The organism is Paenarthrobacter sp. RAF54_2, assembly GCF_052113945.1.
In the GTDB taxonomy this organism is placed as follows: Bacteria; Actinomycetota; Actinomycetes; order Actinomycetales; family Micrococcaceae; genus Arthrobacter.
In genome coordinates this window covers 113,571-168,938 of record NZ_JBFRDV010000004.1, presented here as the reverse complement: position 1 = coordinate 168,938, position 55,368 = coordinate 113,571, and the positions used below count along the sequence as shown (strand labels likewise).

Here is a 55,368-nt window from a genome sequence, read left to right as displayed (position 1 = left end):
GAGGCCTACCTCGACGGCGAGCTGGACGAGTCCGAGACGCCTCTCGCCGCTGTTGTCGTCCTGGATGAGCTCGACGGCGAATTCGAGGCATTGCTGGAAGACGAGGACATCATCGACCTCAACGCCGCCTACCTTCGCGGCTCGTCCGAACTGCTGGTCCTCTCCGATGAGGAGCTCGAAGCGCACATCGCCGAGCGCGTTGCCCTCATTCCGGACCTTGACGAGCGCCAGGCCGAAGCTGACGAAGAAGCACTCGCTAACGCTCCTGAGTTCGAGGTCATCATCCGGGAACTCTGCGACGTGGCAGGTTACGCGCTGCAGAAGATCACCATGGGTGACCCCAACTACGAGCACGACGGCGTGAAGACCCTCGCCTGGCACTTCTCCACCGACCACGGTGACTACATCATGGTGGAAGACGATGACGAAGCCTTCATGATCCACCCGGAGACCAAGGAAATCATCGCCGCCGTGGAGTTCGAAGAGTCCGACGAGCTCGCCGACGCGTAATTCGCTCGATCGTTCGGCTGGACGGCCGACATCCTCCGCGTGTACCCCACCGTCCCCCTGGCCGTGTGGGCCCACTTTGCGCTTTGACGCACGCTTCCGGATGCCTGCCGTCCAGCCGTTATCTTCGTGTGTGCTCCGGCGTTCTCAGGTTGTCGTGGTGGCCCTGGGTTAGAGTCCCCGGGCGCCAAGTATCGGAAGGATGTACTTGTTAGCTATACGCCTAAGACTGATCGATCCATCTGCCAGTCGACTGAAATCGCCCACGGTACATCAACCTCATTGGCTTCAGCCTGTCCTTGAACACTCGCAATGTATTGCTCWACTGTCCATCCGACCGATTCGGCGATTCTGGCAACAGCTGCTCGACGCTGGCGAAATCCGATAAGTACTTCCGAATAGGCACACTGCCGAGAGTCAGCGAGGTAAATGGTTGATCCGAGGCTGTCGTACCGACCGCGAGAATCACCGATGCTCCTGTCAATCCCTACTGGCACAGGCCCAACAAGAGCATTTGACCTCGCGGAGAGGGCACCATGGCGATCCTTCGCCACTCTGTATGAAATTTGACCGGTAGCTGGCACAAGGCGCAGCCCCGATTTGGCGCAGACGGGGCCTAGGGCCGTTGCGATCATGCGGCGTAGTTATCATTTACGAACGCTTCMGCAGCACCTATGACTTCTCGCGTGCGCTGTTGCTGTATGTAGAGAATGGGCGCTTCCTCGTCCAGCCGCGGGTTGGCGCCCATCAGCCAGGAAAGGGCTACGTGCTTGCCCTCCGCCATCACCAGGGTTTTCCATACGCGGTGCCCGAGCCGGAGCCGGGCTTCTACCTCGGGGCGGGGCTCGGGACCGTCCGGCTTGGCCCACTTAAAGGGTGATGTCCGGTCTTTTACCCCTGCCATGGATTGCACGACGGTGGTGCCGAGGTTTTCGTTCAATTCCCGGACCAAGTCATGGATATTCATCCGGGTTGTATCGCGGTAGATCTCATTTCGGGTGCTCGCTTCCATGAACTGATTCTGCCGGTAAATCAACAAAAAAGCAACAAAATAGAGTGTCCGATGCAATGAAAAAGTAGGGCTCCACGTCGAGGACGCCGGAGCGCTGCCCAATCCCCGGATAGCTCCGGCGTCTTTGGCGTCCTCACATGTGCTCCAGCGAACTCGCCGAGAGCAAGGGGGAGAAACCAAGGGCTTAGTAGCCCGCTGCGGCCCCCTTGATCATTTCTCCACTGGGGCTCACCAAGTACCAGACACTTTGGACGCCTTGGCCGGTGACATCGCCCGGAGCCTTGTCCTTGGCGTAGTAGTACAGCGGCATGCCATTGAGGGTGACCTGCTTCTTCCCATCAGGGGTCGCTATGGTTCCCACAGTGCCGGTGACGCCTTCAACGGCTGGCTTGTCCGACGTCGTCGTGAACACTGGCCACGCCGTCAGGCAGGCGCCAGTGCACGCGCTGGTTCCTGAATCCTTGACGTCCTTGGTGAAGAAGTACAGGCTCATGCCCTTGCTGTCCACCACGATCTGCCCGGCACTGGATGAGGCAACCTTCATCTCTGCACCGGCCGTGGCCGGACTGGACATGGCTGTACTTGGGGACGTGGAGGTAGGTGCCGTCGAGGAAGTGGCGGTCGTGGGCGCGGCAGAGGACGTGGTGCTTGTCCCGGGGCTTCCGCCGCAACCGGCAAGAGCCACGGCGAAAACCATTGCGCCGATCCCAACGCTGAGTCTATTTCTCATGTTTAGCTCCTTTGACGGGCCGGCCGGGATGGGTCGGCGCTAACCCCTACGACGCCAGCGGGGGAAGAATGGTTCAAGGAGCTGAACCTTTTTCCCACGCGCGGCGTCGTATGGGGGTAGGGCAGCAGGAAACAGTGCGAAGGAGGTGGCCATGCCGCTGGACGAGGACGTGGTGGCGGCAATCTACCGCGATCACGGCACAGCTTTGAAGCGCTTTGTGCTCAGCTGCACTTCGGACACGCACTTGGCCGACGACGTCGTGCAGGAAACCATCCTCAAGGTCTGGCAGCACGCCCCGCAGATTACGGGCAGTCTGCGCAGTTACCTTTTCCGGACCGCCCGCAACGTCATCATCGACAACTACCGGAAGGCTCAGAGGCGTCCCGTCGAGGCAGGCGAGCACGACCTTCCAGACCATGTCGCGACGGAACGTGTTGATGAACTCTTGAACCGCGTCCTCATGGAAGAGGCGCTCCTACGGCTCAGCCACGAACACCGAGAGGTCCTTGTGGCCCTGCACTACCAGCGGTTCACCGTCAGCGAGGCAGCCCTGCAGCTGAACATCCCTGCCGGCACTGTGAAATCCCGGGCTTTCTATGCTGTGAAAGCCCTCCGAACGATCCTTGATGAAATGGGGGTGGAACGATGAACGGCAACCCCGTCCACCAATTGCTGGGCGCCTACTTGCTGGGCGGGCTCGACCCGGAGGAAGCTCGCACTTTTGAAGCGCACCTCGCCGGATGTGCTGCCTGCCGCAAGGAACTCGAGGAGTTGGAAAGCCTCCCCGCGCTGCTCGACGCCGTTCCGTCCGCCGACGCCGTCGCGCTCACCGTGACGGGTACCGCCGGTGCACTCTCACCTTTGGAACCGAGCCGGGAAGCATTGCCGCAGAAGATCCTGGTTGACCTTTCGGCACGCAGGAAGAAATCACGACGGCGGTGGGCGGCTTTCGTGGGGGCAGTCGCCGCTGCGTGCCTGGCACTTGGTTTCCTTGCGGGCCCGCTGCTGAATCAACCACCAAAACCCGATGCCAGCTACTCGGTGCAGTCCGAAACAGGCCTGCAACTGACAGTAGGCATGGTCAAGAAGACCTGGGGCACGGAGCTTGAGGTCGAGGGCAAGAGCATGCCGCTCGAAGGAACGCTCTACCTTTGGGTGAAGGGCCGGGACGGGGCGGAAGAGCGCACCTGCGGCTGGACGGCGACCCCGAGTGGTCGCATCAAGATCACTGGCGCTACGCCCGTGCAGCTTGGCGGCATCGCCGGAGTGGAACTCCGGGATGAAGGGGACAAGACAGTGGCCTCAATTTCAGTGCCGTAGATGTCAGCGCCCTTGATTTCAGCCTAGGAGGTTTGCCCGCAGCTCTGCGACGAGGGCGGGGTCCTCGCAGGCCCGGGCAAATGCTTCGATCCGCCGTTCGATTTCGCGGCCCAACAACCAGCTTCCGATTCTCTCGGCTACGGGCTTGAGCCAAGCCGGGCGGCAGGAAAAGGTGTACTTCCACACTGCCCGGGTGCCGCCGTCGTCGGGGGTGAACCGCCAGCCACCGCCGAAGTTCTCAAAGAACCACGGCCCGGACACCATTGTCATTCCGACATTGCGGGGCGGGGTGTACGAGACGTACTCACTCACCATCTTCAGGCCCATCCTGGAGACGGTTCGTGTACGAACTCCCTTGCCCGCTCCTTTGGCTCCGTCAACGAAGCTTTGCGCCGAAATGAACGGATCCCATCTGAGCCTGAACTCGCCAGTGGACTGCGAGAGCGCGAAGGCTGTCTCGGCATCCAGGCGGATAAATCGTTCAGCACGAACCTGGGGCATTCAGGACCCCTGCCCTGAACCGAGCACCAGGAGAACCATGAAGGTGACGCCAAAGACGTTGACCGCCATGATCGCCAGTCCGATGATCCCCGTAATACGTCCGGCATTCATGCGCCCAGCCCGAAATACAGCAATCAGCCCACTGACCACAGCCACAATGGCAAGTACCACCGCAACCAACGCCAGGATAAGCGCACTGAACCACCAGACGTCGTTGCCCGGGTTGTAGCGGCTCATCGCTGAAGCGACGGCTGCGACGCCCAGGGGAATGCTGACCACGGCGGCGACGGGCGAGAGGACTGCCGAGACGATGCTTGTGATGCCGGCACCCAACCCAGGCGTCCTGGACCGTTGCTGCTGCGGGTAGTACTCAGCCGGTGGCTGATAGCTCATGATTCCCCCAAGTGCTTCGGCTAGRTCTTGCGATACGTGAGGTCGAAGATCATACGCCCGGCCTCGTGGGCTTTGTTTTCAAAGCTCGTGCGGATACGGCCCTCGAACCGGGGAGCCCAGCCGCCTTCCTCGTCCACACCCTCGTTCGGACCCGTGTGCTCCGTGCTGACAGGTGCGCGGCCTTCCCGCACCGGCGCCCCTCCCACAACAGACTCGACGCCGGATTGCCACACTTGCGTCAGAGGGCTCTCCTCGCCACTGCGCTCGCCTTCGTGCATGTTCTCAAATTCCGTTGAGCCTGCCAGGACCTCACGGACGTGCACAGCGTAGTTGGACCAGTCGGTGGCAATGCGCCAATAACCACCCTTTTCCAGCGCCTTGGCGGCCACGGAAGCGAAAGCCGGCTGGATGAGGCGGCGCTTGTGGTGGCGTGCCTTGTGCCAGGGATCGGGGAAGAATACCCAGAGCTCACTGACCGAACCGGCGGGAAGCATCGATTCCAAAACCTCGGGCGCATTGGCTTCCACCACTCGAACGTTGGTCAGGCCACGGCTGTTGATCTTGATGATGGTGTTTGCCAACCCGGGCGTGTAAACCTCAACGGCCAAAAAGTCCTTGTCCGGATTCTGTTCGGCGGCATGCACTACGGCGTCACCCAAACCCGAGCCGATCTCGACGATCAGCGGAGCTTTGCGCCCAAAGACGGCCTCGGCATCAAACGTGTAATCGGGGTGCACCGAAGTGTTGGCGACGTGACGCGGAACCTGGACCGCCCACCGCTCGGCGTGCTCTTCCCACGCGGCCTGCCTACGGCCCTGCAAACGGGTGCCGCGGCGCACGAAACTGACCGGCCGGCCACCGTACGTTCCGAAGGAAGCCTGGCTGCCGGGCGTTACTGGTCGCGGGGAATCTGGGGTTTCACTCATCCTTTCCAGAATACTTTGGTTCCGGCGGGCAGATAGCTGGCTCAGACGAGGCTGAATCCGTGCTCCGGCGTCAAAACAGGATCATGATGCGACCCGTGGTGAAAATCCAGGCAGCAACAATTGCAACGTCCAGCCCGAGAACGCCCAGCCCGGCAATTCCTGTGAACCACGCCTTCGTGCGCCGCCCAGTTGGCGTGGGTCGTCGAGCCAGCGCCACCGATGCCGTGCCGAGTAACAAGGAAATGAGGCCGCACAAGGACGGGAGGCTCCACAAGACGGTCGGGGCAACCCAACCAAGTGGCCCCGCCCTAGAGGGTGACCTAGTGAGAAACGCCACCAATAATGCCGCAGGCGCTGTGACTGGAAGGTATAAGAGCGCAGCGACGGCAAAGACGAGGCTGCCAATTCCTGTGGTGAGGCCAGGGGGCTGCTTTGGCGGGACGAGAACATATCCGATCGACGCATCCGCCCTGTCCGGGTTCGACGATGTAGGTGAAGGCAAAGTTTGGTTCATGCCCTCAACGCTATGGACGCCGATGCGGCACAGACAGAGGTAATCCGGCGTATGTGCATAACCCGCAGACGCCCAGATCGCGGTCACATCACGCCCATGGGCGGCAGATCAGACACGGCTGACAGAATAGGACGTGTGACCTCCTCGAACAGGCCCGGCGTCGCAGATACAAGCGGCCAGGCAGACCCAATCCGCTATCAGGCCCTTCGGCCTGAAATCGCTGTGGATGCCGAGGTCGACGACGTCCCACCCGCCCCGCCTACGCAGCTGCGCTCCAAGAGGGGCCTGATCTACCTCGGCATCTGCCTCGTCCTGATCGGCCTGAACCTGCGAACGGTATTCTCGAGCTTCTCGGCTGTCCTTCCGGAAATAACGTCCGACGCCGGGCTGCCGGGCTGGGCTGTGGTGGTCCTGACCACCGTTCCCGTGACATTGCTGGGCATTTTCGCTCCCCTTGCCCCGATCCTGGCTCGACGTTTCGGCGCAGAACGGGTCCTGCTGGGCGCGATGGCGGTGCTCACAGCAGGGCTTTTGGTGCGTCCGAGCGAAATCCCGGGAGTAGGCCACCTGCCAACGCTTCTGGCCGGAACGGCAGCATGCGGAGCAGCGATCGCGCTCTGCAACGTCCTCCTGCCAGGCGTGGTCAAAAGGGACTTCCCGCACCGCCTCGGGCTCATGGGCGGCCTCTACACCACGGCAATCTGTGCTTCCGCAGCCCTTGGTGCAGGGTTCACGTATCCGGTTTTTGCGGCAACGGGCCAATGGACTTCGGCGCTGTGGTCCTGGGCGCTGCCTGCCGCCGTCGTGCTTTTACTCTTTCTTCCGCTGGCCATCCGCCAGCCATCGGTAAAGCACCAGGTGGTCCGCGGCGGCGTGAACGTGTGGCGATCCGCGGTGGCCTGGCAGGTCACGCTCTTCATGGTGCTGCAGGCCATGATGTCGTTCAGTGTGTTTGCGTGGCTGGCGCCGATCCTGAGGGACAGGGGCATCGAGGGTGGGACGGCCGGTCTGATCGTGTCGGTGTCGATTGTGCTTCAGATGCTCGGTTCACTCTTCGCCCCTGCCCTGGCCACGCGGTTCAAAGACCAGCGCATCATCAACCCGGTGGTAGCCCTGATGACTGGAGGCGGCTTCGCCCTCAGCATCTTCGGGCCCACTGAGCTGATTTGGGTCTGGACCGGCCTGCTGGGACTGGGACAGGGCTCCCTCACGGCGGTTGCCCTCACGATGATCATGGTCCGCACCCGTGATGCCCACACCGCCGCGCACCTGTCGGGAATGATGCAGGGTGTCGGTTACGGAGTGGGCTCGGTGGGCACTTTGCTCGTGGGCCAACTGCACCAAGCCACGGGTGGATTCGCCGCGGCAGGCATCCTGTTCCTGGTGGTTGGAGCGCTGGCTGGGTTCTTCGGCTACCGCGCAGGCCGCAACAAGTTCGTTTAAACCGCGTTGTGAGGCCCGCAGAGCGAGCCTCACAACGGGAACCTAGACCGTCAGGTCCTTGCCCTTGGTCTCCGGGATCGAGAAGGCGAACGCGATGCCGATCACCAGCAGGATCACTGCGTACACATTGAACAGGTACCCCTGGCCAATGGTGCCCAGCCAGGTCTGGAGGTACGGAGCCGTGCCACCGAAGGCCGCTACGCAGATGGAGTACGGGACGCCAACGCCAACGGTGCGGATGTGCGTCGGGAACAGTTCGGCATAGACGGCCGGGACAATCGACGCGCTACCAGCGATGAAGAACAGCATCACGGACATGGACACGGTCAGCTGCCACGGTGAATCCTTCAGCAGCCACGTCATGGGGAAGTGCATGATCATGGCACCGATGGACGAGCCGATCAGCACAGGCTTGCGGCCAATGCGGTCGGACAGCTTGCCCCAGAACGGGAGTGCGGCGATGAACACAACATTGGCGATCACGCCGGCCCACAGTGCTGCTCCGCGGTCCATCTTCAGCGTTGTGGCTGCGTAGCTCGGCGCCACGACGCCCCAGATGTAGTAGACCACCGTGAGGCCAACGGTCAGGCCGATAACCTGCAGGGCCTGCTTGCGGTACTTGACGATCTGCGGCCACATCGGCAGGCGCTTTTCCTTGGGCGTCTCAGCCTCGAATGCGTGGGTTTCCTTCATCTTGGCCCGCATGAACAGCGCGTAGATGCCCAGCGCGCCGCCGATGAGGAACGGAATACGCCAACCCCAGGCGCTCATGTCGTTCTTTGACAGGACAGCAGTGAGGATCGCACCAAGCAGTGTTCCAGCCAGAATGCCGGCGGTGCCGGACGTGTAGATGAGTGTGGCCCAGAAGCCGCGCTTTTCCTTGGGTGCCATCTCGGACAGGTACGTTTGCGACGACGGCAGCTCACCACCGTGGGCAAGGCCTTGAATCAGTCGGGCGAGCAGGAGCATGACAGATGCGAACGCCCCAACGGCCTGGAACGTCGGCGCGATGCCGATGAGGAGGCTGCCGAGAGCTCCAAGCGCAACTGCTACCGTCATGGAGGTCTTGCGGCCGATGCGGTCGCCGATCCAGCCGAACACGAAACCGCCGAACGGCCGTGCAACAAACCCGACGGCGAAGATCGCCAAGGTGGACAGCACAGCAGACGTGGGGTCGGCCTGGCTGAACAAAGCACTCGCGATGAACGGCGAGAACGTGGCGTAGATGGCCCAGTCGTACCATTCAACGGCGTTGCCGATGCCGGTTCCGACGAGCGTGCGCAGATGGGACTTGTGGACCTTGACTTCGGTGGACGTTCCAACGGTGGCGGTCATGTGATTCTCCAAGGTGGGATAGGGCTGGGAGTTAGTTGGCGGCGAGCGCCGCGATGCGGGACACCGCGAGCTCTGCGTACAGGGCAGCGCCGTCGGTGAGGACGCCGTCGTCGAAAGTTGCGTACGGCGAGTGGTTAAAGGGCGACGTCGCGTGGTCGGTGCCGGGGGCAACGGCGCTGAGCCCCACGAATGTTCCCGGGACCTCGGCCAGGACACGGGAGAAGTCCTCGGAACCACTCAGGGGAGTGGCCATGCGGGTCAGCCGGGATTCACCGAACATGCCAGCGATGACCTTCTCCGCCGTGTTGGTTTCGTCCTCGTCATTAATGGTGAGCGGGTATTCCTGTTGGTAGTCCACATCAACCTCCAGTCCGTGGGCTGCGGCAATGCCTTGGAGCAGCTTGGGTACTACTTCCATCATCTTCTGCCGTGACTCTTCGGAGAAGGTCCTGATGGTTGCTTCGATACGCGCGGTCTCGGGGATCACGTTTCGTTTGGTTCCTGCGTGCAGCACACCAACGGTGAGGACAACGGGATCGAACATGTTGAACTGGCGGGTCACCATGATCTGAAGGGCGGTGACCATTTCGGCTGCTGCGGTGACGGGGTCCTTGGCTGAGTGCGGTGCGGAGCCGTGTCCGCCGGCGCCAAGCACGGTCACAACGAGCCCATCCGAAGAACTGAGCATCACGCCACTCTTGGTGACGAACTGGCCGTGCGGTTCCAGCGAGGAGAAGACGTGCATTCCGTACGCCGTATCTGCCCGCCTGCCAGCAGCATCCAGGACGCCTTCGTTGATCATGTAGCTGGCGCCGTCGAAGCCTTCCTCGCCGGGCTGGAACATGAGGACGACGTCGCCGGCCAGCTTGTCGCGACGCTCTGCCAGCAGGGTGGCGGCTCCGGCCAGCATGGAGGTATGGAGGTCGTGGCCGCAGGCGTGCATTGCTCCATCTACGCGGGAGGTGTAGTCCACTCCGGTGGTCTCCTGGACCGGAAGGCCGTCCATGTCTGCACGCAGCAACACCACGGGCTTCTCAGCCGAGGCGTAAGCCGCGCCCCCACGCAGAACTGCAGTGACCGACGTCGTGTCCTTGCCCAGGGTGATTTCGTAAGGGAGTCCGTCGAGTGCCTTCAGCACCTTTTCCTGGGTGCGGGGCAGTTGCAGGCCGATTTCCGGCTCACGGTGGAGGTCGTGGCGGAGGCGGACGATGTCGTCCTGCAGTTCCTTGGCGTCGGCGGCGATGGTCATGTGTACTCCTGGTCTCGCTTGGCTACGGGGTTCTTCCAGCAATTCTGTGGTGACTTAACTCACAATCCTGAAAACATCTACAAAAATGCAACGAAGCCGCAGAAACGCACGATTCATGCACACTTGAGAGAATGTACGCATGGAACTCAGTGAAGAGGATCTACGCCTCGTCAATGCCCTGCAGATTTCTCCCCGCATCAGCTGGTCCGACGCCGGCGAGGTCCTGGGCGTCCATGCCACAACCCTGGCCGCGCGGTGGGACCGCCTGAAAGCCACGGGAGCGGCCTGGACTACGGCGCACCTGATGGGCGATCCGAAGAACATGTGCCTCGCCATGGTGGACATCGACTGCGACATGGACCTACGGCCGGACGTTGTCACTGCGCTCGCAGAGCTCCCTGAGGTCATCACAGTGGAAGAAGCCGCCAGTAACCGCGATCTCACGCTCACGGTCATCACCCAGGACCTCGATCAGTTCAGCACCAGCCTGCTGCCGCGGCTCAAGGAAATCCGTGGGCTCACCAAGTACCACACGTCGCTCTGCACCCGCATCCATACCAGCGGATATGCGTGGCGGCTGAATGTGCTCACGAAAGGGGAACAGCAAGCGCTGCGGGCGATGGCAGGGCCCGAATCGGCCAATCCCTCCGCTCCGGACGCCATCGTCGTGCCGCTGCCCGAGAGCCATCTGGCGCTTATCCCGTTTCTGTCCCGCGACGGCCGCGCTTCTGCTGCTGAGATCGCGCGGGCTTTGGGGCGGCATCCCGCCACTGTGCAACGCCAGTTGGGGCGGGTGCTGAACAGCAGGATGCTCTCCTTTCGCTGCGAGATCGCCCAAAAATTCTCCGGTTATCCCATCACAGTCCAGTGGTTTGCGAACGTCCCCGCGGGACAGCACGAGGCCGCAGCCACTGAACTGCGTTCCATCCGGAATGTCAGGTTTTCAGCGTCAACCACCGGCCGGACCAACTTCACCATGATCATGTGGCTGCGTTCGCTGGCGCAGGTCATGGAAATGGAACTCGCCATCCAGCAGCGGATCCCGGGCATCGAACTCGTGGAGAGCGTCGTCATGTTGAATACGGCCAAACGGGTTGGCTGGATGCTGAACCCGGACTCAACAGCCACAGGGACAGTGGTGGCACCGTACGGGGAACTGCTGCCGGAAACAGCGTGAGTTTTTCGCCGGAGTTGACGACGACGGCGTCACCCCGCTTGGGCGCGGTTCCCGCCTCTATCAGGCGTGCTTCGTTGCCCGGAGGACCGTGTCCACAACAGTAGCCGGTTCGCCCTCCGGACCCGTGACGGTGCGTTCCCGCGAAGTCAGGACGTTGACGAACCACGGCTCGCGATCCAGGCGGAGCGCGCCAGCCAACTGTTCCGGCGAGAAGAACATGCCCGTTTCACGGTGGTGGCTCCAAGGAGCGAGTCCATGCGGGTGATGTCCGACCACCAGCAACGTACCGCCCGGGGCTACCGCCGATGCCGCGGAAGCTACCGAGTCGCGCCACGGCAGGAGCGGGCTGTGGAGGAACTGTGCTGATACGAGGTCAAAGATGGGTTCCGGCTCCCATTCCGCCAAGTCCTGCTGCTGCCACGTGATCCGGTCAGCGTAACCGGAGTCCACGGCGTGGGCTGCCGCACGTTCAAGCGCGACGGCGGACACATCCATTGCGGTGACCGTCCAGCCCTGCTCTGCGAGCCAGATCGCGTCTGCACCCTCGCCGCAGCCAAGGTCCAAGGCCGTTCCCGCGCGAAGGCCCGCCACTTCGGCGACCAACTGAGGATTCGGGTTCCCGCTCCAGACCTTTGGACGCTCCTTGTACATGCCGTCCCACATGTCAGCAGCGTTGTCAGCGTCCTCGTGGAGATTGAGCCCGCCATGCCTCGGCTCGCTGTGGTGAGTATCGCCGTCGTGCGCGTGTTCAGTCATATGCCAAGCGTGCCGTGAGGCTCGGCGCAAGGCAATCCCTGTTGCTGCTTCGGCAAGTTCCACCGCTGGGCGGACGCATCTGGTTTTTGCCCGCGATGGCGGATAACCTGTGACCTTCTGCGCCCGAATCATTCCGGTGGCGCCTCGTACTGGGGGATTCATGGTGTTCCTGCAACGCAATATTCGTGTGCCCGCTGCGCTAACGGCTGCGGCAGTGCTTTCGCTCGTGGGCGCTGGGGTTGCCCACGGGCATCCCATTCAGCCAACCGTCAAATCGTCTCTTCCCTTGGCTACGTCGTTGATCTCCGCAGGTCAAAGTCCCGCGGGGATAAAAGCGATGGGAGTTCCGTTGGCTTCAATGGATTCTCCAGACACCCTTGCAGTGGACGCAAGTATTTTGAAGTTCAGTCGTGACGGGTCCAGGGCCTTCGTATATGGCCGTCAGTATTTTGCAGATATTTACGTACCACCGGACATCGTGTCCGGCAGCGTTGAAGTTATGAACGCCTTCGACCTCGCGATGTCGCCAAGCGGATCCACCGCGTACCTCCCTACAAAATACGAGACGGCTGACATCGCTGTGGTGGACACGGTACGGCACACGGTCACTGCCAGGATTCCTTTGGCTGAAGAGGCGCAGAAGGTAGCCATCTCAGCAAACGGTGCCGTTCTCTACGCGTTGTCTGGGCGGCCCTATGAGTCGCCACTAAAAAACGGGTCGGTGAACGTAATCGACCTCGCAGCAAAAGCTGTGAAGGCCGTTGTTCCGGTCGGGGCTGGTGCTAACGACGTTCTAGTCGCCCCGTCCGGGGACAAGATCTACGTATCGAATTACGCTGACAACACCATCACTGTCATCAGTGCCGTCACCAACAAAGTGGTTAAGACGCTTCCAATCGAAGGTGGATTGGCTCAAGGCTCCATCTCGGCCGACGGAACCAAGATCTTCTACCCCAAGCCTTCGGGCGGGATAGCAGTCGTGGCGATCTCGACGGACACGGTTCTTACAAGTGTTCCGACCATCTCTCCTGTAACCGCGCCTGTATTCACTCGAGACGGTTCGCGGGCATACGTCGTGGATCAATATCCGGGGCGCGTCGTGAACGGAGAGAACGTCGCGGGCGATTACTTCGTGGCTGAAATCGACGTTGCGAAGAATACGGTGAGGCCCATTGTCACTGCAGACTCAGGCTCAAGCACTCCGGGACGTCCCGTCATCCAAACGAGCCCGGACGGCAAGAGGCTCTATGTGCTGGGCAGCAAAGCTGTCGTCCTTGCTTTGCCTTCCCTTCAAGTCCTGGCCAGCACCCCCATGCCCAGAGTGGTCAGCAGCTTCACGATGTCCCCGGATGGCAGTAAGGGCTACGGGCTAACAAATGACGGTGGGCACATCGTGGTGGTCAATGCGCCTCGCCTCGACAACGTGCGCAAGGACTACAACTCCGATTACGCCACAGATATCCTGGCCCGTGATTCGGGAGGTGCATTGTGGCTCTATCCGGGCAACACCAACAAGGGCTGGCTTACGCGGACTCGAGCTGGCTCGGGCTGGGATGCCATGAACCTAGTTGTTACTCCCGGTGACTTCAATGGAGACAAGAAGCCGGATGTCCTGGCACGGGACAGCGCCGGAGACCTGTGGCTGTATCCAGGGGATGGACAGTCGTATTGGTGGTCACCTACCAAGGTCGGCGTGGGCTGGAATGCCATGACCGCAGTGGTCGCACCCGGAGATTTTGATTATGACGGGCACTCGGACATTTTGGCCCGCGACAGCGCAGGCGACCTGTGGCTCTATCCGGGCAATGGCATGGGCGGGTGGTTACCGCGGACGAAAGTCGGTGCCGGTTGGAATGACATGACGGCGATCATGGGACCCGGGAGAAACGCAATCCCCGGAACCGATGTGCTTGCACGCGACAGTGCCGGAACCTTGTGGCTCTACGAGCGCGATCTGTCCAGCCAATGGGTACCTCGACGGCAAGTCGGCACCGGCTGGAATGCGATGACCAGCATTGTGACACCGGGCGATTTCGATGGTGACGACATTCCAGACATCCTGGCGCGTGATGTCTCTGGCGACTTCTGGCTCTACCCGGGAACAGAACATGGAGGCTATCAGCCAAGAGTAAAGGTTGGGGCTGGCTGGAACGTGATGACAGCAATCGCATAGCCGGTCCTTGCTTCAAGTTGTTCCAACGCAAGTGACAGTTCTGCCTCCTAATTTGGCTGGTTCCAGCGCTGGGCTCCCGCTCCGGTCGCCCCCAGCTCGTCGGCAGGGTTCTGAAGCGTGCACGATTTCAGGCTCAGGCAACCGCAGCCGATGCATCCATCCAGATCATTCCGCAGGTGTTGCAGCGCGGCAATTCGCTCGTCGAGTTCCCTGCGCCATCGCGACGACAACCGCGTCCAGTCCCGTTTGGTGGGCGTTCGCCCATCCGGCAGGGAGTCCAGCGCCTCACGGATGTCCTTTAGAGGAAGGCCAACTCTTTGCGATGTTTTGATGAATGCCACCCGACGCAACGTTTCGCGCCTGTACCGCCGCTGGTTGCCTGCCGTGCGCTCAGCTGTAATGAGCCCGTTGCGTTCGTAGAAGTGAAGGGCCGACGGCGATACTCCGCTGCGCTCGGAAAGCTCACCGATGCTCAGGGGCCGGTGGGCGCTGCCTGGAACTTGTGGCATGGCTGGTCCTCCGGTGCTGGGCGTGGTGGATTGACCTCAACATTAGTTGAGGTTCTAGGGTAACGTCCATGACCTCTGATACCTCAACGGCCGGGATACTCCGCCGTCCTTACCTGCTGGCCACCGTCGGTGCTTGTGCGCTCGTTTTCCTCAGCGCCTTCGAGTCCCTGGCGGTAACCACCATCATGCCGCTCGTCAGTCGGGACCTGGACGGAGCCAGCCTTTACGCGCTGGCCTTCGCCGGCCCCCTGGCGACTGGCGTGATGGGCATGGTGGGAGCAGGTAACTGGTCCGATCGTCGGGGTCCCGCCGCGCCGCTGTACGCCTCGGTGGCACTGTTCGTTGCGGGGCTGCTGATCGCAGGAACAGCCGGGAGCATGGAGGTTCTGGTGCTGGGAAGGCTCGTGCAGGGACTCGGCGGCGGTGCCATGACCGTTGCCCTGTATGTGTTGGTGGCACGGGTCTACCCGCCGACTCTGCATCCCAAAATCTTTGCCGCCTTTGCCGCATCCTGGGTGATCCCTTCCCTGGTGGGCCCGTTTGCCGCAGGAATCGTGGCACAGCTCAGCAGTTGGCACTGGGTGTTCCTTGGCGTTGTGGGGCTGGTTGTTCCGGCACTCCTGATGGTGGTTCCGGCTGTACGCGGGATGGCACCCGACTCCGACACAGATACCCAGCGTGTGCCGTGGGCCTTCGGACGCATGGGCTGGGCGGCGCTGGCCGCGCTGACCGTCCTCGCGCTGAACCTGTCAGCAGAGGTGCCGGGCATGGGCGGCGTGATTGCCGTCGTCGCGCTTGTCCTTGCAGTGGTGGCGGTCAGGCCGTTGGTCCCGCGCGGAACACTGGTTGCCCGTCGAGGCCTTCCCAGCGTCATCCTCACCCGCGGTTTAGCATCGGCCGCGTTTTTCGGCGCGGAGGTCTACCTGCCGTATCTGTTGACGGAGCAGTACGCTTTCACGCCGACTTTTGCCGGGCTCACGCTGACCGGCGCCGCGCTCGCATGGGCAGGAGCATCCGCTCTGCAGGGTCGGTTGGGTTCCAAGCTGGCCGATGCCCTCGCCGTGAAAATTGGTGCTGCGCTGGTGCTGGTGGCCATAATGCTGGCCCTGGTGACCGCGGCCTTGACGCTGCCGGCGGGTATTGCCATTGGAGGGTGGATCCTTGCGGGCGGCGGCATGGGACTCATGTACCCGCGGCTGTCCGTGATGACGTTGGCGCTGTCCAATGAGGAAAACCAGGGCTTCAACAGTGCAGCGATGTCCATCTCCGACTCGCTGGGCGGCGCCTTGGCCCTCGCCGCCACGGGACTCGTCTTCGCAGCGTTTACGACGACGAACCCGTTTGCGGGGGTCTTCGCACTGACGGCGGTGATCGCCGTCGTCGGGGTCGTCATCGCGCCGCGGGTCGCCACCCGGGCGGGTGTCTCCACCACGCGGGAAACCGAACCTGAGGCATCGCTCCACAAGTAGCCCGACGCTCACCAAGCCCAAGTAAGTACCAGTTGAGCGCGTTTTGAGCGTCCAAAACGCGCTCAGCTGCTACCCAGTTGGGGCCCCACAACGCGGGCCCGAACCAGCCCGATGCAGGGCTGGACGCCGAACACTGCTAGACTGGGAGCACTTGATGTGCGGTGACGCCCTGAAGCAGGTGGCCCAACAGGCTACGTGACGGGGCATTTTTCATGTGAGAGGCACATCCTGCGTCGATGAACGCTTCCATTTGGTCCCGGCCAACGCTCCAGCAGCGAACCGGTAGACCACCTGACTTTTCCTCGGCGAACCCCTGGCCCAACCGGCGTCGGGGGCCGATGTCCGCAACTGGACACCGCCCGAAAGACATAAGTACATGACTACTTTTGCTGCCCTTGGCACGCCCAAGGCTATTGCTGATTCCCTCGCCGCAGACGGCATCGAAGAGGCATTCCCCATCCAGGTGAAGACCCTCCCGGATACGCTCGCAGGCCGCGACGTCCTGGGCCGTGGCCGCACGGGCTCCGGCAAGACCATCGCGTTCGCCATCCCGCTTGTGGCCCGCTTGGCCGAGCGTGAAGCCAAGCACTTCCGCAAGCCGGGCCGCCCCATGGGCCTCGTCCTTGCTCCGACGCGTGAACTCGCAACCCAGATCAACGCCACCATCGAGCCGTTGGCCAAGGCCATGGGCCTGAACACCACGGTGATCTACGGCGGCATCTCCCAGGCACGCCAGGAAAAGGCGCTGCGCGCCGGCGTCGACATCGTCATCGCCTGCCCTGGCCGTCTCGAAGACCTGATCCGCCAGCGCATCCTGACCCTCGAGGCTGTTGAGGTCACCGTACTGGACGAGGCAGACCACATGGCTGACCTCGGCTTCCTCCCGGTGGTCAAGAAGCTCATGGACATGACCCCCACCCAGGGTCAGCGCCTGCTCTTCTCGGCGACGTTGGATAACGGTGTTGACAAGCTGGTCAACCGTTACCTGTCCAACCCGCTCACGCACTCCGTGGATGACCCGCAGGCTGCCGTCACCACCATGGAACACCACGTCCTGGTAGTCAACGATCAGACCGTGAAGAAGCAGCTCATCGTCGAACTGGCCTCCGGCGCCGGCCGCCGCGTCCTCTTCATGCGGACCAAGCACCACGCCCGCAAGCTTGCCAAGACCCTGACGGACGCCGGAATCCCCGCCGTCGACCTTCACGGCAACCTGTCGCAGAACGCCCGCGACCGCAACTTGGCCGAGTTCTCCAACGGTGACGTTCGCGTCCTGGTGGCCACCGACGTCGCAGCCCGCGGCGTGCACGTTGACGACGTCGAACTCGTCATCCACGTTGACCCGCCCACAGAGCACAAGGCGTACCTGCACCGCTCAGGCCGCACGGCCCGCGCCGGTTCCGATGGCACTGTTGTCACCCTGACGCTCCCGGAGCAGCAGAGCGACGTCAAGAAGCTCATGAAGGCTGCGGGCGTCGATGTGTCGTTCGAGCGCGTCACTGCCAACTCGCCGCTGGTCGCCGAGCTCGTGGGCGACATCGCAGACAAGGTTGATCCCCGCACCCGTGCGGCCCTCCTCGCGGCGAAAGCCCCGCAGGGTGGTGGCACGTCAACTGGCGCCAACGCCCAGCGAAAGCGCGCACGCCGTACCGGCGGCCAGGCTGCACCCACCACGGGTGGCCGTGGCGGTCGCGGCGGACGCGGCAAGGTGGCAGCTGAGCCGGTTCGCACCGACATCAACCGCGCTGACCGTCGCGCAGCAATGAACGACGACGTCGCCCGCAGCTCACGCGGCCGCGGCAAGGCTGGTGCCACGCACCGCAACGACGTTCCCGGCTCGCAGGGCCAGGGCGCCCGCAGTGGCCGTCCGGCTTCGGGCCAGCGTGCCGCTACCGGTGGCCAGCGCTCTGCTTCGGCTCCGCGCACAGCGTCCACCACGAGCACCCGCACTGGCGGAAACAAGGCTGTTTGGTCTTCCGCAACGGGCGCTACATCCGGCGGATCCTACGGTTCGGGCTCCGGTGCTGCCGGCAACTCCGGTCGCGGGGGCTCCGGCGCCGGTCGTCCTGCACGCAGCGGCCCGCGTCGTGCATCGGCACCCGCTTCGAACGAACGCCGCGGCCGCTAATACCCCACCGGCACCCTCGCCTCGCAAGCTCGGCCAGGGAACCCTGCCGGCGTGGGCCCGGGTTGGAAGGCCCGCTCTGCGCACTGTCCCCAAGGAATAGAGCGCAGAGCAGGGCCCCGCAACGCATGCCTCACCAGCCGCGGGCGCGCCACTCCTCAAGGTGTGGCCGCTCGGCTCCGAGGGTCGTGGGCAATCCATGGCCCGGGTGCACCACAGTCTCGTCCGGGTAGGCGTCGAACAGCCGCTCTTTCACGTCGTTCAACAGTGAAGTGAAACGTGAAGGATCGCCCTGTGTGTTGCCGATGCCTCCGGGAAACAACGAGTCCCCACTGAAAATGTGGGCAGGCCCATCCGGATCCTGGTAGACGAAAGCGATCGAGCCAGGGGTGTGTCCACGCAGGTGGACCGCCGTGATCTCGAAGTCGCCGAACCGCTCGACGTCGCCGTGACCAAGCGGGACATCCACAGGGACGGGCAGCGCATCGGCGTCGTCCGCTCCTGCAGAAGTGCTGGCGCCCGTAGCTGAGACCAGCTCACCCAAGGCACGGATGTGGTCCCAATGCTGGTGCGTGGTTGCGATTCGGACGAGCTTGGGCACCTCGGAAGTATCCGTTTCGCTGTCCTTCAGGAGTTGCTGAATGGCTGGAAAGTCGTCGGCGGCGTCGATCAACAGCTGCACGCCTGTGGACTTCGAGGTCAACAGATACACGTTGTTGTTCATCTCGCTGACCGAGATGCTCCGGATGGTGACGTCACGCGATGAGTGAATAAGCGAATCCATCGGCTCAGTCTATGCAGTGGTCGTGTTGGCTTCGCGGCCTTGCGACACCCAGTTGGGGTCGGCAGAACGTGAACCCACGACGGCGTCCGCGGCTTGGTCGAGCACCTCAAGTTGCGCTGTTCCCAGTTGCAGGGACAGCGCGCCAAGGTTCTCGTCAATCCGGTGCGTTTTGCGCGTGCCGGGGATGGGGACCACCGGCAGTCCAAGGCGCTTGCCTTGGGCGAACAGCCAAGCCAGTGCTACCTGGGCTGGAGTTGCACCCAGGTCATCGGCTACCTCCCGAACCGCGGCCACGACGGCCTGGTTTGCATCGAGGGCCTCGCCACCAAAGCGGGGAATCTTGTGGCGGAAGTCGTTTTCGCCCAAGTCGCTCGCGCTAATGGTTCCCGTGAGGAACCCGCGGCCGAGCGGCGAATAAGGCACAAAGCCAACACCGAGTTCCTTCGCTGCGGGAACAACGTTTTGCTCAACATCCCTGCTCCAGATTGACCATTCACTCTGGACCGCGGCAATGGGATGGACGGCGTTGGCCTGCCGAAGCTCCTCGGCTGTCACCTCAGACAGTCCGAGGTGCCGAACCTTGCCCTCCCGGACCAGCTCCGCCATGGCCTCCACGGTTTCCACTATCGGAACGCGGAGGTCCCGGCGGTGCAGGTAGTAGAGGTCAATCACGTCAGTGTCCAGGCGGCGGAGGCTAGCTTCTGCCGCCTGCCTGACGTAGGGCGCATCGCCGCGAACTCCCGTGTACCCGTTCGCGGCGTTGCCCTCTATCCCGAACTTTGTTGCCAACTGGACCTCGTCGCGCCGGCCCTTCAGGACCTTGCCTACCAACTCCTCGTTGCTTCCGGCGCCGTAAACATCCGCGGTGTCGATGAAGGTGATGCCCGCGTCCACCGCATGCCTAAGTGTCTGCAGGGCTTCCTCGGGGTCGATTCCCCCATACACTGGCGTCAGGGCCATGCCGCCAAAGCCGAGGGGGCTAACAGAAAGGCCATCGCCGAGTTGAACTGCAGTCATGAACTTCTCCCATGCGTGTTGGTATTCGAAGTGCCCTTTGTTGGCGTGAACTCCATGGACGCGATGGGTATTCCTGCGGGAGGCTGCGGTCCTTCCCAGTTGCTCGGGCCCTGACGAACTCCAAAGATGCACGGTCCCCGTGTTTCCGGGGTTTTGCCGGCACTGGGGCAGCTGCGAGTGGAGGTAACTGGGAAGGAGCGTGGCTACTCGGCCTTGGCCGCAGGTTTGTCAGCAGGCAACGCCTTCAAACCGGCAGCACATCCTACGATTCCGGCGATAAAGAGCAGCTTCAGCGGGCTCGCGTGTTCCACACCTGCGACCATGGCCCACCCAACAGTCAGTGCCGCTCCGATTCCAACCCATACTGCGTAGGCGGTGCCCAAGGGGATCCGCTTTACGGCGATCCCGAGTCCGAGCATGCTCAATGCTGCCGTCACCGCGAAAACCATTGTGGGTAACAGTTGGCTGAAACCGTTGGAGAGACCCAGCGCGGTGGCCCACACGGCTTCGAGGACGGCGGAGGCGAGGAGAACCAGCCAGAAGACGCCGTTCTTCGCAGACTTCTGGGTATTGGTGGTTGTTGCAGCCACGGCTACGCCACCACCTTCAGGCCGACCACGCACGCGCCGATTCCTGCGAGCAGCAGCAGCCGGGCCGTCGTCGCGCGTTCCACGTTGGTGACCATGGCGTATGCCGACGTCAGGACGACGCCGACACCAACCCAGACCGCGTACGCCGTACCGGTGGGAATGGATTGCATGGCTATCGCGAGGCCGCCGGTGCTGGCGATGACGCTCACCAGGAAAACGACTGTGGCGATTGGCTTGCGGAAGCCCTTTGATCGGTGAAGGGCAGCAGCCCAAACGGCCTCAAGCGCTCCGGAGAGAATGAGAATTAACCACGACATGACAGGTCCTTTGGCCAGTCTTGTCGCGTGCCGGGTACTGAACCGTCGTCCGGAGGTTCCAGAGCGGAACCTTCATTTCAGGCTAGCAACTCCTGCAGACCGTGGCCACTTCTGGTGGCCAAAGTCACCAGCTCAGGCGTTTGCGGGCTCCACTTTGTCGATGGAGATCACAGCAACAAAACCCCGGCCCGAGATCTCGGGACTCCGCGTATCCGAGCCCACCACGGCGTCGTAGCGGTTCAGCTCGACCGGTTCGGCCACGCTGGGAGCCGGGCTGGCGCCGTCGGACTCTTCCTCCGGATTTGCGCCCTCCACAGAGGTGCCAGGCGTGACCATTGCCTTGCCTTCCAAGAGGACGGCCAGCTGGCCCTCGAAGACGGGGTGCGCGCGTTTCTTGGAGATCTCGACGATGGACGTGTAGCCCTTGAACGCGCTGGCGCGAGCGATGACATTGAGATCGCGGATATCCCCGGTGGGCAGTGTGGCGGACGATGCTGCCTCGCCGGAAAAACGGAACGGACGATACTTCTCCAACGGGTGCTCTTCGCCGTCGACGGTCAGCAGCAGCAACTCACCGTCAATGATGGTGATGACCCGTTCCATGCCCGGAAAATTGGAGAAGTCCCCAGCCTTGGAGACGTCGGCGATGCTGACGCGCCAATCCCATGCCCCATCCTGGGCCGAGGCGGCCTTAGGGTGGCTGGCGAGTTCGCGCGTCACCCCGCCTCCGTTGCGCCACGGTTCGGGGTGGACGTCGGCAAAGCGGATAATCTCCATCCGACCAGCCTAGTGGTGGACGCAGCTTCTGCGTTGCCAGCATGGCTTGCTAACGTCATATGTGGAAAACGTTGGGAATACGGCCGGAGGCACAGGAATGTTCGTCAAAGTGTGCGGATTAAGCACACCCGAATCCGTCCGCGCAGCCGTGGACACCGGGGCGGACGCCGTCGGCTTCGTGCTGACGTCCAGCCCACGTGAGGTCAGTCCTGACCAGGTACGTGTACTACTGCCGCTGGTGCCCGCAGGTGTTCGTGCCGTGGCTGTGTTCCGGCACGAGCCCGCTTCCGACGCCGTTTCTGTTGCGCGCGCTGCAGGACTCACCTGGGTTCAACTGCACGGTACCCGGACTGCCGAGGACGTCAAAACAGTGCACGACGCCGGAATGCGGCTCATCCGGGCCGTCACCATGGGTGCCACCCCGGACGAGTTCAGCGATCTTGGCGAGGATCTGCTCTTGATCGATGCAGCCGTGCCAGGCTCGGGGGAGTCTTGGGACTACACGTCGGTGCTGGCCAAGGGACTGGGCGACCGGGAGTGGTTGCTCGCAGGCGGTCTCGAACCCGGCAACGTCGCCTTTGCCGCCGCTGCGGCCGGTGCTTGGGGAGTGGACGTTTCCTCAGGTGTGGAGTCGTCCCGTGGAGTGAAGGACCTGGCGAAGATCCGCGCGTTCGTGGAAGCTGCAAAGGCCTGACGTTCTCTCACGTCCTACCGCTTTTCGGGCGTTCTTCTCTCACGTCCTGCTGCTTTTCGGCCGTTCCTCTATCACGTCCTGCTGCTTTTGGGGTGTTCCTCTATCACGCCCTGCCGGCGGACACCCCCGAACGGTTCATGATGTGAGAGAACGTTGGGGAATTCGGGTGATGATGTGAGAGAGCATCGGACTTAGCACTGGCACACCCTAGACTCGCCCACGACGACACGATTCACTGGAACACGCCACTGGACTTACACGCGGAACCAAACACGGAACCAAACGCGGAACTGAACAATCGGACCATACGAACCCAGGAGCCCAAGCAATGAGCACGGAACAGCACACCCTGACCCTGATCCGCGAGTTCGACGCCCCGCGTGATCGGATCTTCGATGCCTGGATGGACCCCGATCAGCTCACCAAGTGGTTCGGGCCCGTGGAAGTGGATGCTCCACGCGACAAGATCATCGTGGAGCCGCGCGTGGGCGGAATCTGGCAAGTGGTCATGGCATGGACGGACGACGAGGGTGAGCAGGAAGCACCCATCGAAGCTGTCATCACGGAGCTGGATGCACCCGCGCTCCTCGTAGCTAGGGCAAAGGCTGCTCCCGATGCCGATCATGAGTACGAGGAAATGCACCTCGAATTCGAAGACCTCAACGGACGCACCCGGATGCATCTCACCCAGGGACCTTTCGCATCTGAAGAATGGGTCGAAATGACACGGGATGGCTGGGGAACCTCGTTCGACAAGCTGGACGCGTTGCTGGACTAAATCGCCCCTGATGCTTCGTCAAACTCAGGGCCGATTCAGGGCAGACCCTGAGGCTTAATGTCTGTCCGGCAAGGGAGAATTGAGACTATGAAAACGCTGCTCAACATCATTTGGCTGGTCTTCGGTGGTTTCTGGTTGGCACTGGGCTATTTCGCAGCAGGCATTATCTGCTGCGTGCTCATTGTGACCATTCCTTGGGGCATCGCTTCGTTCCGGATCGGCGCATATTGTTTGTGGCCGTTTGGCCGGATGGTGGTGGAGAAGCCCGGCGGAACTGGTGTCTTCGCACTTCTCGGCAACGTGATTTGGCTACTGGTTGCTGGTATCTGGATTGCGATCGGCCACGTGGTTACGGCTTTCGCAATGGCCATCACCATCATCGGTATCCCACTGGCTATCGCGAACCTGAAGCTGATCCCGGTATCGCTGATGCCTCTCGGCAAGCAGATTGTGCCGACCAACCAGCCGTTCGTCAGCACCTATCGCTAGCTCGCCGGTCTAATCGGTGGGGCGGACGCCCTGAAAAGCCCCATCCGTCAGCAAAGCAACCACCGTGCTGCCATCCAACTCGGCGGCAATTGCCACGTCTTCAATGAAGCCCCCATCGATTAGTTCCCGCCCGCTGGAGCAGCCGCGCAGCACCGAGGCCAGCTTGGGCTCGGCGGCGTCGAAGGCCGCGGCCGCAGATCCGGCTTCAGGTGAGAAATTACGGCGCCCCGACCCTGCTAATCCGGCGATGAATGCTCCAGCTCCGAGCTCGTCCTCCAATGCTGGCCGCAGCGAGCCATTGGTCCACTTCTCACCTGCGGCGATCACAGCAATCACCGCATCCGGAGGCAGTGTGGCATGGACCCAGTCGGCGGTCGCCGCGGCGTTGCGTAAGCACACAGCCACTACTTGTCGTGCGGAGTTGGCGAGCTCATGACTCAGCGTCGAGCCGTTGGGTGACGGCAGGACTACACGCTCAAGATGCGGCGCATGACGCAGGCTCGCCGGAGACAAACTCAACCCCTCCCCGCCACGCGGTCCGGCCAGCGCAGCCTGATGATGAGCGGCGAACTCACTCGCCGCAGCATCGCGCATCGGGTAGGGAAAAACGGCCGCCCCACGATCCACGGCGACGCTCACGCACGTCGTGAAGGAAAGGACGTCAACCACAACAGCAAGGTCCGCCCGTGGCACTATGGCGCGGGCGCCGTCGAGCCCCCATTCGAACCGGACCGAGTACGGCAACTGCCGCTGGGGCGCTCCCGGTTCGCTCATCCGAGTTCGGCTGTGAGGTTGCGGCGGGCTGCGTCAAGCCAGAGCGCCTTGGCCCGCTCACCGTGGAAGAGAGGGTCCAGTGACAGCAGATGACGCACGACGGCGGCACGCCCCTTGGCGAAGTCGTCGTCGCTGACGTGGGCATAGTCTTCCCGGACGGCGGCCAGGTAGCGCGCGTAGGACTGTTCGTTGCCTCCGAGTACGGAGAGATCGGCGTCGCAGAGGAGGGCTCCGGCGTGGTCGCCGGGTTTGGGATTGTGCTCGGCCGTGAGCCGGACCAATCGGGCCACCTCGGCGACATCTTCCGGGGCAAGCCGTGCAGCAGTCAGTCGGTCCTCGGCAAGCCGCGCGGATTCTTCTTCGTCCTGCCCAGCGACACCTTCATAGACGGCGTCGTGGAACCAGGCCGCCAGCGTGACTCTGCGGGCAGGGAGGGCGGGTTCCGTCAAAATGTCCAGGGCTTCGAGAACGGCCAGCAAATGGGTCCGACTGTGGTACTTACGGCCGTCCTCGCCCCATCGTTCCAGTAGTTCCAAGCCGAGTTCCTCGTGGCCAGGGTAGGTGCTGTTCCATCGCTCCATCAGCGGAACGGTGAGGGCTTTGCTGCGATCGCGTGCGGGAATGCGAAGGCCGCTCGCAATGAGTTTCCGCACCAGGACCCTTGCCTCCACGGGAATGGCTCCAGCCGCGACGAGGTCGTTGTAGCGACGTTCAGGAACGTCGTAGTGGTCGCCGTCGAACGCCCTTTCGGGGACTCCGGCCGCCTCGGCGAAAGCGTGAAGCTCGTCCAAGGACTTGTCTGATACCAGATGTGAAAACACGGTGCCGTGGGCGGGCCACAGGGGCGGATCGACATATACGGCCATTGGCAAAGTGTAAGCCAAACGATCCTTCCCAGTTACCGGTCGTCGGAGCGGCTACCGCCGAGCGTCCGCCCCGGAAGCACAGGCTTCACTGCCCGTGTGGTCACAGCAACTGGGAAGGAGCGTAGGAGTTCCTTGGCAACAGGTTACGGCTATGACTCCACGCCGGATAGAGTACGACGGCGGCCCGCACCGTTTGCCGCCCAGCGCACCAGCGGCGCTCTCGCTTGGAACTAGACAGTAACATTCCGTTTTGCGGAGCTATCACACAATAGAATCCGCAAATACTGCCTTAGAATATTTTCATGGCGCAAATACGGATCTCCGAAGCAGCCCGGTTCCTTGGTGTCAGCGACGACACTGTGAGGCGGTGGACCGAGAACGGAACACTTACCGCCCGGAAGGACGCCGCGGGCCGACTCGCTGTGGATGGCTTGGAGCTGGCCAAGGTTGCCCGCGATCAGTCGCACCTTCCGGACGATCCCGCCCGTACAGGCAGCTCGGCCCGGAACCGCTTCGTCGGTCTGGTCACGGGCATTACCGCGGACAAAGTCATGGCACAGGTGGAGCTTCAATGTGGGCCGTTCCGTGTGGTGTCGCTGATGAGCAGCGAAGCCGTGCGCGAGCTTGGTCTGGAACTTGGGTCAGTGGCTACAGCGGTGGTGAAGGCCACAACTGTCATCATCGAAACGCCTCAGGGAAAGAGCGTCGTATGAGGAACACCGGCACGAAAGCCATGGCGCTCCTAGTCGCGGTGGCCGTGGCGGCCGGTATGGCGAGCTGTGCTTCAAACACCGCAGGCCCAGCGGCAACCGGGAATCAGCTGAATGGCACCATCACCGTCTTCGCGGCAGCGTCCCTCAAAGCACCGTTCACTCAACTTGCCCAGGACTTCGAGGCCAAAAACCCCGGCACCAAAGTGAACCTTAGCTTCGCCGGTTCTTCAGACTTGGCAACGCAAATCACCCAGGGTGCACCAGCTGATGTGTTTGCCTCAGCCGATACCAAGAACATGACCAAGGTCTCGGACGCAAAACTCGTGGACGGCACCGCGACAAACTTTGCCACGAACTTACTGGAGATCGCTGTCCCGCCCAGCAACCCGGCGTCGATCTCTTCCTTCGCGGACCTGTCCAAGCCCGGCGTCAAAGTTGTGGTCTGTGCCAAACAGGTTCCTTGTGGTGCGGCCGCGGAGACGATAGAGAAGGCCTCCGGGACCACGTTGAGCCCGGTCAGCGAAGAGTCGTCAGTCAGTGATGTGCTGGGCAAGGTCGTCTCGCAGGAAGCCGACGCCGGGCTGGTTTACGTGACGGACATCAAGGGTGCTGGGAGCAAGGTGAAGGGCATACCGTTTCCGGAGTCCGGCAAGGCCGTCAATACGTATCCGATCGCCACTGTGGGCACCAGCAAAAACAAGGACCTCGCCCGCGCCTTCATTGCCATGGTCACCGGCAGCGCGGGGCAGAAGGTCCTGGGCGACGCTGGCTTCGGCCCCTCGTAGGAACGCAATGAATCGAACTGGATACCACGGCATCCCACGGTGGATCTACGTGATCGCCGTTGCGGGCGGTCTGCTGGTGATTCTTCCCCTGCTCGCGATGCTGGTGCGCGTGAACTGGTCCCAGTTCCTTCCGCTCATCACGTCGGAATCGTCGCTCGATGCGTTGGGCCTGAGCCTGAGGACGTCAGCAGCAAGCACCCTGTTGTGCATCGTGCTTGGTGTGCCGTTGGCCCTTGTCCTGGCCCGCGGGGAGTTTCCCGGGCAGAGGCTGCTGCGCTCCTTGGTGCTGTTGCCCCTCGTGCTGCCGCCCGTCGTCGGAGGTATCGCGCTGCTCTACACCTTCGGGCGGCAAGGTTTGCTGGGGAAGTCGCTCGAAATGGCCGGAATTCAGATCGCGTTCTCCACTACCGCCGTGGTGCTTGCACAAACATTCGTGGCCTTGCCGTTCTTGGTTGTCAGCCTCGAAGGCGCCCTGCGGACTGCGGGAAGCAAATATGAGGCCGTGGCGGCGACCCTGGGCGCGCGGCCAACCACGGTCCTGCGCCGGGTCACACTACCCTTGGTAGTTCCAGGGCTCGCGTCGGGGGCCGTTTTGTCCTTCGCGCGCAGCCTCGGAGAGTTTGGCGCTACCTTGACCTTCGCCGGCAGCTTGCAAGGCGTCACGCGCACCCTTCCCTTGGAGATTTACCTTCAGCGCGAAACTGACCCCGACGCCGCCGTCGCTCTGTCTCTGGTTTTGGTGGCGGTGGCCGCGGCGGTAGTTGGCCTCAGCTACGGTCGACGCCCCAGCAACACTGGCGCAAACGCCCCTGCGGACGTCCAGCCATGACGTTTGAACTGGAAGCGAGCCTTCGCTCCCGCAACTTCGAGATGTCAATGAAACTTTCCGACGGCGAAACGCTAGCCATTCTCGGTCCCAACGGCGCCGGAAAATCAACTCTTCTTGGTGTGATTTCGGGCCTGCTGCGGCCGGATTCCGGACGGGCCCACATTGGCGGCAGGCAGCTTTTTGACCTCGACGGCGGCAACCACCAGTGGAACGCCCCGCACCTGCGCGGCACTGCCCTGCTCGCTCAGGAGGCACTGCTGTTTCCGCACCTGAACGTGCTGGACAACGTCGCCTTCGGGCCCCGCAGCAAGGGCAGATCCAAAGCCGCGGCCCGCGAAATCGCCCGGCTTTGGCTGACTGAGGTGGACGCCCTTCATCTGGAATCCCGCAAACCAGCAGAGCTATCCGGTGGCCAGGCACAGCGTGTGGCAGTTGCGAGGGCCCTCGCCGCCGAGCCCGAGTTATTGCTCCTCGATGAGCCGATGTCGGCCCTGGATATCCATGCTGCACCACTGCTGCGCCGCGTCCTCAAACGGGTCCTGGATGGACGCAATGCCATCATCGTCACGCACGACGTCCTGGACGCCTACATGCTCGCCGATCGCRTCATCGTCGTGGAGAACGGGCGGATTTCCGAGGAAGGCCCAACCCGCCAAGTCCTCGAACGCCCCCGAAGCCACTTCGCGGCCGGGCTTGCAGGACTGAACCTCGTCAGCGGAATCATCACCGAGCAGGGAATCACGACGCCGGATGGCAGGGTTTTCGCCGGACAGCACGATCCCGAGTGGTCACCTGCACTCGGCCAGGCAGGCGTGGCGGCCTTCCCGCCGTCGGCCGTTTCGGTTTTCCTTGGTGAAGTGCACGGAAGCCCGCGCAACTCCTTTCCCGTTACCATCCGTGATTTGGAGCCGCACGGGGACCAGATCCGGGTGAGGGCGGGCGGACCGGGCGCGGGGGAGCGCGGTACGTTGTCCGCAGATATCACTCCTGCTGCCTCTGCCGATCTCGGCCTGGCACCGGGCGTGGACGTGCGGTTCGTCGTGAAGTCCGCGCTGGTCTCGATCTATCCGGCGTGAGGCCAGCCCCGACTGGTTTGGCAGTTACATGCCTGGAATGTCCAGGGCCTCGTAGACCTGGATGCTGGCTCCGGGCATCATCAGGTGCGGGTGGCCCTCCAGGAGAGCAAGGGCGCCGTCCATGTTTTCGGCCTGGAGGATGGTGTACCCCGCTACGCCTGTGTTGGTATCGGAGACACCTGAGTTTGCCACTTCCTTACCTCCGCCCAGAGGCGTGCCAAGATCGATGATCCCGTCGCCGGCCTTGTTGGCCCAGTCCATCCAGACCTTCATGCCTTCGGCTGCTGACTCGGGGGAAGCTTCTTCCATTGCGGATTCGGCGGACTGGGGAGCGGTGTAAAGCGCCACGTACTTAGTCATGTCGTGTCCTTTGTTGCGGGCATTTGTCGGTGGTTCCACCCTGTCACTGCCTGATCGTAGACTCCTGTTATTCACATAGCCATGGTTTCGTCTGGACAGGTGTTTCGCCGTGGGCAAACATGGAACACATGGGCCACAAAGCAAAGTTGAGCGTAGTAGACTCAACTTTGAAAGTATTGGTCTTACTCCAGAAAGGGAGCTTTCGTTGGACGTCAAATTCACCACCAAAAGCCAGGAGGCCCTTTCTGCGGCCGCCATGAATGCCTCTACTGCCGGCAACCCGCAATTGGAGCCAGCACACCTGCTGAAGGCCCTCATGGACCAGCGCGAGGGCGTTGCCGTTGCACTCCTGCGCGCCACGGGTGCCGATCCTGATGCCGTGAGCGTTCAGGCCAGTTCGGCCATCAAGTCGCTGCCGTCCTCTTCGGGCAGCTCGGTCCAGCAAGCCCAGCTCTCCCGTCAGTCCATGCAGGCCATCCAGGCTGCCCAGAATGAGGCCGACAAACTCGGCGATTCCTTCGTCTCTACAGAACACCTGCTGTTGGGGCTTTCGGCCGGCAGCGACGCAGTCGGAAAGCTATTGCGCGACGCCGGTGCCTCCCACGAAGCACTGCTTGCCGCGCTGCCGGGTGTCCGGGGCGATCGAAAGGTCAACTCGCCGGATCCAGAAAATACGTTCCAGGCCTTGGAGAAGTTCGGCACGGACCTCACTGCTATTGCCCGCTCGGGGAAGCTGGACCCGGTCATTGGGCGTGACAGCGAAATCCGTCGCGTGGTTCAGGTCCTGAGCCGGCGCACCAAGAACAACCCGGTACTGATTGGTGAGCCTGGCGTAGGTAAGACCGCGGTAGTCGAGGGCCTCGCCCAACGCATGGTGGCGGGCGACGTTCCGGAGAGCCTGCGCGGCAAGACCCTCATTGCCTTGGACATGGCCTCCATGGTCGCCGGAGCCAAATACCGCGGCGAATTCGAGGAGCGGCTCAAAGCGGTGCTGGAGGAGATCAAGAACTCCAACGGCCAGATCGTCACATTCATCGATGAAATCCACACGGTAGTTGGAGCTGGTGCAACGGGCGACAGCGCGATGGATGCGGGCAACATGCTCAAGCCGATGCTGGCCCGCGGCGAGTTGCGGCTCATTGGTGCCACCACCCTGGACGAGTACCGCGAAAACATCGAGAAGGACCCTGCCTTGGAACGCCGCTTTCAGCAGGTTTACGTGGGTGAGCCGAGCGTTGAGGACACCATCGGCATTCTGCGCGGCCTCAAGGAACGATACGAGGCCCACCACAAGGTGGCCATCGCCGACTCGGCACTGGTGGCAGCCGCAACCCTGTCCAACCGGTACATCTCGGGCCGTCAGCTCCCGGACAAAGCGATCGACCTCGTGGACGAGGCCGCGTCACGGCTTCGGATGGAGATTGACTCAGCGCCGGAAGAGATCGATCAACTCCGCCGTTCCGTCGATCGCCTCACCATGGAAGAACTGGCCCTGCAGGGCGAGACTGATCCTGCATCCGTTGAGCGGTTGGCTGCCCTTCGCGCTGACATGGCGGACAAGAAGGAAGCACTCAGGGCCCTCAACGCCCGTTGGGAAGCTGAGAAGGCCGGACTCAACCGGGTTGGTGACCTCAAAGCCAAGATCGACGAACTGAGGTCAGCCGCCGAAAAGTACCAGCGCGAAGGCGACCTCGAGTCGGCGTCGCGGATACTTTATGGCGAGCTGCCTGCCCTCGAACGTGAGCTCAATGCGGCTGCCGAGGAGGAGTCCGCGCGCGGCGACGCAAAGCCCGAGCTCATGGTCGCAGAGGATGTTACTGCAGACGATATTGCGGAGGTTATCTCGGCGTGGACCGGCATTCCCGCTGGGCGCATGCTGCAGGGTGAATCCCAAAAGCTGCTGCATATGGAAGAGGAGCTCGGTAAGCGCCTGATCGGCCAAACCAAGGCCGTGCAGGCAGTTTCGGACGCCGTCCGCCGCGCGCGGGCGGGCATCAGCGACCCCAACCGTCCCACAGGCTCGTTCCTGTTCCTTGGCCCCACCGGCGTCGGCAAGACCGAGCTCGCAAAGGCCTTGGCCGACTTCCTCTTTGACGACGAACGGGCCATGATCAGGATCGATATGTCCGAGTACGGAGAGAAACACTCCGTTGCGCGTTTGGTAGGTGCACCTCCGGGATACGTCGGCTACGAGGAAGGCGGTCAGCTGACGGAAGCTGTGCGTCGCCGGCCGTACTCCGTTGTGCTGCTCGACGAGGTGGAAAAGGCCCACCCAGAAGTGTTCGACATCCTCCTGCAGGTTCTGGATGATGGCCGTCTCACAGATGGTCAAGGGCGGACGGTGGACTTCCGCAATACGATCCTGGTGCTGACGTCCAACTCCGGAAGCCAGTTCCTGGTGGACCCGTCCCTCGATGCCAAAGCCAAGCGTGATGCCGTCATGGCCGTGGTACAGGCCTCGTTCAAGCCGGAGTTCCTGAACCGTTTGGACGAGATCGTGCTGTTCGACCCCCTGTCCGTCGAGGAGCTGGCCCGGATCGTGGAACTTCACGTTGCCGAACTCACCAAGCGTCTGCGGGACCGCCGCTTGACCCTCGAGGTGAGCGACGGAGCCCGCGCCTGGCTCGCCATGTCCGGCTATGACTCGGCGTACGGCGCGCGGCCTCTGCGACGTCTCGTCCAGCGCGAAATCGGAGACCGCCTGGCCAAGGAGATCCTTGCCGGAACGATCACCGATGGCGACACCGTCTTGGTGGATACTGCGGCCGACGTCGATGAACTCACCATTGAGGGATTTGAGTCGCTGACAGGTCCTGACGGCGGCCCGTCTGTGGGCACTGGGCTACTGGTTCGGAAGAAGTAGGTCGGCGGGCTACTTATTGAGGAGGTCTTCCTTGATGGTGTTGCCCGAATCCACAACGATGAAGCAATCAACGCGGCGGTCGCCCCGATCCCAACTGGTGGTGCTCGGGTAGACGTTCTGCTGAAGTAGTACGTACTTGTCGGCCGCCTCGTGATTCAGCTTTACGTTGCCGCAGACCTCACGGCCCTTGTCCTTCAGCGCGTTCGTGCCGGGGAAGGAATCGTCCGCTGGGTATGTGTGGACGGCGCCCAGCTGGGCTGAATGCTCGGTGTCACAGGGCACGGCCCGGGCTTTGGATGCGTTGGGGTCGAAGTCGGCAAAGCAATCGCCTACCTGGAAATCCTTGGCTTCTGTATCCCGCGGTAATGGGCCAAGGCTTGCCGTGGGGCTCGGGGTAGACACAACAGCCTGAGGCCGTGTACCCAACAGGTTCAGCAGCACCCAGATCACGACGCCGATGAGCACCAGGACACCCACCACGATTGCGCCGATGACAAGCCGCTGGCGTTTTACCGGGTCCCCGTGCGGGGCGGGTTGGGGCTGCTGGAGGGGATCCCCTGTCCGGGAGGGATCCCCGGGCTGCTCCGGCTTGCCGGGGTGCTGGGACTGACCGGAGTATGCCGGCAACGCAGGATCAGGCTGGTCGCTGGGATTAGGTACGAAGTCCGGATCAAGGTCCGGTGCAGGATCAGGCTGCAGGCCTGAAGCCTCGGGCTGTGTTTCCGAGGCTTGCTTCGGCTGCACTCCTGGGACTTGCTTCGGCTGCACACCTGGGGCCTGCGGCGGTTGCGCTCGCTTAGCCTGGGGCGGCTGCACACCTGGGGCCTGCGGCGGCGTGGGCGGTACCCTGGGCGCAGGTGGCACCCCGGCCTCTCCTTTATCGCGTTTTTCGCGCGGTGAATCATCACGTGGTGGGGTGTTGTCCTCGCTCATATCCCGGAGTCTGCCTTCCTGCTTTGGAGCCGCATTGAGGCAGACTCTACCCAATTTTTTGGTGTATTGGAGGTGGTGGGGAGCGGTTTGGACCGTAGTTGTACCCGATGCAGGTCCGGGGTGGCACGCAGGCACCCCCGAAAGCATGTAATCTAGACATACGACAAATTGACCAAACATTCCGGGGCCTCACCGATAGCCAAGGTGACCACCTCCGGTCCAAGTACAAAAGGGGGTCACGCCATGGGGCGCGGCCGTCAAAAGGCAAAAGCTACCAAGCAGGCTCGGGACATCAAGTACTACTCCCCGAACACTGACTACTCGGCACTTGAGCGTGAGCTCACGGGCCCATCGAGTCGTGTAAAGAGCCACTTCCCCGAAGATCCCCCGGAGCCGGACTACTCGGCTTATGAGGACAAGTACGCGGAAGACGATGACGACGAGGTAGACACCCGCCGTATCGGATAGCTGTCGCAAACAATCGGTGCCTCTGGCACTGACTTGCGTACCGCCGTCGTACATTAAGGTCGTCGCGCATCTTCGGATGCCGAATATCTCTGAAAGAGGCCCGCAGGGCACGCCATTCATTGGCGTACCCTGCGGGCCTTTTTTCGCATCAGTACCACTGGGGTAATGCGGCCCACGTCTGGCGCAAGCAGTGGAAGCGCCATAGCGTAGTCCCCATGGACTCCGACGCGGGGTCAGTTAGGGCCCATTCCAGGCCTCAACATGGGCCACAAGTGACCCCGCGTTGCTAGGAAAGGGAGCGGCATGCCGGCGGTCGAGAGTTACAAGCAGGGGACACCATGTTGGGTGGACCTGTCCTCCACCGACGTCGAGGTTTCCCGGAGGTTTTACAGTGAGCTCTTTGGCTGGGAGCTGGATCCCATGGACGCCGGCAACGGCCTGACTTACTACATGGCAAAACTCCACGGCCGGAACGTTGCCGGCATGATGCAGCAAATGCCGGATGCGCCGGAGGGAATGCCGTCCTACTGGGCCAACTACATTGCCGTGGACTCAGCGGATGAGGCAGCGGAACGGGCTGTGGCGGCAGGCGGGTCGATCTTGTTCGAGCCTGACGACGTGCCGAATGGCAGCGGACGGATGTTCTTCGCCATAGATCCCACGGGTGCACAGATCGGCTTCTGGGAAGCTGGAACGCATCCCGGATCCGGTTTGGTCAACGAGCCTGGCACCATGATATGGAACGAACTACAGACGGACGACGTCCCCAAAGCCGTGAAGTTCTACGAGGCCGTCACGGGGTGCAGCAGCGAAACCACACCGGCAGGAGATCTTCAGGAGTACACCAGCCTGCTGGTTGATGGAAAGCGGATTGCCGGTGCCCTCAAGCTGCCGATTGAAGGACTTTCGCCGTTCTGGATGACGTACTTCGGCGTCGAGGACGTAGATACTGGAGTGGAGCAGGCCGTTGAGCTTGGAGCTCACGTGATCGCTCCGGCGTTCGATGTCCCAGGCATCGGGCGAATGGCTGTGCTCATGGACCCCGCCGGCGCCGCATTCAGCATCATGACAGGACTTGCCGCATGACTTCCCGGACGCATTATTCAAGCGGTGAACCCTGTTGGGCCGATCTGCAGACCCCGGACGTACCCGCTGCCAAGGAGTTCTACGGCAAGCTGTTCGACTGGACATTCACGGACCTCCCCACACCTGATGGTCGCAGCTACGCGCAGGCCTTTGTTGGCAAGGACCTGGTGGCGGTCATCGCTCCGCAGAACCCCATGCAGGAGACCGCGGGCAAACATGGACAGTGGAACATCTACCTCGCTGCAACGGACGCCGAGGAGATAGCGGAAGACGCCGTCCATGCTGGTGGGAAGCTCGAGTTTGGCCCGGAGCAGGTTGCCGATACAGGCGTCCTGGCGTTCATCGAGGCGCCCGGCGGCGGGACCACGGGGATCTGGCAAGCGGGCACCCACATTGGAAGCCATCTGTTCAATCAGGCCGGCGCCCTGGCTTGGGCTGAGCTGCTGACTCCAGAACCGCAGGCAGCCACAGCGTTTTTCCAGCAGCTTTTCGGGCATGAAGTCACGGAATATCCCCAGGACGACGGCGGCAGTTACAGCACGCTGATAGTCAAAGGCGAGGAGGTGGCCGGGATTGTCCCTGCCGAACAGGGCGAAGAAGCCGGTTGGCAGATCTATTTCGGAGTGGCGGACCTCCGAAAAGCCGCCGAAGCTGCAGTGGCCGCGGGTGGAGTGGTGCTCGTGGAGCCGGAAGAACGGCCCGAAGCTGGATCTTTGGCTACGATCCAGGATCCGCAGGGCGGCGTTATCAGTTTGATCCAGGTCTGAACAGCAAAAACAAAAGAGCGGCCGGGCAGTTCAAGACTGCCCGGCCGCTCTTTCACTAAGAGGAAACGCGCCTAAGCGTAGGCGTTCACCAAACGTACGGCACCGCCGTCGACGCCCTTGGCACCCTGGACGTAGTCCGGGCCGGTCTTGTCGATCGAGTCAGAGTCGGCAGTAACCGTACCCATGATCCAGGACGGCAGGCCGCGCTCGTTGAGGCGTGCCACGGCTGCGTCAGCGGCTTCAGGGGACACGATTGCCACCATGCCGACGCCGAGGTTCAGCGTGCGCTCAAGGTCGGCGAGGGGCACGTTGCCAAGCTCGGAAACCAGCTTGAAGATAGCCGGCAGCTCCCACGTGTTGCGGTCAACCGTGGCCACCAGGCCCTGGGGGAGGACGCGAGCCAGGTTGGCAGCAAGGCCACCACCGGTGACGTGGCTGAACCCATGCACGGCTGCGCCGGCTGAGACGGGGAACGTGCGGGCGAGGTCCAGGCAGTCGGCGGCGTAGACGCGCGTCGGCTCCAGGAGCTCTTCGCCAAGCGTGCGGCCGAGCTCGGATACCTGGCGATCCAAGGCCCAACCGGCGTGGTTGATGACGCGGCGGACCAAGGAGTAGCCGTTGGAGTGCAGGCCGGAGGAGGCCATGCCAATCACGACGTCTCCGGCGCGCACGCGGTCCGGACCGAGCAAGGCGTCAGCTTCAACAACACCGGTAGCGGCACCGGCGACGTCATATTCGTGCTCACCCAGCAGGCCCGGGTGCTCAGCGGTTTCGCCGCCAACCAGGGCGGTGCCGGCAACGGAACAAGCAGCTGCAATACCGCGGACGATGTCCGCAATGCGCTCGGGGACAACCTTGCCGCAAGCGATGTAGTCCGTCATGTAGAGGGGCTCAGCGCCAACCACCACGATGTCGTCCACGACCATGCCCACGAGGTCGAAACCGATGGTGTCGTGGATGTCCATGGCCTGCGCGATAGCAACCTTGGTGCCCACACCGTCAGTTGAGGTGGCCAGCAGCGGCTTCTTGTAGGTCAGCAGCTTCGAGACATCGTACAAGCCTGCGAAACCGCCGACGCCGCCAATCACCGAGGTGTTGTGGGTCGCCTTCACGGCGTCCTTCATGAGCTCGACTGCGCGGTCTCCCGCTTCGACGTCGACACCCGCGGAGGCGTAGGTGATGCCCGTTGAATTCGGGGTGCTTCCAGCGGCGGGGGTTGCGGAGGTCATACAGACTCTTTCTTGTCGGCGTCGGTCAAACGATCAGCGTCGGTCAGCAGGTTCTCGAATTCGGCATCCGGGCCAGGATCGCAGCCCGTAGCGCCGGGCTTCTCGGCCGRATCCTCGGTGTCATCGGGTGATTCCGCTGCAGCGGGCAATCCGCCCAAGTCCGTGCGCTCCAGCAGGTTCTTGCCCAGCTTGTCAGCATGCGGCAGCTCAATCGGGTACTGGCCGGTGAAGCAAGCCGTGCAGAGGCGCTCACGCGGCTGCTGGGTTGCGCCGATCATGCCGTCTTCGGAGATGTAGGCCAGCGAGTCGGCGCCGATTGCCTGGGAGATTTCCTCGATCGTGGCGCCGTTGGCAATCAGCTCTGCGCGGGAGGCGAAGTCGATGCCGTAGAAGCAAGGCCACTGGACCGGGGGAGAAGAGATCTTCACGTGGACAGCAGCGGCGCCTGCTTCGCGGAGCATCCGTACGATCGCGCGTTGCGTGTTGCCACGGACAATCGAGTCATCCACAACAACAACGCGCTTGCCCCGGATGACAGATTCCAAGGCGTTGAGCTTGAGGCGAATGCCCAACTGGCGCAGGGTCTGCGACGGCTGGATGAAGGTACGGCCTACGTAGGCGTTCTTGACGAAGCCATGAGCGAACGGGATGCCGGACTGCTCCGCGTAGCCAACAGCGGCAGGGGTGCCCGACTCGGGAACCGGGATGACGATGTCGGCCTCGTGGGTGTTTTCGCGGGCCAACTGGCGGCCCATTTCAACACGGGCTTCGTACACGGAACGGCCGGCAATGGCAGCATCCGGACGCGCGAGGTAAACGTATTCGAAGACACAGCCGGCAGGCGTTGCCTCGGCAAAACGCTGGGAGCGGACGCCGTCCTCGTCGATGGCAATGAACTCGCCGGGCTCGATCTCACGGATAAAGCTCGCACCAACGGTGGCCAGGCCAGCTTGCTCCGAAGCAACAACCCAGCCGCGCTCCAGGCGGCCCAGACATAGCGGCCGAATGCCGTAGGTGTCGCGGGCGGCGTAGAGCGTCCCTTCATCCATGAAGACGAAACAGAAGCCACCCTTGATCTTGGGCAGCAGCTCCAACGCGGTCTGCTCCAGGGTTTTGCCCTCTTCGCCCTCAAGGAGTGCGGTCACCAAGGCGGTGTCCGAGGTGTTGCCCTGCTTCATCTCACCGGTCAACTGGCCATCGTTGCGCTGAAGGATCATTTCCCGGAGTTCAGCGGTGTTGGTCAGGTTGCCGTTGTGGGCCAAGGCGACCGTGCCGGTCGCGGTTGCGCCCAAGGTTGGCTGCGCATTGGCCCAGTGGCTTGCACCAGTGGTGGAGTACCGGCAGTGGCCAACGGCCAGGTGCCCAGTGAGGGTGTTCAGGGTCGTCTCATCGAAGACCTGGGACACAAGGCCCATGTCTTTATAGACGTTGATGCGCTTGCCGTCACTGGTAGCAATACCAGCCGACTCTTGTCCGCGGTGCTGCAGCGCATACAGCCCGTAATAGGTGAGTTTTGCTACTTCTTCACCGGGAGCCCAGACCCCAAAGACGCCACAAGCGTCCTGAGGGCCTTTTTCGCCGGGGAGAAGATCATGAGAAAGTTTTCCGTCGCCACGTGCCACTGGTCGATTGTCTCATGTTGTGGCCGTGGTAAGTTCCCGCTCCGGCTTTGTGACCCCACGAACAGGCCTGATTCGGCCAAAATGCGGTGTGTCTCACAGCAGTACCCCCGAAAGAGGCGAGTCGGCTGCCTTACTTAGCGGCCGCCGTCGTGCTCTGGACCCTCGTCCGGGACCGAATCCGGGACGGCCTCCACTACGGCACGCTTGGACCGCTTGACGCTGATCCGGTCCAGAACCAGGGCGAGGATCGAGAACAGGATGACGCCTCCGGAAACGCAGGCCACCAGGAAGAAGCCGAAGACGGTGCTGGCGTCGAAGGCCGGGTCCGCGGGACGGCCGTACGCGATGAAGGCGGCGGCGATTGCACCCACAATGCCACCGAGAATCATGAACGGAACGAACTTGGGTGCCCGGCGAACTGTGATTTCGCGGCGGGCAGTGCCATTTCCGGATTGGGCGTTGGTGTCCTCAGAAGCCATGCCTTCAAGCCTACCGTTCCTCGCCGAGGTGGCAGTTAATGCCAATGTCTTCGCCAAACATTGACATTAACTGCCACCTCGGCGAGTACTTCAGCTGCCGCGGTACGTCGAAAACGCGAACGGGCTCAGTAGCAGCGGCACGTGATAGTGCTCGCCGGCGTCCGAAACCGTGAAGTTCAAGTCCACTTCCGGGAAGAACGTTTCCGTGCCGAGGCCCTCGTAGTAGGCGCCTGTGGCAAAGTTCAGACGGTAAGCGCCGCCCGGAATCCGCTCCGGACCGAGGTCCTTGATACGGCCGTCGGCATCGGTCTCGCCCTTTGCGATCAGAGTCCAGTTATCGCCTTCGCGGACGTAGAGTACGACGGCGACCCCCGCCGCCGGGCGTCCGGAACCAGTATCCAAAATGTGCGTGGTTACTTGTGAAACGCTCATGCATTTTCTCCTTCGCTGATCACGCCTGAGAGTCGCAGTAAAGCGATCTCCCGCAGCTGGCCGGCCACGATTGCGTCTTCTTCTTCGGCGGTGTGGGTGAGCCGTTCCTGAAGGGAACTCAGGATTTCCTGGGCGCTGCGTCCTGCCGCGCGGATCAGGAAGACCCTGCCGAACTTCGCTTCGTAAGCACGGTTCCCCTCGGCGAGGGCGGCGGCTGTGCCGTCGTCGCTGGGGTCCACTCCGGATTGTTCCGAACGGGACATGGCCGCCTCGGTGGTCTGGGAATTGGGTCGTTCGCCGATCCGGGGGTGGTGGGCGAGCGCGGACTCCACCTCTTCCGGCGTGAACGGCTCGGCGGCTTGACGGGCCCGCCCCAGCAGTTCGTCGACGCTCGTGAAGGGTCGGGCGTCGGCGACGTCCTCAACCCAGCGGCTGATATCTAGGCAAGGGGTCAGGGTCCTGATGGCCTCGTCCCGGTCGACACTGTTGAATACTGCAAGCTCCATGCTTGTCATCCTCGTGCAAATGCTGGCATCCATGGTGTGGGCTATGCGGAACTCCTGCCTTTCAGCAGGAGGAAGCTGGCTTCTCATTGCTTCCGCATCATGGAACTGTTATTTCAGCATACGTAAATAGTTAAGCCGAGCACTTGGGCTGGTGTCAAGAGAGTATCGCGTTCGAGCGCCGCGTTCTCACAGTGAGGTAGAGGCGGTGCGCCGTAATCACCAAGGCAAGCCAAGCTATCCCGAGAATCCACGCGGCCAGGACATCAGTGAGCCAATGGTGCCCCAGGTAGACGCGGCTCAACCCCATGGTTGCGGCGAATGCTGATGCAAGGACGACGGTGATGATTCTGGCCTTGGCCGTTTTGAGGCGAAGAATGATCAAGTAAGCCACGATTCCTGCGATCACGATGGAATTCAGAGAGTGGCCGCTGGGGAACGACGGCGAGTGCTCGTACGGAGGAATGGCATCCGCGAGGTCAGGGCGGGTGCGGCCAAACAGGGGCTTGCCCAGAATCGTCATAAGCAGTGAGCCCAGGCCCGCAGTCAGCATCAGGATGACAGGAGTCCAAGAGCGGCGCTTTGTGGCCAGCGCAATCATGATCCCCACCGCGATGATGGGCATGCCAACCGTGCCGCCAACATTCGTATAAGCAGTGACGGCGAGGTCCAGTGCAGGGGAGCGAACGGTCTTGGCGGCGTCAAGGACAGGGTGGTCAAGGCCAGCGACCCCGTCAGCTTCCGTGACTGACTCGTAGACCTCGCCGAAAGCCACTGCGAGGGATACAGCGATGACAAGTCCGACTGCCAACGTGATGATCAGCGCGGCATAGGGGCCCAGAAATTTGGTGATTCGTTGTGCAGCTCCCGCCAGGACACGGCCAATCCGGGTGTTCCACCTTGTGAGATCCTGTCCCGCAACGAATCGGTCTTGGGTTACCTCGCCGCGGACGCCCTTCTCTGGCTGCTCTTTTCCTTCAGTCGTCACCCTTGTCCCCTCACTGTGGCGGCTGTCCCTCACCGTGGCGGCCTCCGTATTGGTGAGTAACCTTAGCAGTTTGGGCTTGGGGGGTACTGGTGGTTGGTTCTACGACAGCGCCTCGCCAAAAGGGGAACTATCCGCGAGGAAAGATAGGTAGCGCCATGGTTCCCAGATGTTTGAGCGATCCCCTTAACTCGTTACTTCCTTTGACTTGGACAAGGCAGCTGACCGTGTTGCCCGAATTCCGAGTGAGAATCTCAAGCTTTGACTCGTATCGACTAAAGGCATTCGCGGTGTACACCTCGGCGTGAGTCCTGCAGTCCGCTTGTTCTGTCTCAAGGGCTCCATCGGAGTAAACAACTTCGGCGGTATGACTTTGATCGCAGCTCACATCACGCTCGGAGAACCGATCCCAGCACAGTCTTAGGACAGCGTGGTCCCGATCTAGGAGGCCATCACGTATTTTCGTTGTCAGGCCGGATGGCACAGCCACGGTACAGCCAATCGAATCCGCAGACGCTGGAAGGAGGTCGTGACGCAGTGTGTCCGTATGAATGGTGCCTCCAGCGTATTCAACGAGCGCTGAAAGATCGCACGGGCCGTCTGAGGAAATAATCTCCGCGGCGTGCGCCTGGTCGCACGATGCCATGGCAGCTGCGGCATCCAGGCATGCACCCTCTGCCGAACCGGTCTTGGTTTCCGGAGTGCTGCGACCTTCCGCCATAGCACTGCTTTGTGGGGAGTTGATCGGCGACGGTTTGCTGTTTCCCGAGTTCAATTGCGGAACCATAAACTGAAGCACGAATGTGGCTATGGTGGCCAGCGCACCCAAAGAGGCTAGGGTGACACGCGGCCATCGCCTCTTGTTGCCCTTCGGCCTATGGGTCGGTTGGTCTGGAATGTTAACAGCCACAGGGCTAGCGGACAGTGACGTTTGAAATCACGGCCAGCACTGACTTCGAGTCACGGTTTTCGGCGTCCTCGGCGGTGACCTCGATTTTCAGCGCGTTGACCATCTTGGTCGAAACTGAAATTTCCTGGACGGTGTTGAACGGAATCTTCTGAACATCAAGCTGCTTGCCATTGCCCAGTACCCTGATCACAAGCATCTTGTCAGAAGACTTGGAGTCATTGGCTTGGCCAATTTTCATCGTCAAAGTGTTGAAGTTATTTGCAAGTCGCAATTCGAGAGTCTGCTGTTGCCCATAGCTGCCGACCTGTGCAGCGATCCCCGAAACCTCGGACTTATCGGCGACATCGAATCGATTCTCGGTCCAACTGCTGTCCGGTTCGAAAAAGTCGGCCAGCGACAAGATCTTGCCGGCTTTTTCCGTCGTGACGCTCGAAGGAGTATCGGCGTAGCCGGATGGCCCTGATTCTGGGATGCTACGACTGGAAGATGAGGTCTGAGAAGGCCTTGGGTCAGGACTTATCGTCGCGGGTTCGGACGAATTCGTGGCGCTCGGACTCGACGCACTCGAATTGGATTGGCTAGTGCCGGTTGGAGCGGAAGCAGGGGGAGCTGAACATGAAGAGGTCGCAACTGCGGTTGCGAGCAGAAGAGTGGCTTTCAGGCCCAGATTACGTTGTTTCAAAAGATCCCCGATTCTTCTTGCATGCAGCAGGAATTTTGCCTTCCGCCGAATGTGCTTCCTGCCTATCTGTGGCAGTCCCTGAACTAAGGCCATGATGCCATCTGCCAGAGGAAACTTCCGTATTTGCCAGTTATGTCGCGGTGCACATTGGGGTGCTGCTGAAGGTCTTGGCCATTTTCCGGATGCTTCGACAACCAGAACATCGCTGGCTTGGTTCGCTCCCTCCACAACGCTGGGGCAGAATGACGAGAACCAGTTGAAGGAGTACGCCCATGCCCGACATTCTGACGTCAAGGTTCCTGTTCGGTCCCGGTCCGAGCAACTGCTACCCCGAGGCCATGGCCGCGCTGGCCTATCCGGTGCTCGGCCATCTGGATCCGGTCTTTATCGAACGCTTGGACCGTACATGCGAGGGTTTGCGGGCTGTCTGGGGTACTTCGAATGCGCGCACGCTCCCCTTGAGTGCCACAGGTTCAGGCGGCATGGAAGCCGCTTTCGTGAACACAGTGTCCGACGGTGACGTGGCAGTGATCGCTGTCAACGGACTTTTTGGGGCGCGCATGTGTGAGGTTGCCCGGCGGTGCGGGGCAACTGTCGTCCGGGTCGACCACGAGTGGGGCCAGCCGGTGGATGCAGATCGTGTGCTCTCGGCGCACCCTCATCCTAAGGTGATTGCCGCCGTCCATGCTGAAACGTCCGTCGGCGTCCTCTCCGACATCGCTGCGCTGGGGGCAGGAAAGGGCGACGCCTTGCTGATCACCGACGCCGTGACGTCCATCGGCGGACTGGAGCTTTTGGCAGACGGCTGGGGGATCGACGTCGGATATGCCGGGACTCAAAAGTGCCTGGGCGTTCCGCCGGGGCTTTCGCCATTCACCGTGTCCGACCGCGCGTTCGAGCGGCGCGTCAAGGATCCGCGCTCCTGGTACCTGGATATCGGCCTGCTCGGCGGCTACGTCGGGGCTGCCAGCGGCGCCCGCACCTATCACCACACGGCGCCTGTCACCATGATCGCCGGTCTCGAAGCCGCGCTCGACCGCATCCTCGCCGAGGGGCTCGACGTCGTTCAAGCCCGCCATCGCGCTGCCGGCGCTGCCTTGCAGAGCGGCCTGCAGGAGATGGGACTTGAGCTGTTCGCGGCTGAAGGCGCCCGGCTGCCGAGCCTCACCACCGTGAAGGTGCCGGACGGCGTCAACTCGGCCGCCGTCCGCTCTTACCTTCTGGAGACCTTCAGTATGGAGATCGGTTCCGGCGTGGGCGAGTTCACGGATACGGTCTGGCGCATCGGAATGATGGGACCGAACGCGAACAGCGCGTCCGTGACCTTGGTGCTGGGCGCGTTAAAAGAGGCCATAGACAAGGCGTAAGTGAGAGAACGTTCCGGGAAATCGGCGATTATGTGAGAGAACGTCCGTACTTCGGATCCTCTCTCAGATCGTGATCGGTTTGGACCGATGCTCTCGCAGATCGTGGTCGGTTTGGACCGATGCTTTCGCAGATCGTGATCGGTTTCGGCCGATGTTCTCTCACGTCCTGATGGGTTTTGGCGGTTGCGCCGACCATCAATGGTTACAGGTGCCTAGCGTCTTACGATGGACAGAACACCCCACGCCCGCGATCCAGGCGCAGGATGTGAGAGAAGGATCGGTGGAAGTAGGGACGATGTGAGAGAAGGTTAGGTTTCGCGGGTCAGGATCCAGGTGTTGGTGCCGTCTTGGCGCTCGAAGGTCACTGTTGTCACCAAGGCTTCGATGAGAGCAAGACCGCGTCCGGATTCGGCGTCCTCGTCCGGCATGTTGGCCTGCATGTCCTCGGCGAAGGGCTCGCGGGCGTTGTAGGCACTGACGCGGGCTTGAAGGCGGCTGGGCCGGACGCTGATGTCCACACCGATCTCCACGGGCTTCTCGGCCACGGGAAGGGCATGTTGCACGATGTTGGCGGCGGCCTCGATGACGGCGGTGGCGAAGGTCATGCGGTCCATGTCGGGTACGAAGGAGGCAGCGTCCCACAAAGCATCAAGCTCGGCATGGATGGCTTCGATGGCTTCTTCGTTGGACAGGCCGCGGAATCCCCTGCGTGCGATGACCTCAGTCATTTCCAGACGCCTCCTCGGCTGAGGAGTACGCGGTGAGAACACGGTCCATGTTGGTCAGTTCCAGGACCATCCTGACCTGCGGCTGCACGCCCGAGATCCGCAAATCGCCGCCTGCCTGACGAGCCGCTTTGAGACAACCGATGAGTGCTCCGAGGCCTGAGGAATCCATGAAGTCGGTTTCTGCAAGGTTCACCACAACGCGACTGGATCCACCAGCCACAACCTCGGCCACTAGTTCGCGCAGCTTCGGAGCGGCCACCATATTCAACCGGCCGACGCTCTTCACCTCCGCGTAGGAGTCTTTGACCTCGTAGCTAAACTGCATCAGCATTCCTCTCTTCGGAGACTTCAGGAACAAATCCCTTGTACAAAACAGCCTTGACCAGCACGCTCAGGACCACCAGATCGTAAGCTACCCACGCTACGTTCACCAGGGTTCCCAGAGGCTCCGACAGGCCGGAAAGAAGCCGCGCAAGCCCAACAACCAGCGCAATGGCAAGCAACGCGGCAACAGTTATCTGTGGACGAATAAGGCTCCAACTGGGGCCGCCACTCTGCCTGGCTTTGGGGGTGACGGCGAACCCGAGGGGACGGCCGAACCAGACGTTGCGTGCCGCCGTCGTGCAGGCCTTGATCCAGGTGGGGAACAGGGCAAGGCTGTACTGCTGCCCGCGCCAGGTGGGAATCCCGTGTCCGGCGATCACAAACAGCAGCTGGTTTACCACCATGAAGGGGATGAAACGGACGAAGAACTCGAAGCTCAGGCTGCTGACGGGGAGGATGCCGAGCGTCAGGTAGATGATGGGCGCCGCAAAGTACACGACGGCCGCGAAGCCGCTCAGGTAGCTCCACATGGTGGAGAAGTACATGAGCCGCTGGCCCCACGCGAGCCGGCGTTGGACCAACGGGTTCTCGCGCAGGAGGACCTGCATGGTGCCTTGGGCCCAGCGAAGGCGTTGGGTCAGCATGGTCTTGATGTCCTCGGGAGCCAGGCCGTTGGCGAGGACTTCGTGGTGATACACGCTCTTCCAGCCGAGGGCGTGAAGGCGCATCGCCGTAGCCATGTCCTCGGTGACGGAGATGGTGGCCAAGGGCATGATGGGCTGGGCTTCGTCGGTTCGTTCCACGGAGATGGCGTCCAGGACTGCGTGAACGGACTCGAGGGCGCCCAGCGGAGACCAGTCGCGTCCGGACATGCGGTCGACGGCGTCACTTGCCACTGTCGTGACGCCAGACTCGCCGACGTGGGCCAGTTCCATGGCAGCGATTTCTTCGAGGTCGGATTGGAGCGCTGAGAAGTCGGCGGCCACGAGCGTGCGAACGGCGTCGTCCACTTTGCGGCGTACGCGGTACGTGATTTCGCTCAGGGATGCCCCGGCTTCGAGCTCCTGCTGGGCACTTTCGGTGGCGGCTTCCACCTCGTTGAGCATTTGCTCCACCAACGGGTTCTCCGCCTCTGCCGACCGCCGGGCCTTCTTGATAGCGGAACGGGAGGCAGCCAGGGCACGGCGCACACTCTTCTCCGTGGCCTTGACATAGCCCACCAATCCAAGCTGCATGAGGGCTTCCCTGCGCAGGATCGCATTGGAGCCGCAGAAGAACGCCGCGTTCCAGCCGTCCTTGCCCTGCTGGATGGGCCCGTAGAAGAGGGGCGCCTGGCTGCCCAGGGGATCGTCGGCGGGAACGTTGATGAAGTACTGGGGCGTCTGCACCAACGCCACGCGGTCATCGTTGAAGTAGCCCAGCGTCTTGTCCAGGATGTCCGGTTCGGGGATCTGGTCGGCGTCGAGAATCAACAGGTACTCGCCCGACGTGACCATGAGCGCGTTGTTCAGGTTGCCGGCCTTGGCGTGCCGCGGCATGTCCGGCGTCCAGTCGGCGCCGCGGGTTACGTAGCCGATCCCGTTCGACTCGGCGAGCTCGCGCATCTCGGGGCGGTCGCCGTCGTCGAGAATCCAGGTACTGTGCGGCCAGCGTATGCCCTTGGCGGCGAGGGCGGTGGTCATCACCAGGTCCAGCGGCTCGTTGTACGTGGTGATGAAAACGTCCACCGTCGCGGTATCCGGCGCCGCGGGCGGTGGCTTGCGAACCTTCAGGTTCCAGACCGTCAGGCCGAATAGCATCACGTCAATAAGGCTGTACGTCTCGGCAATCACCAGCGGAACAGCGATCCACCACGCTTCCCAATTCAGGGAAGCCAGCCAGCGCCACGCGACGTAATTCACGCCCAGAATGACCGTTAGGACAACACAAAGCCGAGTCCAGAACCGCGTCACGTTCCCCCCTTTTTTGTGGCTAGTACTGGATGGTCTGAGCTACTCCGCTGTTGGTGCCTCCCGGGCCAGCATCACGGCCAACCTCGCGCTGGCGGTGAACCACGACGGCGGTCACGTCATCTTCCGCTGTGTCCGCCGGTGCCAGCTCGAGCAGGGCAGCACAGACCTCGTCCGAGGTGCCCCCGCTCCGCGCTGCCTTCTCTACGTTCCTCACGAAATCTTCCAGGGAATCATGTGCGTCGAGCACACCGTCGCTGACGATCACCAGCGAATCGCCCGGCTCCAGCTGCAGTTCCGCGGCCGGCCATTGCTGCCCGTCCATGATCCCGACAGGTGGCCCGGCGGAAACCAGCCTCCGTGCCGCCCCCTCAGCGGGAACGTGCAGGCCAAGTCCATGACCGGCGTCGATATAGCTGAGCTTGCCCGAAGCACTGTCCAGACGCGCGTGGAACATGGTCACGAAGGACCCCGACTGGTCCAGATCGGCGGTGAGGGTGGCGCTGGCGGACTCGAAAGCATCAGCAATTCCCGGGGTGTCCGCCACCGACCGCATCACGGCGCGGACGGTGGCAGCTATCAAGGCCGCGCCCATGCCCTTGCCCATGGCGTCGGCGAACGTCAGGTGCATGCCATCACTGGTCTGGTACCAGTCGTAGAAGTCCCCACCCACGCTGCGCGATGGGCGGAAGGCTCCAGCGACGTCGTAATCCTTCAGCCGGACAGTTTCCTGCGGGAGGAGGCTCGTCTGCACAACCGCAGCGCGGGCGAGTTCGTCAGTCTGGCGGGTGTCCTCGGCGGGTGCAGCGGGTGTTCGGGCCCGGCGGAAAAGTGCACGGATGCGGGCCTGCAGTTCCTTGGGGCTGAACGGCTTGTTGACGTAATCATCCGCTCCGGTGTCCAAACCGTTGAGCCGGTCAATCTCGTCGGCACGGGCGGTGAGCATCAAGATGTAGGCGTCCGAGAACTCCCGCAGCCGCCGGCAAACTTCCATGCCGTCGATGTCCGGGAGGTTGATATCCAGCGTTACCAGTTCGGCGTTGGTGTTGCGGACGGCCTCGACGCCGGAAAGACCGTCGGGCGCTTCCGTCACCACAAAATCGAGCTGCTCAAGAACCAAAACGAGGAGGCCACGGATATCGGCGTCATCTTCTACGACTACAGCATGGCGAGGGGACGCGGTTGAGACCATGGCTCCATTAACTACTGCCGCGGGCCTTTTGTCACGTTTAGTAAAGAGACGTGTAACGCCCGCTCACAATAGTGGGCGGGCGTTACAAAAATTGTGCAGTTATGTGCGAGAGGAATTCCCTTAAAGCCTCAGGATGTGAGAGAGGATCCGCCGGAAAAGCCGCAGGATGTGAGAGAGGGTTAGACGCCCAACAGCTCTTCCTTCAAAGCCTGGACGTGGCCTTGGGCGCTGACCTGGTACTGGGTGAGCTTGACGGTACCTTCGCCGTCGAGCACAACGGTGGAGCGGACCAGGCCTTCGACGATCTCGCCGTCAACAAGCTTCTCGCCCCAGGCGCCGTAGGCGAGGGCCACGGCGTGGTCCTCATCGGAGAGCAACGGGAAGGTCAGCGCAAATTCACCAGTGAACTTGGCGAGGGCCTCGGGGGCGTCAGGGGAGATCCCGATGACGTCGTAACCGTTGCCCTGCAGGCTTGCGAGGTTGTCGCGGAAATCGCAGGCCTCGGTGGTGCAGCCGGGGGTGGCTGCTTTGGGGTAGAAGTACACAATGACGTTGCGTCCGCGGTAATCGGACAGCGAGACCTTGGTGCCGTCGGCGTCGAGCAGCGCGAAGTCAGGTGCTTGCGTTCCGACGAGGAGTTTCTGGGTCATGGCGATCCTTTGCGTTTCACCGGCTTGCAGCCGGCATTGGTCATTCAAGAAAACGGATTGTCTAAAGACAGAACAGCGAAGTCAGATGCTGTATTCCGCAGGTCCGCGCACTGTGGCATAAGGCCCTGGCACGAACTGATAGCCGCCACCACGAACGGTGGCGACAGTGTGGCGGGCGCTTCCGAGCTTCCGCCGCACCCTTCCAACATAAACGTCAATGGAGCGAAATGCCGCGCCGGGGAGGTCAAATGACTCCAGAAAACGTTGCAATTCTTCACGACTGATGGCCCGCGAGCAGTTCACCACGAGGTAGCGCAGCAGCTTGTATTCCATGCCAGTAAAGGCAACCGGCTCCCCGTCGAGCAGCACTACTTCAGCGGCGAGGTCGATTGCAAGTTGACTACGACGCCCGGCCAACATGACGGGTTCGACGGCGGTGCTGCCGCCGCTTGTGGTCTGGCCCCCGCCAACGGACTTATCACCCTCGCGTATGGAGGTGATTCGTCCGTTGGAGGGGGAATTTCCGTCAGCGAGAGCATCGGCGAGTGACAGGGAAGGGTGGGTACCGGCGTCGGCGGCTTCCTGCGGAGGGCCGCCCCAGGAAGTATCGCCGACACCGGAGTGTTCTGCCCCGATGGCGGGCCAGATGCGGACTTCCGCCTCCGGGGCAAGTTTCATGGCACGGGCCAGCACAAGGCGTGCCGCCCGTTCCCAGACTGCTGGATCCATCTCGTCGCCCTCGGCCGGGTTGACCCAGAGGGCGAGGCCCCGCGCGCTGACTCCGGGGCGCCGGCCCGGAACGCCCCTGAGCGGACGCATGGGCGGGGGCCCGTAGGCACTGACTGCCATGACGGTTGACCTAAACGTTGCCGCGGCGGAGCAGCTTGCCGCCGGGGTTCTGGCCGTCGATCGCGGTGCCGCGCAGGTACGTCTTGCGAACGACGCCGGCCAGCGGACGGCCGTCGTACGGCGTGATCGGGTTCTTGTGCTTGAGCTTGGTGACGTCCACAACGAAGGCCTCGTCCGGCGCGAAGATGGAGAAGTCGGCGTCGTAGCCCAGGGCGAGCTGGCCCTTGGTGTGCAGGCGGGCCAAGGCGGCGGGCTTCTCGGCCATCCAGGAGACGACCTGTTCCAGCGGGATGCCGCGGTGGCGGGCTTCGGTCCAGATCAGGGACAGGCCCAGCTGCAGCGACGAAACGCCGCCCCAGGCTACTGCGAAGTCGCCGTTCTCCAGGTCCTTCAGATCCAGTGTGGAGGGGGAGTGGTCCGAGACGATGCAGTCGATGGTGCCCTCCTGCAGGCCCTTCCACAGGAGCTCGCGGTTGGAGGCCTCGCGGATGGGCGGGCAGCACTTGTAGGCCGTGGCGCCGTCGGGGATCTCTTCGGCCATGAGCGTCAGATAGTGCGGGCACGTCTCAACGGTGAGGTGGACGCCGTCGCGCTTTGCTGAGGCGATCATCGGCAGTGCGTCGGAGGAGGAGAGGTGCAGGATGTGGGCGCGGGCGCCGGTCCAGCGGGCACGTTCGATGACCTCGGCGATGGCCTTGTTCTCAGCGCCGCGCGGGCGGGAGGCGAGGAAGGTTTCGTAGTGGTCGCCCCCGGGGTGCGGGGCGCGGTCGATCGCGTGGGAGTCCTCGGCGTGCACGATCATGAGGGAGTCGAAGGACTTGAGCTCGGCCATGTCCTCTTCCATCTCATCCGCGTCCAAGTGCGGGAACTCGTCCACGCCGGAGTGCAGGAGGAAGCACTTGAAGCCGAAAACGCCTTCGTCGTGCAGCGGGCGGAGGTCCTTCTTGTTGCCCGGGATGGCGCCGCCCCAGAATCCGACGTCCACGAACGCCTGGTCCTTGGCGACAACGCGCTTCTGCTCGAGGCCGTCCACGGTGGTGGTGGGCGGGATGCTGTTCAGCGGCATGTCGATGATGGTGGTCACGCCACCGGCTGCTGCGGCGCGGGTGGCGGAGGCGAAGCCTTCCCACTCGGTGCGGCCGGGCTCGTTGACGTGGACGTGCGTGTCCACCAGACCGGGGATGAGGGTTTCGTCGTCCGCGAGTTCGATGACCTCGTTGCCCGTCAGGCCGTTGCCCAGGGGTTCGATTGCGACGATGATGCCGTCGCGGATGCCAACTTCGCGGGCTGCGAGGCCGGCGGTGGTCAGGATGCGCTGTCCCCGGATAACGAGGTCATAGGCGCCGATTGCTTCAGACATTGAGGTACTCCTTGTTTTCGGTCCGTTCCGCCAGGTACACGCCTATGTGCTTACCTAATTGTTCAAGCAACGGACCTGCTTCAGCGATACATTTTTGGACGTCTTTTTCCAGATCTGTCAGTGCGTGGACCGTATGGAAGCCGGCATCTGTCAGTTGTTCCCGGCTCAGGGTACTCCGGCCGCACACTGCGATCACGGGAACCCCGGCCCTCTGCGCTGCGCGCGAGACGCCCATGGGGGTCTTGCCGAGCAGGCTTTGTTCGTCCAGGCTGCCTTCTCCGGTGATCACCAGATCGGCGCCCTTCAGTCTCTGTTCAAGGTCAGTGAATTCAAGCACGACGTCGATACCCGGCCGCCGCTCAGCCTTCAGTGCCGCTATGGCAATGTAGCCAACGCCGCCGGCCGCACCTGCGCCAGGTGCCTTCGCGGCGTGCTTGGCCTGCTGACCGGTTGTGGCTGCGAGGATGTCGACGAAGTGTTGTATTGCGGCGTCCAGTTCGGCGACGTCGTCCGGCGTCGCGCCCTTCTGCGGACCGAAGATGGCTGGGGCTCCGCTTGTCCCCAGAAGGGGATTGTCGACGTCGGACGCCAAGACGAACTCCGTTGCCTCGATGCGGACGTCGAAGTTGGAGAAGTCGATTGTGTCGATGTCCGCGAGGGCCGCGCCGCCTCCGGGGAGCTTGTTGCCGTTCTTGTCCAAGAAGACGGCGCCGAGGCCCTGCAGGACTCCCGCGCCGGCGTCGGTGTTGGCGCTGCCGCCCACACCCAGGATGATCTTGCGGCAGCCGAGGTCCAACGCGGCGCGGATGAGTTCGCCCGTGCCGATGCTGGTGGCTTTACGTGCCGTTTCAGACGTGGGGCCGTCGGGGAGGAGCGCGAGGCCGGAAGCAGCCGCCATTTCGATGACTGCTTCCTGGTCCCGCACTGCAAAGTCTGCCTGTACCGGTTCGCCCAGCGGGCCGGTGACGGTGGTGGTCCGGCGGGTGAAGCCGGAGCCGATGGCGGCGTCGATGGTTCCTTCGCCGCCGTCGGCTACCGGAATGCGTGTTGCCTCAAAGCCTTTCGAACCGAACCCCGCCAAGAGTCCTGTTGCCAGGTGCTTGGCTACGTCCGGTGCGGACAGCGAGCCCTTGAATTTGTCCGGGGCGATGACAACACGCATTCCGGTGCCTCCTTACTGTTTTCTCTAAGCTTTGGTCAGGATCGCGGTAGGTGCGTCCGCCGCGGACTCTGCCAACTCTTCGAACTCGTTCACGCCGTTGATCTCAACGCCCATGGAGATGTTGGTGATCTTTTCCAGGATCACTTCAACAACCACGGGAACCTTGAACTCGCCCATCAGTGCCTTGGCTTTGTCGAAAGCGGCAGGCAGATCGTTCGGGTCCTCAACGCGGATGGCCTTGCAGCCCAGACCCTCGGCAACCTTGATGTGGTCCACGCCGTAGCCGTTTGTTTCCGGGGAGTTGATGTTCTCGAAGGCCAGGGAAACGTTCTGTTCCATGTTGAAGCCGCGCTGCGACTGACGGATCAGGCCCAGGTAGCTGTTGTTCACCACAACGTGGATGTACGGCAGGTTGAACTGTGCGCCCACGGCCAGTTCCTCGATCATGAACTGGAAGTCGTAGTCACCGGACAGGGCAACAACGGTGGCATCCGGGGTTCCACGAACAACGCCCAAAGCGGCGGGAGCGGTCCAACCCAGCGGGCCGGCCTGGCCTGCGTTGACCCACTTGCGGGCACCGAACACGTGCAGCATCTGTGCGCCGGCGATCTGCGACAAGCCAATGGTGGACACGTACGTGGTGTCGCGGCCGAAGGCCTTGTTCATCTCCTGGTACACGCGCTGCGGCTTGATCGGCACGTTGTCGAAATTGGTCTTGCGGTGCAGGGAACCCTTGCGCTCCTGGCATTCAGCAACCCAACCCGAGTAGTCCGGCAGTTCGTTTGCGGCTTTACGCTCGCGTGCCAGTTCCAACAGTCCGTCCAGCGCCGCACCGGCGTCGGACGCAATGCCCAAGTCGGGGGAGAAAACGCGACCGATCTGCGTCGGCTCAATGTCGATGTGCACGAACTTACGGCCGGCCGTGTAGGTGTCCAGGCCGCCGGTGTGGCGGTTGGCCCAGCGGTTGCCGATGCCGATCACGAAGTCGCTCTGCAGAAACGTCTCGTTGCCGTAGCGGTGCGAGGTCTGCAGGCCAACCATGCCGGCCATCAGCTGGTGGTCGTCCGGGATGGCGCCCCAGCCCATCAGCGTGGGGATAACAGGAACGTTCAGGATCTCGGCCAGCTCAACCAGCTGAGCCGAAGCGCCGGCGTTGATGATGCCGCCACCGGCAACGATCAGCGGGTGCTGGGCCGAGGTCAGCATGTCCAGGGCCTTTTCGAGCTGCTTGCGGGAAGCCTTGGGCTTCTCCACCGGCAGGGGCTCGTAGGCGTCGATGTCGAACTCGATCTCGGCCATCTGAACGTCGATGGGCAGGTCCAGCAGGACCGGGCCCGGACGACCCGAGCGCATCAGCTGGAAAGCCTTCTGGAACGCGCCGGGAACCTGACCCGGCTCCAGGATGGTCATGGCGAACTTGGTCAACGGCTTGGCGATGGACTCAATGTCCACGGCCTGGAAGTCTTCCTTGTGCAGCTTGGCAACCGGTGCCTGGCCGGTGATGCAGAGCATGGGGATCGAATCGGCCTGGGCTGCGTACAGGCCAGTGATCATGTCCGTGCCTGCGGGGCCCGACGTGCCGATGCAGATGCCGATGTTGCCATCAGCTGCGCGGCTGTAACCGTCAGCCATGTGGCTGGCGCCTTCAACGTGACGGGCCAGCGTGTGGCGGATGCCGCCGTGGGCACGCATTGCGGAATAGAAGGGGTTGATCGCTGCGCCTGGCAGGCCGAAAGCCTCGGTGGCGCCTTCCTTTTCCAGGATGGCGACTGCCGCATCAACGGTGCGCATCTTAGCCATGGTGTACTCCTTGTTTTTTGCCCTGACGGGCGAAGTCTGTGGTGTTTTTGGATGTGGTGAGGGAGCCGCCGTCGTTTAAGTACGACGGCGGGTTCCCTGCTGTGTTTTATTGGCGCCTTAGCGCCGGGCTGCTAGTTGCGGCCGCTGAGCTGGAGGACCTGCTTGAAGAGGCCCGAGTGGTCGAGGCCGCCGTCGCCCTGGTTGACGGTTGCGGCGACGAGCTGGGCGACGACTGCGCCGAGCGGGACAGCGACGTTGGCTTCGCGGGCTGCGGAGGTGACGATGCCGAGGTCCTTGTGGTGGAGGGCCAGGCGGAAGCCGGGGTCGAAGTTGCGGTCGAGCATCTTCTGACCCTTCTGGTCCAGGACCTTGGAGCCTGCCAAGCCGCCGCCGAGGACCTTCAGTGCTGCGTCGGTGTCTACGCCGTAGGCCTCAAGGAAGGCGATGGCCTCGCCGAGAACCTGGATGTTGACGGCCACGATCAGCTGGTTTGCAGCCTTGACGGTCTGGCCGGAGCCGGACGGGCCGACGTGGACGATGGTCTTGCCCACTGCGTTGAGGACATCCTGTGCTGCCTCGAAGTCTGCTGCTTCGCCGCCGACCATGATGGACAGGACGGCGTCGATGGCGCCCTGCTCGCCGCCGGATACGGGAGCGTCGAGCGGGCGGATGCCTGCTGCTACTGCGTCGTCGGAGAGGCGCTTGGCGACGTCCGGGCGGATGCTGGATGCGTCGATCCAGAGTGCGCCCTTCTTGGCGTTGGCGAAGACGCCCTCTTTGCCGCTGACTACACCCTCAACATCGGGGGAGTCCGGCACCATGGTGATGACGACGTCGGCGTCCTTGACTGCGTCCGCGATGCTCGTGGCACCCTGGCCGCCCTCGGAGACGAGCTTGTCGATCTTGTCCTGGCTGCGGTTGAAACCGGTGACCGTGTGGCCGGCCTTGACGAGGTTGATGGCCATGGGGAGGCCCATGATTCCGAGTCCGATGACTGCAACGTTGCTCATTGGGGTTCTCTTTCTGGGGAAGTCTGTGTGTGTCTATTGCTCGGGTGTTTTAACCCGGGTGTGCTTACCCAACTAGGTCGCAGTTCGCGTCGTTCTCAGCTCTCAGAACGCCCTGATCTGCTACTTAGTTGGGTGCGCGGTGCTTAGTTGGAGTTGGCGCGCTGGCGGATGGCCCAGCTGAAGGCTGATTCCTGCGGTTCCTTGTACTCGAGGCCGATGTAACCGTCGTAGCCGAGTTCGCGGCTGCGGGCGATCCATTCACCGAGGGGGAGGGTGCCCGTTCCGGGGGCGCCGCGGCCGGGGTTGTCGGCGATCTGGATGTGGCCGAAGTCCTTCGCGTGGTTCTCGATGACGGATTCGACGTCGTCGCCGTTGACAGCCAGGTGGTAGAAGTCGGCGAGGAGCTTGATGTTCTGTGCGCCGGATTCTGCTTTGACGCGGGCGATGACCTTGAGCGCGTCTTCGGCGGTGAGGAGCGGGTACTTGGGTGCGCCGCTGACCGGTTCGAGGAGGACAGTTCCGCCGATACGCGCGACGCCGGCTGCTGCGGTTGCGAGGTTTTCGGCACCAATGGCGTCCTGCTTCTCGGCCGATTCGCCCTCGATGCGGTTGCCGTAAAGGGCATTGAAGGCCTTGCAGCCGAGGCGCTCACCGATGCCGGCGACAACGTCGATGTTGTCCTGGAATTCGGTGGAGCGGGCCGGCCAGGAAACCAGGCCGCGGTCGCCGCCGGGCATGTTGCCGGCGTTGAAGTTCAAGCCCGTGAGCTGAACGCCGGCGTCCTTGATGGCGGTTTCAAACTCGGTTACTTGTGCGTCGCTGGGAACGGAGGTCTCGAAGGGCCACCAGAACTCGACGGCGTCAAAACCGGCTGCCTTCGCGGCGGCGGGGCGCTCGAGCAAGGGCAGCTCCGTCAGGAGGATGGAGCAGTTCACTGTGTACGTCATCGTAGGTCCTTCCGAGGAGGGGCTTTGATCTATCTTCCGGGTTGCTTGGCTGCTGCCTCGCTGCTTGCCTTCAGTTTCCGCTT

At 62.5% G+C, this 55,368-nt stretch carries 56 protein-coding genes, 1 pseudogene and 1 riboswitch (1 of these 58 cut by a window edge); of the genes and pseudogenes, 20 read left to right on the top strand and 37 right to left on the bottom strand.

The window, feature by feature from the left end; genetic code table 11:
- Positions 1-510, top strand: partial view of a DMP19 family protein gene (locus AB4Y87_RS04915; RefSeq protein WP_442003312.1) — the 3' portion only. Its footprint begins 339 nt before the window's first position; 510 of the gene's 849 nt are visible here — the last part of the coding sequence; its start codon lies beyond the left edge, outside the window; the stop codon is at positions 508-510.
- Between the two features lie 628 nt (positions 511-1,138).
- Here the strand turns inward: AB4Y87_RS04915 and AB4Y87_RS04910 are convergent.
- The gene (locus tag AB4Y87_RS04910; RefSeq protein ID WP_442003311.1) at positions 1,139-1,519 is read right to left on the bottom strand and encodes a hypothetical protein; all 381 of its coding nucleotides are present in this window, start codon (positions 1,517-1,519) and stop codon (positions 1,139-1,141) included.
- 184 nt (positions 1,520-1,703) lie between these two features.
- Complete coding sequence (locus AB4Y87_RS04905) at positions 1,704-2,249, bottom strand: COG4315 family predicted lipoprotein (protein WP_442003310.1); 546 nt, start codon at positions 2,247-2,249, stop codon at positions 1,704-1,706.
- 151 nt (positions 2,250-2,400) lie between these two features.
- On the opposite strand from AB4Y87_RS04905, the gene AB4Y87_RS04900 reads away from it, so the two are divergent.
- Both AB4Y87_RS04900 and AB4Y87_RS04895 read left to right on the top strand, forming a co-directional pair.
- Positions 2,401-2,898: a sigma-70 family RNA polymerase sigma factor gene (locus tag AB4Y87_RS04900; RefSeq protein ID WP_223934624.1), complete on the top strand. Its 498-nt coding sequence runs from the start codon at positions 2,401-2,403 to the stop codon at positions 2,896-2,898.
- The gene (locus AB4Y87_RS04895) at positions 2,895-3,569 is read left to right on the top strand and encodes an anti-sigma factor family protein (protein WP_442003309.1); all 675 of its coding nucleotides are present in this window, start codon (positions 2,895-2,897) and stop codon (positions 3,567-3,569) included. The genes AB4Y87_RS04900 and AB4Y87_RS04895 overlap by 4 nt, the downstream gene beginning before the upstream one ends.
- 18 nt (positions 3,570-3,587) lie before the next feature.
- Here the strand turns inward: AB4Y87_RS04895 and AB4Y87_RS04890 are convergent, their stop codons facing one another.
- The 4 genes from AB4Y87_RS04890 to AB4Y87_RS04875 form a co-directional block, all read right to left on the bottom strand.
- Positions 3,588-4,070 carry a type II toxin-antitoxin system RatA family toxin gene (locus AB4Y87_RS04890; RefSeq protein WP_442003308.1) on the bottom strand — a complete coding sequence of 161 codons (483 nt, stop codon included), beginning with the start codon at positions 4,068-4,070 and terminating at the stop codon, positions 3,588-3,590.
- The gene (locus tag AB4Y87_RS04885; protein ID WP_442003307.1) at positions 4,071-4,463 is read right to left on the bottom strand and encodes a hypothetical protein; all 393 of its coding nucleotides are present in this window, start codon (positions 4,461-4,463) and stop codon (positions 4,071-4,073) included.
- Positions 4,464-4,483: 20 nt separating this feature from the next.
- Complete coding sequence (trmB, locus tag AB4Y87_RS04880; protein WP_442003306.1) at positions 4,484-5,389, bottom strand: tRNA (guanosine(46)-N7)-methyltransferase TrmB; 906 nt, start codon at positions 5,387-5,389, stop codon at positions 4,484-4,486.
- 70 nt (positions 5,390-5,459) lie between these two features.
- Positions 5,460-5,903 carry a hypothetical protein gene (locus AB4Y87_RS04875; protein WP_442003305.1) on the bottom strand — a complete coding sequence of 148 codons (444 nt, stop codon included), beginning with the start codon at positions 5,901-5,903 and terminating at the stop codon, positions 5,460-5,462.
- A 135-nt stretch (positions 5,904-6,038) separates the two neighbouring features.
- Here AB4Y87_RS04875 and AB4Y87_RS04870 point away from each other — a divergent pair, with 135 nt between their 5' ends.
- Complete coding sequence (locus tag AB4Y87_RS04870; RefSeq protein ID WP_442003304.1) at positions 6,039-7,346, top strand: MFS transporter; 1,308 nt, start codon at positions 6,039-6,041, stop codon at positions 7,344-7,346.
- Between the two features lie 42 nt (positions 7,347-7,388).
- Here the strand turns inward: AB4Y87_RS04870 and AB4Y87_RS04865 are convergent, their stop codons facing one another.
- Complete coding sequence (locus AB4Y87_RS04865; RefSeq protein WP_442003303.1) at positions 7,389-8,681, bottom strand: MFS transporter; 1,293 nt, start codon at positions 8,679-8,681, stop codon at positions 7,389-7,391.
- Positions 8,682-8,712: 31 nt separating this feature from the next.
- Positions 8,713-9,930 carry a M20 metallopeptidase family protein gene (locus tag AB4Y87_RS04860; protein WP_442003302.1) on the bottom strand — a complete coding sequence of 406 codons (1,218 nt, stop codon included), beginning with the start codon at positions 9,928-9,930 and terminating at the stop codon, positions 8,713-8,715.
- 139 nt (positions 9,931-10,069) lie between these two features.
- Here AB4Y87_RS04860 and AB4Y87_RS04855 point away from each other — a divergent pair, with 139 nt between their 5' ends.
- Positions 10,070-11,107, top strand: a complete 1,038-nt coding sequence (locus AB4Y87_RS04855; RefSeq protein WP_442003301.1) for an Lrp/AsnC family transcriptional regulator — start codon at positions 10,070-10,072, stop codon at positions 11,105-11,107.
- Between the two features lie 60 nt (positions 11,108-11,167).
- Here AB4Y87_RS04855 and AB4Y87_RS04850 read toward each other — a convergent pair whose 3' ends face one another.
- Positions 11,168-11,863: an SAM-dependent methyltransferase gene (locus AB4Y87_RS04850; protein ID WP_442003300.1), complete on the bottom strand. Its 696-nt coding sequence runs from the start codon at positions 11,861-11,863 to the stop codon at positions 11,168-11,170.
- 358 nt (positions 11,864-12,221) lie between these two features.
- Here AB4Y87_RS04850 and AB4Y87_RS04845 point away from each other — a divergent pair, with 358 nt between their 5' ends.
- Complete coding sequence (locus tag AB4Y87_RS04845) at positions 12,222-14,036, top strand: FG-GAP-like repeat-containing protein (RefSeq protein ID WP_442003299.1); 1,815 nt, start codon at positions 12,222-12,224, stop codon at positions 14,034-14,036.
- Positions 14,037-14,083: 47 nt separating this feature from the next.
- On the opposite strand, the gene soxR is transcribed toward AB4Y87_RS04845, so the two are convergent.
- Positions 14,084-14,545: a redox-sensitive transcriptional activator SoxR gene (gene soxR, locus AB4Y87_RS04840; protein ID WP_442003298.1), complete on the bottom strand. Its 462-nt coding sequence runs from the start codon at positions 14,543-14,545 to the stop codon at positions 14,084-14,086.
- A 68-nt stretch (positions 14,546-14,613) separates the two neighbouring features.
- Here soxR and AB4Y87_RS04835 point away from each other — a divergent pair, with 68 nt between their 5' ends.
- On the top strand, positions 14,614-16,014 hold the full coding sequence (locus AB4Y87_RS04835) for an MFS transporter (RefSeq protein ID WP_442003297.1): 1,401 nt from the start codon (positions 14,614-14,616) through the stop codon (positions 16,012-16,014).
- Between the two features lie 376 nt (positions 16,015-16,390).
- Positions 16,391-18,142 (top strand): DEAD/DEAH box helicase, encoded by a 1,752-nt coding sequence (locus tag AB4Y87_RS04830; RefSeq protein WP_442003296.1) that lies wholly within the window; start codon positions 16,391-16,393, stop codon positions 18,140-18,142.
- A gap of 130 nt (positions 18,143-18,272) precedes the next feature.
- Here AB4Y87_RS04830 and AB4Y87_RS04825 read toward each other — a convergent pair whose 3' ends face one another.
- The 5 genes from AB4Y87_RS04825 to AB4Y87_RS04805 all read right to left on the bottom strand — a co-directional run bounded on the left by AB4Y87_RS04825 (position 18,273) and on the right by AB4Y87_RS04805 (position 21,624).
- On the bottom strand, positions 18,273-18,923 hold the full coding sequence (locus AB4Y87_RS04825) for an MBL fold metallo-hydrolase (RefSeq protein WP_442003295.1): 651 nt from the start codon (positions 18,921-18,923) through the stop codon (positions 18,273-18,275).
- A gap of 9 nt (positions 18,924-18,932) precedes the next feature.
- Positions 18,933-19,940: an aldo/keto reductase gene (locus tag AB4Y87_RS04820; protein WP_442003294.1), complete on the bottom strand. Its 1,008-nt coding sequence runs from the start codon at positions 19,938-19,940 to the stop codon at positions 18,933-18,935.
- 203 nt (positions 19,941-20,143) lie between these two features.
- Positions 20,144-20,530: a DMT family transporter gene (locus AB4Y87_RS04815; RefSeq protein ID WP_442003293.1), complete on the bottom strand. Its 387-nt coding sequence runs from the start codon at positions 20,528-20,530 to the stop codon at positions 20,144-20,146.
- 2 nt (positions 20,531-20,532) lie between these two features.
- Positions 20,533-20,847 carry a DMT family transporter gene (locus AB4Y87_RS04810; RefSeq protein WP_442003292.1) on the bottom strand — a complete coding sequence of 105 codons (315 nt, stop codon included), beginning with the start codon at positions 20,845-20,847 and terminating at the stop codon, positions 20,533-20,535.
- A 9-nt stretch (positions 20,848-20,856) separates the two neighbouring features.
- Positions 20,857-20,922: riboswitch (guanidine-III (ykkC-III) riboswitch) on the bottom strand.
- 57 nt (positions 20,923-20,979) lie between these two features.
- The gene (locus tag AB4Y87_RS04805) at positions 20,980-21,624 is read right to left on the bottom strand and encodes a HutD/Ves family protein (protein ID WP_442003291.1); all 645 of its coding nucleotides are present in this window, start codon (positions 21,622-21,624) and stop codon (positions 20,980-20,982) included.
- 97 nt (positions 21,625-21,721) lie between these two features.
- On the opposite strand from AB4Y87_RS04805, the gene AB4Y87_RS04800 reads away from it, so the two are divergent.
- The 3 genes from AB4Y87_RS04800 (at position 21,722) to AB4Y87_RS04790 (ending at position 23,585) form a co-directional block, all read left to right on the top strand.
- On the top strand, positions 21,722-22,318 hold the full coding sequence (locus AB4Y87_RS04800; protein WP_442003290.1) for a phosphoribosylanthranilate isomerase: 597 nt from the start codon (positions 21,722-21,724) through the stop codon (positions 22,316-22,318).
- Between the two features lie 328 nt (positions 22,319-22,646).
- Positions 22,647-23,096 (top strand): SRPBCC family protein, encoded by a 450-nt coding sequence (locus AB4Y87_RS04795; protein ID WP_442003289.1) that lies wholly within the window; start codon positions 22,647-22,649, stop codon positions 23,094-23,096.
- Positions 23,097-23,183: 87 nt separating this feature from the next.
- Complete coding sequence (locus AB4Y87_RS04790; protein ID WP_216926600.1) at positions 23,184-23,585, top strand: YccF domain-containing protein; 402 nt, start codon at positions 23,184-23,186, stop codon at positions 23,583-23,585.
- A gap of 9 nt (positions 23,586-23,594) precedes the next feature.
- On the opposite strand, the gene AB4Y87_RS04785 is transcribed toward AB4Y87_RS04790, so the two are convergent.
- A complete protein-coding gene (locus tag AB4Y87_RS04785) occupies positions 23,595-24,359 on the bottom strand; it encodes a 2-phosphosulfolactate phosphatase (protein WP_442003288.1) in 765 nt (254 codons plus the stop codon).
- Complete coding sequence (locus AB4Y87_RS04780; protein ID WP_442003287.1) at positions 24,356-25,225, bottom strand: DUF4031 domain-containing protein; 870 nt, start codon at positions 25,223-25,225, stop codon at positions 24,356-24,358. Before AB4Y87_RS04780 ends, AB4Y87_RS04785 begins: the two co-directional genes overlap by 4 nt.
- Positions 25,226-25,527: 302 nt before the next feature.
- On the opposite strand from AB4Y87_RS04780, the gene AB4Y87_RS04775 reads away from it, so the two are divergent.
- The 4 genes from AB4Y87_RS04775 to AB4Y87_RS04760 are packed head-to-tail and all read left to right on the top strand — an operon-like array spanning position 25,528 to position 28,628.
- Positions 25,528-25,938: a TOBE domain-containing protein gene (locus AB4Y87_RS04775; protein WP_442003286.1), complete on the top strand. Its 411-nt coding sequence runs from the start codon at positions 25,528-25,530 to the stop codon at positions 25,936-25,938.
- Positions 25,935-26,723 (top strand): molybdate ABC transporter substrate-binding protein, encoded by a 789-nt coding sequence (gene modA, locus AB4Y87_RS04770; RefSeq protein WP_442003285.1) that lies wholly within the window; start codon positions 25,935-25,937, stop codon positions 26,721-26,723. Before AB4Y87_RS04775 ends, modA begins: the two co-directional genes overlap by 4 nt.
- 7 nt (positions 26,724-26,730) lie before the next feature.
- Positions 26,731-27,552, top strand: coding sequence for an ABC transporter permease (locus tag AB4Y87_RS04765; RefSeq protein WP_442003284.1), 822 nt, complete (start codon positions 26,731-26,733; stop codon positions 27,550-27,552).
- Positions 27,549-28,628 carry a sulfate/molybdate ABC transporter ATP-binding protein gene (locus AB4Y87_RS04760; RefSeq protein WP_442003283.1) on the top strand — a complete coding sequence of 360 codons (1,080 nt, stop codon included), beginning with the start codon at positions 27,549-27,551 and terminating at the stop codon, positions 28,626-28,628. Before AB4Y87_RS04765 ends, AB4Y87_RS04760 begins: the two co-directional genes overlap by 4 nt.
- 24 nt (positions 28,629-28,652) lie before the next feature.
- Here the strand turns inward: AB4Y87_RS04760 and AB4Y87_RS04755 are convergent, their stop codons facing one another.
- On the bottom strand, positions 28,653-28,988 hold the full coding sequence (locus AB4Y87_RS04755) for a hypothetical protein (protein ID WP_442003282.1): 336 nt from the start codon (positions 28,986-28,988) through the stop codon (positions 28,653-28,655).
- Positions 28,989-29,193: 205 nt separating this feature from the next.
- Here AB4Y87_RS04755 and clpB point away from each other — a divergent pair, with 205 nt between their 5' ends.
- Positions 29,194-31,851, top strand: a complete 2,658-nt coding sequence (gene clpB, locus AB4Y87_RS04750; protein ID WP_442003281.1) for an ATP-dependent chaperone ClpB — start codon at positions 29,194-29,196, stop codon at positions 31,849-31,851.
- A 9-nt stretch (positions 31,852-31,860) separates the two neighbouring features.
- Here clpB and AB4Y87_RS04745 read toward each other — a convergent pair whose 3' ends face one another.
- Entirely contained in the window at positions 31,861-32,595 is a 735-nt protein-coding gene (locus AB4Y87_RS04745; RefSeq protein ID WP_442003280.1) for a septum formation family protein, read from the bottom strand.
- 432 nt (positions 32,596-33,027) lie between these two features.
- Here AB4Y87_RS04745 and AB4Y87_RS04740 point away from each other — a divergent pair, with 432 nt between their 5' ends.
- The 3 genes from AB4Y87_RS04740 (at position 33,028) to AB4Y87_RS04730 (ending at position 35,105) form a co-directional block, all read left to right on the top strand.
- Complete coding sequence (locus AB4Y87_RS04740; RefSeq protein WP_024818182.1) at positions 33,028-33,252, top strand: DUF3073 domain-containing protein; 225 nt, start codon at positions 33,028-33,030, stop codon at positions 33,250-33,252.
- A 303-nt stretch (positions 33,253-33,555) separates the two neighbouring features.
- Complete coding sequence (locus AB4Y87_RS04735; protein ID WP_442003279.1) at positions 33,556-34,338, top strand: VOC family protein; 783 nt, start codon at positions 33,556-33,558, stop codon at positions 34,336-34,338.
- Positions 34,335-35,105, top strand: coding sequence for a VOC family protein (locus AB4Y87_RS04730; RefSeq protein ID WP_442003278.1), 771 nt, complete (start codon positions 34,335-34,337; stop codon positions 35,103-35,105). The genes AB4Y87_RS04735 and AB4Y87_RS04730 overlap by 4 nt, the downstream gene beginning before the upstream one ends.
- Positions 35,106-35,176: 71 nt before the next feature.
- Here AB4Y87_RS04730 and purM read toward each other — a convergent pair whose 3' ends face one another.
- The 7 genes from purM to AB4Y87_RS04695 all read right to left on the bottom strand — a co-directional run bounded on the left by purM (position 35,177) and on the right by AB4Y87_RS04695 (position 42,040).
- Positions 35,177-36,334 carry a phosphoribosylformylglycinamidine cyclo-ligase gene (purM, locus tag AB4Y87_RS04725; protein WP_224089090.1) on the bottom strand — a complete coding sequence of 386 codons (1,158 nt, stop codon included), beginning with the start codon at positions 36,332-36,334 and terminating at the stop codon, positions 35,177-35,179.
- The gene (gene purF / locus AB4Y87_RS04720; RefSeq protein ID WP_442003277.1) at positions 36,331-37,956 is read right to left on the bottom strand and encodes an amidophosphoribosyltransferase; all 1,626 of its coding nucleotides are present in this window, start codon (positions 37,954-37,956) and stop codon (positions 36,331-36,333) included. The genes purM and purF overlap by 4 nt, the downstream gene beginning before the upstream one ends.
- Positions 37,957-38,090: 134 nt before the next feature.
- Positions 38,091-38,435: a hypothetical protein gene (locus AB4Y87_RS04715; RefSeq protein ID WP_442003276.1), complete on the bottom strand. Its 345-nt coding sequence runs from the start codon at positions 38,433-38,435 to the stop codon at positions 38,091-38,093.
- Positions 38,436-38,525: 90 nt separating this feature from the next.
- The gene (uraH, locus tag AB4Y87_RS04710; RefSeq protein WP_431116739.1) at positions 38,526-38,867 is read right to left on the bottom strand and encodes a hydroxyisourate hydrolase; all 342 of its coding nucleotides are present in this window, start codon (positions 38,865-38,867) and stop codon (positions 38,526-38,528) included.
- Positions 38,864-39,373 carry a 2-oxo-4-hydroxy-4-carboxy-5-ureidoimidazoline decarboxylase gene (uraD, locus tag AB4Y87_RS04705; RefSeq protein WP_442003275.1) on the bottom strand — a complete coding sequence of 170 codons (510 nt, stop codon included), beginning with the start codon at positions 39,371-39,373 and terminating at the stop codon, positions 38,864-38,866. The genes uraH and uraD overlap by 4 nt, the downstream gene beginning before the upstream one ends.
- Positions 39,374-39,527: 154 nt before the next feature.
- The gene (locus tag AB4Y87_RS04700) at positions 39,528-40,358 is read right to left on the bottom strand and encodes a phosphatase PAP2 family protein (protein ID WP_442003274.1); all 831 of its coding nucleotides are present in this window, start codon (positions 40,356-40,358) and stop codon (positions 39,528-39,530) included.
- A 911-nt stretch (positions 40,359-41,269) separates the two neighbouring features.
- On the bottom strand, positions 41,270-42,040 hold the full coding sequence (locus AB4Y87_RS04695; RefSeq protein ID WP_442003273.1) for a hypothetical protein: 771 nt from the start codon (positions 42,038-42,040) through the stop codon (positions 41,270-41,272).
- A gap of 179 nt (positions 42,041-42,219) precedes the next feature.
- Between AB4Y87_RS04695 and AB4Y87_RS04690 the strand changes: the two genes are divergently transcribed.
- Positions 42,220-43,314 carry a pyridoxal-phosphate-dependent aminotransferase family protein gene (locus AB4Y87_RS04690; RefSeq protein ID WP_442003272.1) on the top strand — a complete coding sequence of 365 codons (1,095 nt, stop codon included), beginning with the start codon at positions 42,220-42,222 and terminating at the stop codon, positions 43,312-43,314.
- 308 nt (positions 43,315-43,622) lie between these two features.
- Here the strand turns inward: AB4Y87_RS04690 and AB4Y87_RS04685 are convergent, their stop codons facing one another.
- The 11 genes and pseudogenes from AB4Y87_RS04685 to AB4Y87_RS04635 all read right to left on the bottom strand — a co-directional run bounded on the left by AB4Y87_RS04685 (position 43,623) and on the right by AB4Y87_RS04635 (position 55,285).
- Entirely contained in the window at positions 43,623-44,042 is a 420-nt protein-coding gene (locus AB4Y87_RS04685) for an ATP-binding protein (RefSeq protein WP_442003271.1), read from the bottom strand.
- Positions 44,035-44,367, bottom strand: a complete 333-nt coding sequence (locus AB4Y87_RS04680; RefSeq protein WP_442003270.1) for an STAS domain-containing protein — start codon at positions 44,365-44,367, stop codon at positions 44,035-44,037. The genes AB4Y87_RS04685 and AB4Y87_RS04680 overlap by 8 nt, the downstream gene beginning before the upstream one ends.
- Positions 44,357-46,318, bottom strand: coding sequence for a glycosyltransferase family 2 protein (locus tag AB4Y87_RS04675; RefSeq protein WP_442003269.1), 1,962 nt, complete (start codon positions 46,316-46,318; stop codon positions 44,357-44,359). Before AB4Y87_RS04675 ends, AB4Y87_RS04680 begins: the two co-directional genes overlap by 11 nt.
- A 19-nt stretch (positions 46,319-46,337) precedes the next feature.
- A complete protein-coding gene (locus AB4Y87_RS04670) occupies positions 46,338-47,507 on the bottom strand; it encodes a PP2C family protein-serine/threonine phosphatase (protein ID WP_442003268.1) in 1,170 nt (389 codons plus the stop codon).
- 179 nt (positions 47,508-47,686) lie between these two features.
- Positions 47,687-48,157, bottom strand: coding sequence for a thioredoxin-dependent thiol peroxidase (gene bcp / locus AB4Y87_RS04665; RefSeq protein WP_442003267.1), 471 nt, complete (start codon positions 48,155-48,157; stop codon positions 47,687-47,689).
- An 81-nt stretch (positions 48,158-48,238) separates the two neighbouring features.
- Positions 48,239-49,006: a winged helix-turn-helix domain-containing protein gene (locus AB4Y87_RS04660; protein WP_442003266.1), complete on the bottom strand. Its 768-nt coding sequence runs from the start codon at positions 49,004-49,006 to the stop codon at positions 48,239-48,241.
- 10 nt (positions 49,007-49,016) lie between these two features.
- Positions 49,017-50,366: an allantoinase AllB gene (gene allB, locus AB4Y87_RS04655; protein WP_442003265.1), complete on the bottom strand. Its 1,350-nt coding sequence runs from the start codon at positions 50,364-50,366 to the stop codon at positions 49,017-49,019.
- Positions 50,359-51,528 (bottom strand): glycerate kinase, encoded by a 1,170-nt coding sequence (locus tag AB4Y87_RS04650; RefSeq protein ID WP_442003264.1) that lies wholly within the window; start codon positions 51,526-51,528, stop codon positions 50,359-50,361. Before AB4Y87_RS04650 ends, allB begins: the two co-directional genes overlap by 8 nt.
- 24 nt (positions 51,529-51,552) lie before the next feature.
- Positions 51,553-53,328 (bottom strand): glyoxylate carboligase, encoded by a 1,776-nt coding sequence (gcl, locus tag AB4Y87_RS04645; protein ID WP_442003263.1) that lies wholly within the window; start codon positions 53,326-53,328, stop codon positions 51,553-51,555.
- 131 nt (positions 53,329-53,459) lie between these two features.
- Positions 53,460-54,341, bottom strand: a pseudogene (locus AB4Y87_RS04640) (2-hydroxy-3-oxopropionate reductase); the annotation flags it as partial.
- Between the two features lie 140 nt (positions 54,342-54,481).
- A complete protein-coding gene (locus AB4Y87_RS04635; RefSeq protein WP_442003262.1) occupies positions 54,482-55,285 on the bottom strand; it encodes a hydroxypyruvate isomerase family protein in 804 nt (267 codons plus the stop codon).
- Positions 55,286-55,368: the final 83 nt, after the last annotated feature.

Bases quoted from the DNA above. Each gene is read 5' to 3' on its own strand.
- AB4Y87_RS04855 (WP_442003301.1), top strand. From the start codon at position 10,070: ATGGAACTCAGTGAAGAGGATCTACGCCTCGTCAATGCCCTGCAGATT.
- AB4Y87_RS04830 (WP_442003296.1), top strand. From the start codon at position 16,391: ATGACTACTTTTGCTGCCCTTGGCACGCCCAAGGCTATTGCTGATTCC.
- AB4Y87_RS04775 (WP_442003286.1), top strand. From the start codon at position 25,528: ATGGCGCAAATACGGATCTCCGAAGCAGCCCGGTTCCTTGGTGTCAGC.
- AB4Y87_RS04670 (WP_442003268.1), bottom strand. From the start codon at position 47,507: ATGGTCTCAACCGCGTCCCCTCGCCATGCTGTAGTCGTAGAAGATGAC.
- purM (WP_224089090.1), bottom strand. From the start codon at position 36,334: ATGACCTCCGCAACCCCCGCCGCTGGAAGCACCCCGAATTCAACGGGC.
- AB4Y87_RS04805 (WP_442003291.1), bottom strand. From the start codon at position 21,624: ATGGAGATTATCCGCTTTGCCGACGTCCACCCCGAACCGTGGCGCAAC.
- AB4Y87_RS04845 (WP_442003299.1), top strand. From the start codon at position 12,222: ATGGATTCTCCAGACACCCTTGCAGTGGACGCAAGTATTTTGAAGTTC.
- AB4Y87_RS04695 (WP_442003273.1), bottom strand. From the start codon at position 42,040: ATGGCCTTAGTTCAGGGACTGCCACAGATAGGCAGGAAGCACATTCGG.
- AB4Y87_RS04800 (WP_442003290.1), top strand. From the start codon at position 21,722: ATGTTCGTCAAAGTGTGCGGATTAAGCACACCCGAATCCGTCCGCGCA.
- AB4Y87_RS04905 (WP_442003310.1), bottom strand. From the start codon at position 2,249: ATGAGAAATAGACTCAGCGTTGGGATCGGCGCAATGGTTTTCGCCGTG.
- AB4Y87_RS04895 (WP_442003309.1), top strand. From the start codon at position 2,895: ATGAACGGCAACCCCGTCCACCAATTGCTGGGCGCCTACTTGCTGGGC.
- uraH (WP_431116739.1), bottom strand. From the start codon at position 38,867: ATGAGCGTTTCACAAGTAACCACGCACATTTTGGATACTGGTTCCGGA.
- soxR (WP_442003298.1), bottom strand. From the start codon at position 14,545: ATGCCACAAGTTCCAGGCAGCGCCCACCGGCCCCTGAGCATCGGTGAG.
- AB4Y87_RS04865 (WP_442003303.1), bottom strand. From the start codon at position 8,681: ATGACCGCCACCGTTGGAACGTCCACCGAAGTCAAGGTCCACAAGTCC.
- AB4Y87_RS04890 (WP_442003308.1), bottom strand. From the start codon at position 4,070: ATGCCCCAGGTTCGTGCTGAACGATTTATCCGCCTGGATGCCGAGACA.
- AB4Y87_RS04730 (WP_442003278.1), top strand. From the start codon at position 34,335: ATGACTTCCCGGACGCATTATTCAAGCGGTGAACCCTGTTGGGCCGAT.
- AB4Y87_RS04680 (WP_442003270.1), bottom strand. From the start codon at position 44,367: ATGCAGTTTAGCTACGAGGTCAAAGACTCCTACGCGGAGGTGAAGAGC.
- AB4Y87_RS04690 (WP_442003272.1), top strand. From the start codon at position 42,220: ATGCCCGACATTCTGACGTCAAGGTTCCTGTTCGGTCCCGGTCCGAGC.
- AB4Y87_RS04715 (WP_442003276.1), bottom strand. From the start codon at position 38,435: ATGGCTTCTGAGGACACCAACGCCCAATCCGGAAATGGCACTGCCCGC.
- AB4Y87_RS04755 (WP_442003282.1), bottom strand. From the start codon at position 28,988: ATGACTAAGTACGTGGCGCTTTACACCGCTCCCCAGTCCGCCGAATCC.
- AB4Y87_RS04860 (WP_442003302.1), bottom strand. From the start codon at position 9,930: ATGACCATCGCCGCCGACGCCAAGGAACTGCAGGACGACATCGTCCGC.
- bcp (WP_442003267.1), bottom strand. From the start codon at position 48,157: ATGACCCAGAAACTCCTCGTCGGAACGCAAGCACCTGACTTCGCGCTG.
- gcl (WP_442003263.1), bottom strand. From the start codon at position 53,328: ATGGCTAAGATGCGCACCGTTGATGCGGCAGTCGCCATCCTGGAAAAG.
- AB4Y87_RS04825 (WP_442003295.1), bottom strand. From the start codon at position 18,923: ATGGATTCGCTTATTCACTCATCGCGTGACGTCACCATCCGGAGCATC.
- uraD (WP_442003275.1), bottom strand. From the start codon at position 39,373: ATGGAGCTTGCAGTATTCAACAGTGTCGACCGGGACGAGGCCATCAGG.
- AB4Y87_RS04820 (WP_442003294.1), bottom strand. From the start codon at position 19,940: ATGACTGCAGTTCAACTCGGCGATGGCCTTTCTGTTAGCCCCCTCGGC.
- modA (WP_442003285.1), top strand. From the start codon at position 25,935: ATGAGGAACACCGGCACGAAAGCCATGGCGCTCCTAGTCGCGGTGGCC.
- AB4Y87_RS04635 (WP_442003262.1), bottom strand. From the start codon at position 55,285: ATGACGTACACAGTGAACTGCTCCATCCTCCTGACGGAGCTGCCCTTG.
- AB4Y87_RS04900 (WP_223934624.1), top strand. From the start codon at position 2,401: ATGCCGCTGGACGAGGACGTGGTGGCGGCAATCTACCGCGATCACGGC.
- AB4Y87_RS04650 (WP_442003264.1), bottom strand. From the start codon at position 51,528: ATGCGTGTTGTCATCGCCCCGGACAAATTCAAGGGCTCGCTGTCCGCA.
- AB4Y87_RS04885 (WP_442003307.1), bottom strand. From the start codon at position 4,463: ATGAGCTATCAGCCACCGGCTGAGTACTACCCGCAGCAGCAACGGTCC.
- AB4Y87_RS04850 (WP_442003300.1), bottom strand. From the start codon at position 11,863: ATGACTGAACACGCGCACGACGGCGATACTCACCACAGCGAGCCGAGG.
- AB4Y87_RS04790 (WP_216926600.1), top strand. From the start codon at position 23,184: ATGAAAACGCTGCTCAACATCATTTGGCTGGTCTTCGGTGGTTTCTGG.
- AB4Y87_RS04735 (WP_442003279.1), top strand. From the start codon at position 33,556: ATGCCGGCGGTCGAGAGTTACAAGCAGGGGACACCATGTTGGGTGGAC.
- allB (WP_442003265.1), bottom strand. From the start codon at position 50,366: ATGTCTGAAGCAATCGGCGCCTATGACCTCGTTATCCGGGGACAGCGC.
- AB4Y87_RS04810 (WP_442003292.1), bottom strand. From the start codon at position 20,847: ATGTCGTGGTTAATTCTCATTCTCTCCGGAGCGCTTGAGGCCGTTTGG.
- AB4Y87_RS04835 (WP_442003297.1), top strand. From the start codon at position 14,614: ATGACCTCTGATACCTCAACGGCCGGGATACTCCGCCGTCCTTACCTG.
- AB4Y87_RS04660 (WP_442003266.1), bottom strand. From the start codon at position 49,006: ATGGCAGTCAGTGCCTACGGGCCCCCGCCCATGCGTCCGCTCAGGGGC.
- AB4Y87_RS04740 (WP_024818182.1), top strand. From the start codon at position 33,028: ATGGGGCGCGGCCGTCAAAAGGCAAAAGCTACCAAGCAGGCTCGGGAC.
- AB4Y87_RS04685 (WP_442003271.1), bottom strand. From the start codon at position 44,042: ATGACTGAGGTCATCGCACGCAGGGGATTCCGCGGCCTGTCCAACGAA.
- AB4Y87_RS04780 (WP_442003287.1), bottom strand. From the start codon at position 25,225: ATGGCCGTATATGTCGATCCGCCCCTGTGGCCCGCCCACGGCACCGTG.
- AB4Y87_RS04785 (WP_442003288.1), bottom strand. From the start codon at position 24,359: ATGAGCGAACCGGGAGCGCCCCAGCGGCAGTTGCCGTACTCGGTCCGG.
- AB4Y87_RS04795 (WP_442003289.1), top strand. From the start codon at position 22,647: ATGAGCACGGAACAGCACACCCTGACCCTGATCCGCGAGTTCGACGCC.
- AB4Y87_RS04765 (WP_442003284.1), top strand. From the start codon at position 26,731: ATGAATCGAACTGGATACCACGGCATCCCACGGTGGATCTACGTGATC.
- AB4Y87_RS04875 (WP_442003305.1), bottom strand. From the start codon at position 5,903: ATGAACCAAACTTTGCCTTCACCTACATCGTCGAACCCGGACAGGGCG.